Raw genomic sequence first — 57,671 nt, 5'->3', positions numbered from 1 at the left:
CATTAAATGATATACACCTTCACATTTCTCAAGCTCAAACTGGTAAAGACCAAGCCCGTATGGTGACAACGCATTATTTTGAAACACCTGCAATTTCATTTTTAAATCAACTTGACAACAATCCCCATTGTTGGAAATTACGTTTTGACTGGTGCCTTTCTAATGCATCACCGTTTCAATCTGCTTATCATATTTTAGATTTAGTGTTTTGGTTTGGAAAATTAGAGATTTTAAAAGCGCATGGTGTGAACTCATTAGAACATGAACGTCATCTCAGTAAACACATGATAGATGATTTAATCTATTTTGCGACATACCACACTATGCCGTGGCCATCTTATTCTCCTCAAACACCTTATTGTTATATATATAAATAAAAAGAAGCGGAACAATGAATTCAAAATGAATTCTGTTCCACTTCCTACTTAATTTTTTATATAAGACATATTTTTTAAACTTATGACAATAATAAGACCCATAGCTCCAACCATTGCGCTCACAATCGTGACTGCTTGAACAGAGATATTTGAAACAACGAGTCCTCCAATAATGCCCCCAAATCCTATTCCCGCATTCAGACTCGACATATTCCAACTCATCACTTGACTCGTATCACCTTCAACATGTTCAATTATACCACTTTGAATTGCTGGGTTGGTACTCCACTGTACAATATTCCATATAAACAATCCAATTAATAATATGGTAACAGTATGCAAAATAAGATTCATTATCAACATCATAACTATAAAAATAGAAAAGGCAATGATTAGCCAACGTTTACTGCTAAGTTTATCTGCTAATATGCCACCTAACGACGTACCAATCACTCCTGCAATCCCATTCACTAATAACGCCAATGATACAAATCCCATTTGATGACCATGATTCAAAATAAGAGGATTAATATAAACAAATGTCACAGAATTTGCTACTAAAATTAAAAAAGTAATTGCTAAATATTTGACTACCTCCACCGGTCTTAAAATTTTAGATGTATTTGGCTGTTTATTTGAAGTTGAACCCCATTGACGTTGAACTTGATTTAATTCTGATGTTGATGGTAAATATACCATCATCAGTACACCAGCTATCACACTCACAATAATAATAAATAAGAACGTAAATCTCCAACCTATTGCATCCCCAATCATCGTACCGATTGGGACGCCAAATACATTAGCCCCACTAAATCCAGTATAAACGACACCAATCATTTTCCCTCTATTTTTAGGTATCGTTAACATCGCTGTTAAAGCTAAGACTTTAACGATAATGAGTGAAGCGGCTGCTGAAGATAAGATACGTCCAATCACTAAAATAGTAAAGTTAGGCGCCATCGCAATCATTGCATTTCCAATGATAAATGCAACGAGTGTCCATAATAAGACCGGTCGTACTGCAAAGCGATTCGTAAGCTTAACAAGTATGGGTCCACAAATAGCGAATGTTAATGCATATAAAGTCACAAGCTGACCAATAATCGCTTCAGAGACACCGAGGTCTTCACTCATTAAATTCATAATTCCTGCAACCATCATCTCAACCATACCGACGATAAACACACTAATAATGAAGGTTGCCACTCGCATGACAGACATGCATAGGACTCCTTTCTTTCTATATTTTGGCATAAAAAAACAGTTACGCAATGGTAACCTTTATCATTCGTAACTGTTTCATTATATAATAATTTCTTAAACTTTTGTGCGAAAAAATATGTCATTGAGATTTAGTTATTGTCTTTTATATTAGTTGTACGTGCTACGAGTTGATGACGTGCATTAAAGAATTGACCATAACTTAAATACGTTGCAATCAATGCAGACATAATCGTTGCAGTAGTATGAATAAACACAACAAGTAATTGGAATTTGATGGCTTGTAATGGTGCCATACCTCCAATAATTAATCCTGTCATCATACCCGGAATAGACACTAACCCATATGTTTTTACAGAATCAATTGTTGGAACAATCGCTAAACGAATACTTTCACGAATCGCCCCTTTAGACGCAAGCTTTGGCGTTGCTGCTAATGTTAACTTAGATTCAATATCGTCTACATCTCGAACGAACGCACGATCTAAATTTTGATATGCCAAATTAATGGCAATTAAACCATTATTTGCAAGCATACCGCCGATAGGAATGACATCATTTGCTTTAAAATCGATGGCACCAGCAAGCACTGCACATGCTAATGGAATTGCTGTTGATATAAATATAGAAACAAAAGAAATCCAAAACACATGATGCATAACAGGCGATGCACGATTAATGGTATTCCAAGAAGCGTTAATAATAATGACTAATACTGCAATCAATAATATCCATACTTGATCAATTTTAAAAATATATTCTAATATCAATCCTAAAATTAATAATTGAACCACCGCTCTAATCGAAGCGACGACTAAATCTTTGATAATATGTAAGCCTTCTTTATATGAAATAATAATAGGAATTAATAATAATAATGCTGTTAAACAAAGCGCTGTATTACTCATTATGATTTAACACCTCCTCATTTGTAATCTGACCATCTTTAATAGTAATCCTTCTTTGAAAGTTTCTCATACTTTGATCATTACTATGGGTAATCCATAATATAGCGACGCCTTCATCTGCTAATTTAAAGATAATATCTTCAATTTTTTCTTTATTTTGCGTATCAAGTGCACTCGTTGATTCATCTAGGAGTAATATCTCTGGTTGATACATTAACTGGCGTGCAATAGCAATACGTTGACGTTCTCCCCCAGACATATGTTCTATTTTAGAATCTAGACTATAATTTGATAAGCCGACTTTATTAAGTAAATCATTCGCTTTATCTTCATCAAATTGATCATAATGCGTTAATGCTGGGAAAGCCATATTGTCGCCTACTGTCGTTCCAAATAATTCACTTTGTTGCATCATGTAACTAATTTTAGAACGTAATTCTTCAGGACGATACTCATCATATGGTTTTCCTTTAAATAATAATTCTCCTTCAGTCGGACTAATTAAATTGTTGAGTTGCTTTAAGAATGTACTTTTTCCGCTTCCAGAAGGACCAACTACTGCAACGGTTTCACCTTGATCTAATTTAAAATTAATATTATTGAGTATCGTTCGTTGATCTGCTTTATAGGTCAGATGTTTTACTTCTAATAACACAAGCGTTTCCTCCTTATCTTTACTCTTTAATGGGATGACATATTCTTTTTTATCATAACAAAAAAAGAGGCAAAGTAATGAAATTCAATGTTACTATTTTTTGAATTTCAATGACTCTACCTCTTACTCTTAACCCCAAATGATACTCATAATAATCGCTATAAAAGAAACAAAATTATTTATCATATGAAGGGTAATCGTCATCGCTAAATTTCGACCACTTAAGTGATATGCCACAACAAATCCTGTAGCCATAATTAAATAAGGGCCAACTTCAAATGGTGATGATGCACTTGTCATATGTAATCCTGCAAACCCGAGCACTGACACGACATACATCACACCATACGTTAATTTTTTACCTAACTCATGAATTAACAAATGTCTAAATAATAATTCTTCTACAACAGGTGTAATAATCACAATATCTAAAAATAAAACAGGCCAAAGCCAATTGATTTCAAACATTTTAATAATCATTTTGTTATTTTCTGTATCATCAAACTGATATTGTTTCGGTAAAAATTCCATTAAATAACCATATGCGCCTTGCAACACATAAAGGGCCACCATCACAATGATAATGAGTGGAATATGTTTTTTTAAAGCTTTGAATCGTGAGATGGCAATAGGAATAATGGTTTTGCGATGCATTAAATAAAAGACTACTAATACAAGACATTGACCAATTAACGTAAAGACTTGGGCATATCCTAAATAATATTTTGTAAACTTACTTTCCGATATATGACCTCCTGTGATGCCTGAAATTATTCCCATCACAATAAATGTAAGAATCAACGGAAAAACAATATTCATGACTAAATATGTAGGTATGAGCCAAAAATCACGTTTAACAATACGTTTTGAATCAAATTCATTTCTTATCGGTCGCTGCTCTGAGGTTTGGTAGTATGTATCATTATGTTCCGAAGTCATATAACTCTCCTATTCTTTCTATTTAAACAAGCTTATCAATCATTGTAATAATAAATATGATGAGTTGTACAGTACTATGATAAAGATAGGACGCTGCTAAATTTTTCCCACTTTTCATATATACAATCACTGCACCTATTGAAATAATCATGTAAGGCATGGCTTCCAATATTGAAATTAAATCATATACTTGGACAATGGTTTCTATTAACACACTAACAATCATCATTACTAAAAGATTAAATTTTTTGCCTAATTCATGAATCAATAGATGACGAAATAGTAACTCATCAATTAAGGGTCGTAATAATACTACTGAAATAAAAGTGAATATCAGTGCACTTGGATGAATAAACAATCCTTCTAAACGACGTTGTGCTTGTGTGTCTACGTAGCCAAAAGGATGCGGTAACATGTGTGCCAATGCATTAAAACCATAATATAACATCACACTAACGATTACGATGATTATAATCAATTTCAAATACTGATGAATCGCAATACGATATTGTCGTCGTACAACACTCGCAATATAAAACTTATGTAATGTGAAAAATAATCCTAACACAATAAATTGAGCAATCACAAAACTTAAACTTAGCATCACATTATATAAATAAGATGGCGGTGGTTGTTGGGTAACCATAGCCGTCACACCTAATACACCAAAAACAATAATAATAGGCGTTAAAATTTGGAAAAAGATAAACAAAGGAATGAGTAGAAAATCTTTTTTTATTATTTCAGGATTACCCCATCGATTTTTTGATACCACTTGTGTGATCACATCTTTTTCTTTTTTCATATATCACCTCAACTATCTACGCATATAGTACTTTATCATTTAAAAACATTATTGTCATAAGAGATTCTAACTTTTCCACAATTTGATATTTAAAGATAAATATTAAATCTATTTATTTATATTTGTAAATAAAATTTTTTGATGTAAGATTTACAGTATAAAGAGAATTGAGGGGGGATGGGCATGACAACTTTACTTACTGCCATGCAATTTATAGTTAATATTCTTATTATTATGGTGTTACTTTCTATATTAATGGTTGGGTTATATCTTTTATTCAAAGATAAAAGACAAGAACAACATAGTGTGTTACGTAACTTTCCTGTATTAGGCAGAGTACGTTACTTTTCAGAGAAAATAGGACCAGAATTACGTCAATATTTATTTGCAAATGATACCGAAGGAAAACCATTTTCAAGAAATCAATATACTGATATCGTTTTAGCAGGTAAATATCATTCAAGAATGACTAGTTTTGGTACAGAAAAAAACTATGAAGAAGGCTTTTATATTCGAAACGCTATGTTTCCATTACAAAAGTCAGAACTTCAAATTGATAACCATTCAATGATTTCAACATTTATTTATTCAATCGATAATGAACGATTGTTTAAGCGTGAAGAACATCGTGAGAATAAACACATCGATCCTTATTATTTATCAGATGATCATGCAGTTATTATAGGCGAAGAATTAGCACATCCCTTTAAAGTCAAACGTTTAGTAGGCCAATCTGGTATGAGTTATGGCTCATTAGGTGGGCGCGCGATTACTGCATTATCTCAAGGACTTGCACGTGCTGGCACATGGATGAATACAGGGGAAGGTGGATTATCTGAATATCATCTTAAAGGTGGCTGCGATATTATTTATCAAATTGGACCAGGTTTATTCGGCGTGAGAGATAAAGACGGTGGTTTTAGTGAAGAAGCTTTCTTAAATGTGGCAAACCATAAAGAAGTTAAAGCATTTGAAATTAAGCTTGCACAAGGTGCTAAGACACGTGGTGGTCATATGGAGGGCAATAAAGTTACAGAAGAAATTGCTAAAATTCGTAATATCGAACCCTATAAGACAATCAACTCACCTAACCGCTTCGATTTCATTAATAATCCAAAAGAGTTATTAGAATTTGTAGCTAAGTTGCAAAAACTCGGTCAGAAACCTGTGGGCTTTAAAATTGTGGTAAGCAGAGTTGATGAAGTTGAAGCCCTTGTTCAAGAAATGATTAACCTAGATATTTATCCAAACTTTATTACTGTTGATGGTGGTGAAGGTGGAACAGGGGCAACTTTCCAAGAATTACAAGATGGTGTTGGCCTCCCACTTTTTACTGCCCTTCCAATCGTTACTGGTGTTTTAGAACGTTATGATGCACGCAAATATATGAAGATATTCGCATCTGGAAAACTTATTACACCAGATAAAATAGCCATTGCACTTGGACTTGGTGCTGATTTATGTAATATTGCAAGAGGTATGATGATCAGCATTGGTTGCATTATGAGCCAACAATGTCATTTAAATACTTGCCCAGTTGGCGTCGCAACAACGGATCCTAAAAAAGAAAAGGCTTTAATTGTTGAAGAAAAGCAATATCGTGTCACAAACTATGTGACTAGTTTACACGAGGGATTATTTAATGTTGCAGCTGCAGTAGGTGTTAAAAGTCCAAATGAAATTACAGAAGATCATATTGTGATTAAAAGAAAAAATGGACATATTGAAGATATCGCAAGTTATAAATTAAAACTTATTCAATAGTCAACAAAAAAGTGAGACAATCTATATCATCGAAAGGTTGTCTCACTTTTTTATTATTCTTCATTCATATTGCTTTTTTTCTTGAATCCAATTTTTTTAAGTTCTTTGACCGTACCATCCATTGTCACTTTTTTATAGTTTTTAGAATAATGTGCTAATGCAAAGTAACGACTAACGTCTTTTAAGTTTGCTTTGTTATAATCAATATCTATGTTTTCAACTATTTTTTGATGCCTACTACTTAGCGTATATGTTACGCCCTTTTCCCCTTTTAATGGACGATAGTCTTTAAAAGATTTTTCACCTTCTTGTTTAGACATTCCCAGATCATCATATTTTAAAGTACTGACAGTTGATTGTTTAATCACTTTATTTTTTTTATAAGTTAATGTTGTATGAACATGCTTACCATCAATATCACCTTCGTATGTTTTTGAACGTGATTGACTACAAGCCCCTAATATACAAACACTTAACACTGACAACACAAATAATGTTAAGACTTTTTTCATTATGCTCATCTACTTCCCCATATTTAATTTTAAACAAATTATATCACTTACCAACTATGAATGGGATACATTTAATTTGCATAGATATGATAAACTATTGTTCATAAAATTCATTTTATCCATGCTACAATACACTTAACAACGTTTTTAGGAGGACTCAATGTATGAAAGAATCTATCGAATTACTCAAAACATTAACAGATGTTAATGGTATCGCTGGTTATGAGTACCAAGTTAAAGAAAAAATGCGAGACTATTTAACACCTATTAGTGATGAGATTATCGAAGATGGTTTGGGTGGTATCTTCGGTAAAAAGGAAAGTAAAACGGGATCTAAATCATTAATGTTAGCTGGTCATTTAGATGAAATTGGATTCATCGTCACTAAAATTGATAATAATGGATTTATTAAATTCCAACCTATTGGCGGTTGGTGGAGCCAAGTGATGTTATCTCAAAAAGTAACCATCACGACTGACGATGGTAAAGAAATACGAGGTATTATTGGTTCTAAACCTCCACATGTACTTGAACCAGAAGCACGCAAAAAGTCTATCGATATCAAAGACATGTTTATTGATATTGGTGTTAGAAGTAAAGCAGATGCTGAACAATACGGTATTGAAATTGGAAATATGATTACACCTTATAGTGAGTTTGAACAACTTGCAAATGGTAAATATTTAACTGCCAAAGCATTTGATAATCGATACGGTTGTGCACTTGCTATTGACGTACTTAACAATCTTAAAGATGAATCGATCGGTATTAATTTATATGCAGGTGGCACTGTACAAGAAGAAGTTGGTTTACGTGGCGCTAAAGTCGCAGCAAATAAAATCAACCCCGATTTAGCTATTGCAGTCGACGTTGCGGTCGCATATGATACACCTGGAATGGCACAATATGGTAGTGATACAGCCATTGGTGACGGTCCGGTAATTATTTTAATGGATGCTTCAAATGTGGCACATCAAGGCTTACGTCAACATATTAAAGAAGTGGCAAAAAAACATTATATTACGGTTCAATGGGATACTACACCACGCGGTGGTACAGATGCTGGTAGTATCCATGTTGCTAACGATGGTATTCCAACAATTGCTATTGGTGTGGCATTACGCTATATGCACTCAAATGTATCTGTTCTCCATACAGATGATTATGAAAATTCAGTACGATTAATCACTGAAATTGTACGTTCTTTAAATGACCAAACGTATAATCAAATCAAATGGTAATTTGAATATTGAAATGTTACATCTACTTATGTTAATATCACATTAACGAGTATTAACGTCATAACGATGCGAACCCCTAGTCTATTGCCCTAGACTAGGGGTTCTTTGTGTATTGGATTATCTGCCGTCTTTTTTATTCTTATATTGTTCAAACCAATAATCAAACAATATATTGAGCCACCTATTTAATATAGGTGCAATAACGAGTCCAAATATTAACGTCATAACTTCACCTCCTTTAAACGTACTACCGTCTAAAGGAAAGACGACGACAATATTATACCATTTTTATAAAATAGAATTATTTATCTAAATACATAAAAAGCGAGAGACAGCCTCATACTGAAGCCTTCTCTCACACTTAAACGCTAATATATCCACTATGATTTATTCTACAGAATGTTTCCATTTATCTTCACTTAACATTTCACCAGGCCAAGTGTATGCCATCACACCACCATCAATACGAATCGTTTCACCTGTAATAAATGAACTATCATCTGATGCTAGGAAAGCAACCAATTTACCTACTTCTTCAGGTTGTCCTAAACGACCAAGTGGAGTGACCCATTTCTGATTATCGCGGAATGTTTTACCCGCTTCGTCTTCAGATGTACCAGCTAAATTATCTACAAGCGGTGTTTCAATGGTACCTGGTGCAATCGCGTTCGCACGAATATTTTCACGGCCATATTCAATCGCAATCGATTTAGTGAAATTAATGACGCCACCTTTAGCGGCATTATAACCAGAACGATACAAGTCTGCTGCTTGTCCTGAGAATGAAGCTGTATTAATGATTGAACCTCCATTATCCAACATTAATGGTAATAAGAATTTCGTTACTAAGAATGTACCTCTCATATCGACAGACATAATTTTATCAAATACTTCAACTGGATATTCATGAATACGTCCTGCCCCATTATCTACACCTGCATTGTTGAAGATAATGTCAATGTGACCATAGTCTTGTTTAACTTTCTCAGCAAAATCTTTCACTTGTTGATCTTGAGAGATATCAACTTTATAAGCTGTCGCTTTACCGCCCTCTTGATTAATGTCATCTACAGTTTTTTCTAATTCATCTGAAATATCAAGTGCTAAGACATGTGCTCCTTCTTGCGCTAACACTTTTGCCGATGCTTGTCCAATACCTGTACTTGCACCTGTGATGACTGCAATTTTATTTTCTAAACGTCTCATCTTGTCACACTCCTAGTGAACTTGTTTTCTAATACAACCTTATTCTTCCACTAAATAGTTCAGATTAAACGTGATACTAAAAATGAAATCGTTTTACAATTGAATTCTTTTCTATATCCAAAGAAATGTAAATATGATTCGTATCTTTTTCTATTAATAAAATTCATGTAAAATAAAACTATAATAGGAAGTATTGAAAGACTTAGGAGGCCATGATGGAAGAACGTATAGGATTAATAGATATTGGCTCGAATACGATTAGATTAGTTATCTTTAAATTTAGCAAAGAGGCAGGATTAAATGAATTGCTCAACATTAAAACGCCTGCTCGCTTGAGTCAATATTTGACAAAAGAAAATAAAATGAGTCAAGAAGGTATTAAAGTGCTCATTGAAGCATTACGCAGTTTTAAATCTGTATCTGAAAAATTTGAAGTAAAAGAATTGCATCCTATCGCAACAGCAGCGATTCGTCAATCTGAGAACAAGGATGACATTGTTAAAAAAGTGAAAGATGAACTTGATATTGAAATTTCAATTATTCCTGAAAAAGACGAAGCATATTATGGTTACTATGCTATTACTCATACTACGGAAATTGAAAATGGTGTATCTGTAGACATCGGTGGTGGTTCAACTGAAGTTACTTTATTTAAGGATAAAGAATTATTTGAATCACATAGTTTTCCTTTCGGTGTAGTAACGTTAAAACGTAAATTCTTTGATGGCAAAGACCACAATGATAAAGGCGCGATCAAAGATATGGAGAAATTCTTATCTCAACAATTTAGTACATTAGATTGGCTTAAAGATCAAGACGTTGCATTAGTCGGTGTCGGTGGTTCTGCACGTAACGTAGCACGTATCCATCAATCTGAACACACTTATCCTATAAGTGGCGTACACAATTATACAATGTCAGATAAAGATATTGATGAAGTGTACGATATTATACGTAAAAGTTCACGTGATGAGTTAAATAACCTAGATGGATTAAGTCGCGATCGTGCAGATATTATTCTTCCAGCGGTGTCAGTATTTAAGACACTTTATAAAAAAATAGATGCGAAGCAATTCACATTTTCAAGAAATGGTTTACGTGAAGGCTATATTATTAAACAAATTCGCTCACGCTATCCAGATGTATTTGACAAAAATAATGTGCGTAAAGAATCGATTTATTTCTTAGCACATGACTATCACATCGAAGAACGTAGCTCACAAGGTCGTCTAAAATTAGCGCAATCTTTATTAAAACAATTAATGGATTTAGGTGATTTAAAGATTAATAACACAGAGCAACGTCTCTTTGAAGAAGCGACCTATATTTATTATTTAGGTAGATTTATTGATTCAGATTCAAGTTCTCCACATACGTATTATATTATCGCGAACTCAATGATTAATGGTTATACACATAAAGATCGCGTTAAACTCGCCCTTTTAGCAAGTTTTAAAAATAAATCTTTACTTAAATTTTATTGTAAAGAAACAGATTGGTTCAGTAATAAGGAAATTGAAACAATTCAAGCATTAGGTGGCATTATTAAATTTGTGAATGCTTTAAATATTTCACAAACTAGCTTTGTTGAAGACGTGACTTTAAAAGAAACGAAAAAAGGCAATGACGATTATGAACTGACCGTACATTATACTGAAGGCGAACCGATTGCTGAGAAATATCAAGCATTAAGACAGAAAAAGCATATCGAAAAGATTCTTAAAGGATCAGTATCCATTGTCTTTACAAAATCTTAAAATTTGTATGCTATATTATAGGTAGATAGTTCTGTCATAGACTATATATTTTTACAAATAGAAAGATTGATAATCGAAGAAATGACGAGGTGTATTTTGAATATGCAAACTCAATTGGGAGACTATGATATTAGCTTGCCGAAGTACTATAATAATCGCGAACTCAGTTGGTTAGATTTCAACTATCGTGTATTACAAGAAGCTTATGATAACAACAATCCACTATTAGAAAAATTAAATTTCGTATCTATCTTTAGTTCGAACTTAGATGAATTCTTTATGGTGCGTGTGGCTGGTTTAAAAGACCAAGTAAAAATGGGATTCGATAAACCTGAAAACAAAACACAAATGACACCACAAGAACAAGTAGATGCGATTCAAGAAAAAGCTAAAAAATATGTCAATATACAATATGAACGCTATAACGAACTTATCGAAGAATTACGCAATTATGACATTGTTATGTGTAAACCAGAAAACTTATCTGACTCTATTTTAAGCAAGTTAGAAAGAGATTTTAAACTAACTATTTTACCAACGTTAACACCACTTGGTATAGATGCATACCATCCTTTCCCAAAACTAAATAATAAAAGTCTAAATATCTTCGTAGATATCGATACAGATGATGCCATTAACTCAGCGATTGTTCAAATTCCATCTCTTATCCCTAGATTTTTAACTTATAATGAAGGTTCAAAACAATATGTAGTCATGGTAGAAGATGTCATTACACACTTCATTAATCACTTATTTACAGGCTATGAAGTATTAAATACCTTTACATTTAGAATTACTCGAAATGCTGATTTAACGATTCATGAAGATGGTGCTGAAGACTTACTTATCGAAATTGAACGCTTCTTAAAAGAACGTAAAAGTGGTTCTGCTGTACGCTTAGAAGTCGACAATCGTACAGCGTCTATCGAAGATTTAGGATGGTTAACAGACACTTTAGAAGTGGATGAACAAGACGTTTACTTACTTAATGGACCTTTAGATTTAACATTTATCTTTGGCTTAGTTGACCATCTATCCCATAAATTGAAATATTTAACATATGATAAATATACACCACAAATTCCACGTTCATTAGGTAACAATAATGTGTATGATCTTGCATTAAAACGTGATGTCTTTTTCCATCACCCATACGAATCATTTGAGCCTATCGTAGACTTTATTCGTGAAGCAGCTGAAGATCCTAACACGATTGCGATTAAACAAACGCTTTATCGTGTAAGTAAAGATTCACCCATTATTAAAAGCTTAAAAGAAGCGGCTGAAAATGGTAAACAAGTGACTGTACTTGTAGAATTAAAAGCGCGTTTCGACGAAGAAAATAACGTTCATTGGGCACGTATGTTAGAAGATGCAGGTTGTCACGTTATTTATGGTATGACCCATTTAAAAACCCATAGTAAAATTGCTCTTGTCGTTAAACGTATCGGTGGCGAATTAACTTCATTCGTACACTTAGGTACAGGTAACTATAACGATAAAACTGCAAAACTATACACAGATATGGGTGTGATTACGACAGATAAATTAATTGCTGAAGATGCCATTAATTTCTTTAACTATTTAAGTGGTTACTCAGTTAAACCTGAATATAATAAATTAATTGTCGCACCATTCGATATTCGTGACGTCTTTATTGATCGCATTGATAAAGAAATTGCAAGTCATCGTCAACATGGTAACGGTAAAATTATGATGAAAATGAACTCCTTAACTGATAAGGCCATCATTGAAAAATTATTTGAAGCATCTCAAGCGGGTGTTAAAATTCAACTCATTATTCGCGGTATCTGTTGCCTAAAACCAGGCATTCCAGGGGTCAGCGAAAATATTGAAGTTGTCAGTATTGTAGGTCGTCTATTAGAACACTCTCGTATTTACTACTTCTACAATAATGGTGACGAACGTATTTATTTATCATCTGCAGACGTAATGACACGTAACATGATTAAACGTGTTGAAATCTTATTCCCTGTAGAAGATAAAGAAATCGGTAAACGTCTTGTAGACTTTATGAATTTACAATTATCTGATAATCAAAAAGGACGTTATCAAGATCAATATGGTGATTATCATTACGTTCAAAATGATTTATCACCATTAAATTCACAAGCTTACTTGATGAAAGAAGCAGTTAAATATGGTAAAAAGCTAAAAAAGGAGACAACCCAGCCTTCAGGAATGCCCGTCGTTTCCAAAAGAAGAGCTAGCTGGGTCAATCGTCTTCGAAAAACATTAAAAAAATAATATGACTATAAAATAGCCAAGTCGTGTCATTCATAAGCACGACTTGGCTTTTTAATTTATTTCTCAGGATGTTCATACCAGTGTTTTAAGAATGTATATAACACATCACTATAAGTTTGAAGTTCTTGTGCTTCTATCTTTTCATCCACACTATGAGCTTCTTCTAAACTACCTGGACCATATAAAATGGTTGGAATATCAAAATGAGCTGTCCAACCTCCATCTGTCACTGTGGTACTCATACCATGTTTCATTTCGCTATGATGAACGTGATAATGCGCATCTTGTAATTGTTTAAAGCCGGGATGTTCTAATGGAATCGTAAAACTTGGGAAAATTTCTCCTTTATCTTCTATCATTGATTCACCGCCCCATTCGAACTGTAACGGGTTCTCTCTCAACCAAATGTCTGCATCTGCAACACGATTTAAATACGCTTCTATCTCTTTTGTAACGTCGTCATAACTTTCATTCGGTAAATAATGAACCGTAATCCATAAACGACATTCATCAGCAATAAAAGCAGGATGACGTCCCCCTTCAATAACTGCTGGATTAATTGTATTCGCACCTGGTGGCATCCCAGGACTATGTTTCATTACTGCCCAGTGTTGTTCAAGTTCATTCAGTGCTTGAATGATTTTAGTCATTTTTTCAATTGCACTCGCACCAAATAAACCTCCGCCAGCATGAATCGTTTGACTACGTGCGCCATCATGAATGGTATTCTTACTTTTAACAGTAATCCACCCTGTAATGACCCCGCCTTGTCCAAGTGCCATATTTTCACTTGTATCTAATACTAATGCTAAATCTGCTTGAGGACCGATTTCACATGCGCGTTTTGTTCCCGCTTCACCCACTTCTTCTCCTACTACAGATTGCACGACAATATCTCCTTTAGGTCGTCGTCCTTCTTGATGTAGTTTTTCAAGCACATAAAACAGCGAGGCCATACCGCCTTTCATATCACTCACACCACGACCATATAGCCATCCCTCTTTTTCAGTCAATTGAAACGGTGGATATTGCCAATTAGAATCATCGTCCACATTTGCCACATCTACATGACCATTGAGAATTAATTTAGGTGCATCCTCATCTTCCCCTTTTAATGTTGCGACGATCACACTATCATTTTCATATAAATGTTCACGTTGAATATCAAAGTTTAGTGTTTTTAATATGTGCTCAATCTCATCTTGTAAAGGATCCGTATTACGTCCAGGAGGACTCTCCGTATTATATTTGACTAATACATCTAGCAATTCAAATAAACGTTGTTCCATTACTTTATCACCCTTTTAAGTTATATTATCTTTCAATATAAGTGTAACATTTCAACACTCATATTGACGGATAAAAAAGGAGCGTTCCCTACCATAGGCAAGAAACGCTCTTATTCTCATTAGATTTAAACTGGACGAACGATGACTTCATTAACATTCACATGTGCAGGTTGTGTCACTGCATAGATCACCGCATCAGCTATATTCTCAGGATCTAATTTCTTTCTATCACCAAAGTCATATCCTTCTGTCATAGGCGTATCTACCATTCCTGGTAAAATACTTGTTGATTTAATGCCTGTTCGCGCAAGCTCTTTTTCTAAAGCTTCTACGATACGTAATACAGCAGATTTCGTTGCACTGTATAATGCACTTGTCTTATTAACTTCAAAGCCTGAAATAGATGCCATATTGACAATATGACCACTAGATTGTTCTTCAAAATGAGGAAGTACGGCATTCAGACCATATAATAACCCTTTAATATTCGTATCAACCATTTTATCCCAATCGTCTACTTTGTAATCTGTGATTTTAGAAGATAAGTTAATGCCTGCACAATTGACAAAGATATCGACTTTTCCAAATTTAGCAATCGCATTTTCTACGAGCGCATCAACGTCATCACGATACATCACATTGGTTGGTGTAATAAGGTAGTCTCCTTCATTCAAATGTTCTGCAACACGTTGTAACTTCTCATCACTACGACCAGCTAGCACAACTTTAGCGCCTTCTTCAGCAAGTCGTTTGGCTGTTGCTTCACCAATTCCACTACTCGCACCTGTAATAATCGCAACTTTATCTGTTAATTTAGCCATATTCATCATCCTTTATTGTTGTTTATTCATTCAATTTCCATAATTCTCTATAAATAAACGTCTGTATCAATTTAAAGTCTCATTTATAGATTGTAATTTAAAAGTAAACGTAATAAAGTGAAGATATATATTACTATAAATAAAGGGGAATAGAATATGTCTGTGATTGCGAAAGATTTTAGTCCATTAGTTCAAGCATTACGTCAAAAAGTAGGCCGCACAAGTTTTTCATTTCGTTTCGAAGATTTATTTACTAAAGAAGAATGGTTAAACATGAGTGTCAAAGAACGCACACGTCAAGAAAGAGAATTTATTGCACGAATGGATCACATTCTAAATATTCGAATGCCTTTTTCTAGTGAAGATGGCTATAAGTTCAAATTGTATAATCAAGAGTATCAATATAACGAAGTGAAGAACAACTTTAAATCTTTATAATAAAAAACCCACATCAAGGGAAGTGAGATGTGGGTTTTAACACATTATCCAAAAATGATTGGGGGTATATTTAGGGTATGCCCTCGATTGCTCACCAACGAGGGCATGATATTATACGTTCATGAATGTTATAGGAGGTCATTCAATTCTGTATTTTAATTTGTAACTAGTGTTTTACGTTCGAGACCATAGAAGTATAAACGTTCAGCATCTAAATAAGACATTGAATCAATTGTCATATATCCATCTTTTATATCACTAATTAATCCTTGGTTTACGCCTGTTTTTAAATAAATATCGTAGCTACCTTCTTCAGAAAAAATAACGCCTTCTATTACCTTTCTCATTAGTATCACTCCAATTACTTATTCCTTACAATTCTTATCATACACGCTTTTTTTTATTTTAAAAGGGATATGTGATGATTTTCACAAATAGTTCAATAATTTAAAAATTTGTTTGTTCATTTTTTCACATGTAAGTTGAATTTAAATGACAAGTATGTTAAGGAATAGAAAAAATTTCAATTCCTTCAAATTCTTTGCTAATTAATTAAAAAAAGAAGCATAAAATCATTAAATCTTATGCTTCTTTTCTAAAAAATATTTAGTGATAAAATAAGTTTAAATACATATTCACTCAATTTATTTAATTTAATTAAAACTAACGATAAATCGCTATTTAATTTACTAAATATCTATAAATATCATCCCTAATTGGAGTTTTCATTATAAAATTCATAGTTACAATCTTATCTTCTGTGACATTAGTTGTCTCATTTGCGCTACCTTTCATATACTCAGCTTCTCCTAAGTAATAATGCTGCGAGCCTTCAGAGTCATTTTTCTTAACAAAAATATATATTGTCTTACCGTCCTCTTTATGATTAATAATTTGATTTATTTCTTTATTCTTTAAAGATACGTTTTTTCTTGAAACCCAAGCCAACTCTTCTTGATTTAAGAAATGATCTTCATATTTTATACTATCATCTATATCTTCTGATTTATGATAAGTAATAAATAATGGTATATATCCATCAAGCACTCTATATCCATATATATTATTTGCCATGTTTTTTTTATCGTTTCTCCAATTGACTAATTTAAGAAAGTCTAAGCGCGTATATTGATTATATAAAATTAAGTCATTCCCTGAATTTTGAATTTTTTCATTATAATACTTTGCCAAATTTAAAATATCAAAAACAAATGATCGATAATCTTCGTCTTTAAGATATTCAGAAAAAGTTTTACTTAGTCTTTTTGTATTAGGATCTACAATTGGACTTCCATACCTTTCTTTTTCATTTTTACCAAAGTAATTTAACGACAAAATATTTAAAGAAGTTTTCATATCATCCTCAGATTTTAGCGAATAATCATTTCCTTTTATCATATTCTCTAAGACTTCATAATCAGATTTTTTCAAGCCTGGTAGTAATTCTTTTGATAAAAAAGTTAGATTTTTTACAGCATCTTTCCTAAAAATTTCCCCAATATAATTATACTTTTTCAAAAATAAATAATAATTATTAAATTTAGATATAATGACTTTCGGATCAATAGAATTTTGAGTAATGAAATCCATAAGCATAGGTCTTCTACCTATTCTTTCTTTTACGTTTTCAAATGCTTCTTTTATTATTTTAGTACTATTTAAATTAGCATGATCAATTGATTTGAAAATTTTCTTTTTAGCTATTTCCTCAAAGTTAATAGTTGACACACCACTTAATTTATTAGGTTCAGTCAGAAATTTTCGATAGTCATCTTTGTTATGAGATTGATTATCTGATAAAGCAATAGGAATTAAATAATTATTTTCATAATTTCCAATAAAGTCGATAATCGTTACAAACTCTTTTTCTGAACTTTTTCTTAAGCCCCTTCCAAGTTGTTGAGTAAATATAATGCTGGATTGAGTACTTCTTAGCATCACTATTTGATTAACTTCTGGAATGTCTATTCCTTCATTAAATAAATTAACAGTGACAATATAATTGATTTTTCCATTAATCAATTCATTTATTACTTTTGTTCTCTTATTCTGAGTATCTGAACCTATTAAAGCTTTACTCGGAATATTATTAAGAGATAATTTTTCAGCTATTTCGATCGCTTCTTCTTTTCGACTTACAAAAATAAGTCCTTTTAACTGACTACCTGAGTATCCATAATAATTTGTTTTTTCAATAATATGTTTTATTCTTTCATCTGAAGTCAAATCTTTTAATTCAGTATAATCATCACTTGTTACACCATTATGAATGTAATCAGTTACTCCAAAATAATGAAACGGACATAAAATATCACTTTCTAAAGCTTTAGGTAGCCTAATTTCATAAGCAACGTTATTATCAAATAACTCAAAAATATTTCCCTCATCAGTTCTTTCAGGTGTAGCAGTCATACCAAGCATAAAATTAGGTCGGAAATAATTCATTATAATCTGATAGGTCGACGCATCTGTTCTATGAGCTTCATCAAAAACAATATAATCAAATTCTTTTTTATCAAAAATCTCATAATTATTATTGTTAGACAATGTTTGAATTGTTGCAAAAAGATATTTTGATTCGATATCTTTATATTTACCAGTATAAAAACCAAAATCTGTTTCTTGATTAAACGGAAAAACTTTTTTAAATTCTTTCATTGCCTTTTTCAAAATACCTTCATTATGAACAATAAATAAAAATTTTTGAGGATTATAGTTTCTAACATCTAAGGCACATAAAATCGTTTTACCTGTTCCAGTTGCTGAAATTACTAATCCTTTCTTCTCTCCAGAATTTCTAAGTTTTTTTAAAGACATTAATGCTTCTTCTTGCATAATGTTAGGTTGGATTTCATTAGATTTTTTAAAACGATTAACCAGATGATTTTGTTCTCTATTTATTTTCAGAAAATCTTTATATAATTTAGACTCAAATGTTTCTTCATAATCATTAACCCATTGAGAATTTAGATTTATACTATTTTCCCAAAGCACTTCAAATTGATTTTTTAAATTATAAATTAACTCTCCATTTTTATGAGTAGATAATAAAATATTATGTTCATAATTTATTTTCATAGCAGTCGATGTTAAGTTGGAACTTCCTATAATCATTGAAGAGTAATCTTCATGGTCAAATATGTATCCTTTAGCGTGAAAGCCTTCTACATCAGTTAATCGAACTTCTATATTTTCTAGTTTTAATAATTCTCTATACATTTTAGGTGTATTAAAACCTAAATAATTAGAAGTGATTAACTTACCTTTGATCCCTTTATGATTTAAATCATTGAATATAGCTTTTAAACTTGCCAAACCACTTTCTGTTATAAATGCTACAGATATAAAAAAAGAATAACATTTTTCTAATTCATTAATAATAGAAGTAAGCACGTTTTGATTTTTATTATTTACAAGTAACTTAGGAGTTAAATTACTTTCATTTGTCAGGTTTTTATCAATAAATCCTTTTTTTAAGGACTGATTTAGATTTAATATTAGTTTGTCTTCCATTAATTTTTACCTTTAACGATTATTTCTACAGTTGGGATATCAGCAGGCGCCCAATCTAATTTAGCAAGTTCATCGGGTTCTAACCATTTTATTTCTTTATGTTCTGTTAAAGTTGGCATTTCATTATTTAATGTACATTTATAAGTTGTAAGGTTAACAATCCCAAAGTCATATTCATATTCAGCTGCTATTATTTTATTTTCTACAGTTAAATCGCATTTCATTTCTTCGTTTATTTCTCTAATTAAAGCTTCTTCTTCTGTTTCTCCCTTTTCTATTTTTCCACCTGGAAATTCCCATTTTAGAGGTAAACTCATATTTTCATTACGTTGTGCACATAGGATTTTATTTTCTGAATAAATGACTGCACCAACAACGTTAATATTTTTTTTCATAAATAACACCTCTGTTTTAGTTTATTTATTATAATTTTATCAAACTTCGCTTTTTCATCAATAATATACTAGAATTGAGTTTCTTTAAAAATAAAATATCACTTATCCAAGAAAATCTTAATTTTCTCGAAAAGTGATATTATTAGTCGAATTATTGCTATTGCAACATCTATGATATTCAAATTTTATATTATATAATAAAAATGTCTTAGGAGAAGTCCTAAGACGCTGAGGAAAAGTTTCTCAGAAAAAAATTTTCTGGGATGTTGAGGATTTATGATTAGAGAAGTGTTTGTCGACAATTTATACCTTCTCTAATCAGGGCACGCCTTAGCGGAAAATAGGGTGTGTCCTGTTTTTAGGTTTAGTTTTGATGAGATTGAAGTGTCTAAGAAGATTGAAGAATAACCACTTGTTCTTCAATGTCTTAGGCACTTTAATTATTATAATCCTAAATGTTTAATAAATGTTACGAGTTCATCTTTCATTTTAGGATCTTTTAACGCATATTCTATTGTCGTTTTAACGAAGCCTAATTTTTCTCCAACATCATAACGATCACCATCAAAGTCATATGCATACACTGGAACAGCACTATTCATACGTTCAATCGCGTCGGTTAATTGAATCTCATTACCGGCGCCTTCTTTTTGTGTTTTTAAATAATCGAAAATTTCTGGCGTTAAAATATAACGTCCCATAATCGCTAAATTAGAAGGTGCTGTACCTTGTTCAGGTTTTTCAACAAATTGTTTCACTTCATAGCGACGACCTTGTTTCTCTAATGGATCAATTATGCCATAACGGTGAGTCACATTTCCAGGCACTTCTTGCACTCCAATAACAGAATGTCCTGTTTCTTCATATACATTCATTAATTGTTTAATTGCTGGCTCTTCAGACTCTACGATATCATCACCTAATAATACTGCAAACGGTTCGTTACCAATGAATTGACGCGCAGTATAAATGGCATGTCCTAATCCTTTTTGTTCTTTTTGGCGTACATAGAAGATATTCGCTAAATCTGTAGAATAATGTACTTTTTCTAGTAAGTCTGTTTTCCCTTTTTCTTCAAGGACCATTTCTAGTTCTTTTTGATTATCGAAGTGATCTTCAATCGCACGTTTATGTTTACCAGTCACAATAATAATATCTTCAATGCCTGCACGTGCCGCTTCTTCAACAATATATTGAATCGTTGGCTTATCTAAAATAGGAAGCATTTCCTTAGGCATGGCTTTTGTCGCTGGTAAAAAACGTGTCCCTAAACCAGCCGCAGGTATGATGGCTTTCTTTATCTGTTTCAAACTCGAATATCTCCTTTGCGCATTCTGTCTTTTATATTATAAGTAAGTTTATCATTCTTTTATTGTCATTCATAGCGATTGACTGTATTCTTCCATGATATAAAAAATAAGAAGCAAGATTGAAATTCAATGATTTCTCTCTTACTTCTTTAATAAGTTATACAAATAAACTAATGAATAAGATAAAGATGATGCCCGATACTGAAATGATGGTTTCAAGTAATGACCAAGTTAAGAATGTTTCTTTCACAGTCAATCCGAAATATTCTTTGAACATCCAGAATCCAGCATCGTTAACGTGTGATAAGATAACGCTCCCTGCACCAATGGCAAGTACGACAAGTGCCACATTGGCATCTGAATGTTGTAATAATGGTAAGACGATACCTGTTGTTGAAATTGCTGCGACTGTTGCTGAACCTAGTGCAATACGTAATACTGCAGCGACAATCCATGCTAGTAAGATAGGTGACATAGTTGAACCTTCGAATAGCTTAGCAATCGTATCCCCTACACCACCATCAATGAGAACTTGTTTAAATGTACCGCCACCACCAATAATTAAAATCATCATCCCAATTGGGTAAATAGCATTCGTTACAGATTTCATAATGTCATCCATTTTTCTTCCTCTATGTAAGCCCATTGAAAAAATAGCAAAGATGACTGAAATTAACATCGCTGTACCTGCTGTACCGATAAAGTAAATGATTTGTTCAAACAGATTTTTAGCAGTTTCATGTCCAGTCACTAATTGAACAACCGTTGATAATAACATTAAAATAACAGGTAATACAGCAGTGAGTATACTTAAACCAAAACTTGGCATTTCAGATGCTTTAAATTCTTTTTGTGAACCAAGTGCTGAAATATCCCCTTCACGTGTATAAGCAGATGGGATGAGTTTTTGTGCAAATTTATTAAAGATTGGACCTGCAATGAGTGTCACTGGAATGGCAATAATAATCCCATATAGTAACACATGTCCAATATTCGCTTTTAATTCTTTTGCTATAACTACTGGACCAGGATGTGGTGGTAAAAAACCATGTGTCACAGATAATGCTGTTACCATAGGTAATCCTAGTTTCAGTGGTGACACTTTCGCACGTTTAGCAATTGTAAAAACAAGTGGAATGAGTAATACTAATCCTACTTCAAAGAATAATGCAATACCAACGATGAAGGCTGCAATCAACATTGCCCATTGAACATGTTTTGGTCCAAATGTATCAATCAGTGTATCCGCAATACGGTTGGCGCCTCCACCATCTGCCAGCAATTTACCAAGTATCGCGCCTAATCCAAAAATCAGTGCAATATGACCTAGGGTGCCGCCCATACCTGCTTCTATCGTTTCCATTACTTTATTTAAAGGCATGCCTAATAAGATGGCTGTTACAATAGATGTAATAATTAATGAAATAAATGTGTTTAGTTTTAAGAAAATAATCAGTGTCAGTAGTAATACGATTCCAATGACCACACTTGCTAGTGTCCATATTGTTCCCATTTGTCTTCTCCCCTTTAATGTTTCATTTATTTAAATACGTCGATTAATTCATATGTTTACGTTGAAAATCTGCAATTTCTTCATAGCGATCTTCAAGCGTACGACTTAAGTTTATGAATATCGTTACAAGTTGTTGATACATATTTACTGTATCTTGGTTCGGTTGATGTGCATAAGTCGTGCCAACCATATTTTCAATAATTGAATAATCTTCAATATCTCCCAATGCTTTTAAACCAAGGACACACGCACCTAGACAAGAACTTTCATAACTTTCTGGTACGATGACATCCGTATCAAAAATATCTGCCATCATTTGACGCCATACTTCACTTTTCGCAAAGCCACCTGTTGCTTTAATCGTATTTGGTGTTTCATTCATTACTTCGATAAGTGCTAAATAGACGGTATAAAGGTTATACAACACCCCTTCAAGTGCAGCGCGTATCATGTGTTCTTTTTGATGTGACAATGTTAAGCCAAAGAATGAGCCACGCGCATTCGCATTCCATAAGGGTGCACGTTCTCCTGCAAGATACGGATGGAAAATTAAGCCATCTGCACCTGGCTTAACACGACTCGCTATTTTAGTAAGCACATCGTAAGGATCCACTCCCAAGCGTTTTGCTGTTTCAACTTCACTGGCGAGTAATTCATCTCTTAACCATCGAAGAATGACACCCCCGTTGTTGACCGGTCCACCAATCACATAATGGTCTTCATCTAAGACATAACAGAAAATGCGACCTTTATAATCTGTACGCGGCTTATCAATAACTGTACGAATCGCACCTGATGTCCCAATTGTGACTGCAACTTCCCCTTTTTTATAACTATTGACGCCTAAATTTGATAACACGCCATCGCTTGCGCCAACTACAACCGGTGTATTTTCATCAATACCCATCAATGTGGCATAACGTTTTTTCATCCCTTTTAAAATATGTGTCGTTGGTACAAGCTGAGGTAATTGAGAGGCTGAAATACCAAGTAATTCAAGTGCTTCTTGATCCCAATCTAACTGTTGTAAGTTAAACATACCTGTTGCTGAAGCCATAGAGTGATCAATCACGTATTTTCCATAAAGTTGATAGAAAATATATGTTTTAATATCCGCAAACATTGCAGTATTTTGATAAATATCTGGTTGTTCATGTTTCATCCAAAAGATTTTAGAGAGTGGTGACATAGGATGAATGGGTGTACCTGTGCGTTTATAAATGTCATGTCCCCCATATTGCTCATTTATCAAGTCAGCATATCGATTCGCACGATTATCCGCCCAAATCATGCTTTCAGTTAAGCGCTCGTGTTGGCTATCTAATGCAATTAAACTATGCATTTGCGCACTAAAAGAAATGAATTTAATATCTTCTTTATGCACCCCAGATTCGCGAATCACATGTTTGACTGTCATTAATACGGCATCGAATAATTCATCAGGATTTTCTTCTGAAACATCAACATTTGGCGTATGTAAAGGATAGCCAATATGATGCTTTGTAATAAATTGACCTTGTTCATCATAAAGTACTGACTTCGTACTTGTTGTTCCAATATCTACTCCAATCATGTATTTCATATGTATTCCTTCTTCCTTCTATTTATTGTAACCAAAAGCTTTCAATATCTTTACCTACATCGTCAAAGTTTAAATGAAACGCTTCTCTTAACGCATCCGTATCATAACGTTCTACCGCTTCTATAAATATCGAATGGTTACGGTGTATTCTATCAAAATCTTCTTTATTTGTTCTCATTCGCTCTCTCATTGAACATAATACAAGCACTTCTACAATGGGTTTCAAATGATTCCAAAATGTTTGAAGATAATGATGTTGAGAGGCATGAATCAATGCTTCATGAAATTGAAGATCATGTTGCGTAAAGGATTCAGCATCTTCAAATTGAACAGCGACTTTCATCATTTCTAAATGTTTTTTCATTTCTTTAATCACTTTTTTTCTATCAATATGCTTTAATTTTGAAAATGCAAAGGATTCAAGCATTAATCTCAAATCATATAATTCTTTCTTTTCTTGTTCACCAAATTCAAGAACCCTTGCACCCATACGTTCGAGGTGAATGAGTTGATTCGTTTGCAGCAATTTAAATGCATCTCTAACTGGAGAGCGACTGACATCGAATTGTTTAGCCACTTGATTTTCAGTTAGTAATGTATCGGGTTCAAGCGTACTATTAACAATCTGAAACCTAAGTTCCGCAGCGATACTTTCCCCTGTAGTCATTCTGTTTTTCCATTGTTTCGGATAATGTTGTTCCATCTTTTCACCTCAATACGTTAACTTGTATACAAGTATAGTAATACACCATTTCAAATTTTGCAAGCGCTTACTTTTTTGTAATTTAAAACACCTAGCTCATTATAAGCCAGGTGTTTATTACGATTCGTTTTGGTATACTTCGATACAATAATGTGTTTGATGGCAGTTAGGACATGTTAATTGTCTTGTTTTAGGTGTATGTTTCGCTTTTACGAAAGCACCTAATGTAGGTTTAAATGTATGGTGACAATTCGGACACAGATATAACACCTTTTTTAAATATATTGCTGTCAGCACAATGGCATATGTGATTAAGATGGGTAATATAACAATCAATGGCTTAATTGAACGTCTTAATAGACTTAATAGCAAACCACTATATTGTATGATCCCTAAGATGCCAACACTTATCCAAATCTTTTTTCTAAAGTATGTTATTTTATATTCTTGTTTCATAGCATCATCAATATCAGTAAGATGGTTAATAGGCGCACTTGACTGCTCAGAAATGTATGTTTCGACTTTTTCAATTTGATTTAATGTATGACTGTACATCTCTACTTTTGAATGTAACGCATCTTTTCTCAATGAAAGTAATGTTTTAAGCGTGTTCATATTTGTATCTTCATCAAGTAATGTCTTTATTTCATCTAACGTACATCCTAATTGTTTTAATACCAAAATCAGTTCAAGCTGCTTTACATGTTCGTCAGTATAATATCTGCGATTAGAGTCTGTTTGTCGATGAGCTATAAGTAATCCTTTTCGATCGTAATATTGTAGTGTTCGAATCGTGACTTTACTCTGTTTTGCCAATTCTCCAATCGTATAGTGTGACATATCATTCACCTCCTACTGTTAACATAGCTAATGACGCTACGTCATAAGCAAGTATTATTTTAACATTTGCTTATGAAGTCTGCCGGTGGTCTCATTCTTCTTGAATCCACTGTTTAATGTGGTCAATAATACCTATTGTGCCATTAGGCAGATTATCCAAGACAGCAGGAAAGTCGATATGTCCGATACCAGAATATATGACTTCATTTACTTCACCGCCATATTTTTTATACATTTTCATTGTTTCTTGTGAATCCGTGTAAGGAATGATTTCGTCATCTTCACCTGAAATAAATAAAAGTTTAGGAAATTGTTCTATTTCTTCTATATCTGGAAGGTAATCTGCGTTTGTAGAATAAATGATATCTGTAATAATTGTTTTAATGGGTGCAATATATGAAAATAAATTACGAATGCTATTATTTTTGTTATGAAAAGATTTTTTCAAAATATATTGCGGTAAATTTTTAAAAGCAATCATCTCATCTTTAAAATGATCTCTTTTACTATTTGAAGTAAATAAACGTGACAACATGCTTTGATTTGGTGTAATACGTGCGGCGCTATTTAAATAAACTAGATGTGAAATAGGTAAAGTATTAAATTTTAATAAGCGTGTGCCAATCATCCCTCCCATAGAATAACCTATGATAACTAAATTTTTAATACCGTATGTTTCTATAACTTGTGAAAGCACATCATTGATACGCTCAGAATAATCATCTAACGTATGTTGTTCTCTTACAATGTTAGAGCTTTCGCCTCTACTTGGACAATTAACAAAAATCAGGTTGTTGTCTCTAAAATAAGGTTCAAACAACAACATAATGCGATATGTCATCATTGCTCCATGTATAAATACGATGGTTTTATCTGCATCCCTATTTCCGGCAAATGCGACTTCAATGTGTTCACCCTTAAATTGTTTTAGTTCATATCGTTGTGACTTAAAATTCTGCTCAATCATTTTAAAACTCCAAAAAATATATATTACTATTCATTTATTTTATCATAAAAATATATCATTTTATCTTACATAAAAAAGCGAAACAATAGCTATACGTTTCTATCGTTTCGCTATATGACTAAATTATTTATCTTTATCTTGAATGTCTGAGTGAATGGTTTGCATTTTTGCTTCGACATCTGAGATTTCTACTGCACATTCTTTAAGTTTATCTTTATAGTCCTCAGTATTGGTATTATTTTTATAACGAATTTTATGTTCTAAACTTGCCCACATGTCCATACCTATTGTTCGAATTTGAATTTCTACTGGTGTAGCCTCTACTCTATCGGCTAGAAAAACTGGAATCGACACGACTATATGAAGACTGCGATAACCATTTTCTTTTGGATGTTCAATATAATCTTTACGTTTAAGTAATTTAACGTCCTCTTGTTTTAATAATAACTTCTCAATCACATAAATATCTTCAAGATAATTACACACCACACGGATACCAGCGATATCTAAAATATTTGCTTTCGCTGTTTCCGCATCTATAGTTAAACCTTTACGTTGCAATTTTTTAACTAAACTCGTCATTTCTTTGACGCGACGTTCCATATGATGAATTGGATTATGTTTGTAAATATGATTAAAATTGTCATCTAAAATATCTAATTTTGTACTAATCTCTTTTAATGCAGAAGAGTATAAATGATCGAGTTCTACAAAACCCACGAGTTTATCGAATGCTTCATCTCCATTCTTAAACTTATTAATATTTTCTTTGAATTCACTGCGTAACTCTTCAATGTACAATGATGGTTTTCTCTCTACGTACATATTTGTTGCCTCCTTTAATCATCACTGTATATTATATCTAACTCTTAAGTGAACTAAAAATGATAACCTAGACTTTACGCTACTCATTTAGTCTGAGTCATTTAGTCATAAAAAAAGCCGAATAGCAGGTTTAATTGCTACTCGGACTCTATACATTACTCATCTTTTTGATGTTCAATCACTTGCGTACCACGATTATCAGCAATTTCTTTAGCACGTTGTTTTGCTTCTTTTTTAGTACTAAATGTATCAGACGCTTGTTTTGCATCTTCTGTTTTGACTTTCCATTCATGATCTTCATAATATACATGAACATCTTCATCATTCAGTTCAGGTCGTGCTGATGGATCTTTTTGATGTTGAGTAATATGTTTATGTTTTAATTCTTCTAATTCTTCTTTACTGGCATCTTTGTACCACTTTTCTGCTTGTTTTGTTGCAATAGGAATAGCGTCTCCCTCTTTGTAGCCATCTTTTAACATCGCATTTGCAATATCAATTGCTTTTTTACGCTCTAATTCATCTAAATGTTTCCAAGTTTGTGGATAATCATTCATTGTCCAAGGCATGATGTCACGCTCCTCTATAGTGTTTAGTAAGCTTTACCACCCTATGCTATAATGAAACGTCATACATTGATATTAAGCGTCCACCGTTTTCTGATGATTTGTATGATCAACGTCTTTACGTGTTGCTACACAATTATCTTGTAACTTCATTAAGGCAGATTTTAAATAATTATACTGTGGTAAATCCGTCAATTCTTTTTCATTAAGACTACCGCGTAATTCAAAATGTTTTGCTACATTTTCAAATGTGACAAGATATTCTCCCATTTGTTTTTCTGAAATGCGTTGACGTTGTTTGTCTTGCATTGCACGCATTAACATAAAGCTAATTTCTTCTAAGGCAAAAATACTTGGATAATAATAACGAATGGCCTCTTTACTTGAGAATAATTCACCATTGGCTGAATTGTACACTTGTGTCATGTTATTCATTTTTACAGATAATGATAAACTTTCTGTTCTATCACGTGCTGTATCTTGGTATTTATTTTCTGAAAATAAATATTGGAAAATAACCGCTTCTTTACGTACCACTTCTGCAATCACAGTAGGTAACATGGTTGACGCATTTTTTCGATTAATGATTAAAACACCAATGACCGCAATCACAATCCCGATCAATACGTCAACAATTCGTGTATACGCAATATCAATGGATAAATTACCAGAGGCTAAACCATTTAACAGGATGACTTGTGTTGTAATAAAAATAACTGCAAAAGCATAATTTGCTGCGACAAATCCTTCTGTCATCATAGCAGACAGCCCCATTAAAATGACTGCGACAATTAAATGAGGTTGGAAAAAGAGTATGGCTGATAGAAGTAAAGTCCCTACAATTGTTCCAAGACCACGTGCTAATGAACGGTCTAACATCCGAATCGTCGTTAATCCTAATAATACTGTATGGGCGGATAATGGAATCCAATATGAACGTTGGATATTGAAAAATAACGAGACAAAAATAGCTGCGCCCATAATAACAGCATACGTTAATGCATTGCGGAAAATAATGGAATCGAGTGTTAAGTTTTGAACGATACGTTTACTATATAATGGCTTACGAATACTCGCTTCAGATTCTATTTGTTCTGGTTGTAATTGTGCAATTTCGTCTATTTTAAGTATGTGTTGCATCAAACTTTCAAATGGTTCATCCACATCGACTTTTTTCGTCCATTTTTCTCGTTTTGAAGATAATTTATAGGCATTTCTTGTAATCATATCCATCATCTCAATCAGTTCTTGAGGGATGGGACGAATATTTTTTTCATTTAGTTCAAGTAACTCAGCATAAATTCCTTGGGCTGACGTATGCAGAAGCAATAACTTTTCAAAGCGAGAACTTAACTTTTCACTCATCGCAGTAGTCGATGTAATCAATAGTTTCTCTGAATTTTTAAATTTCGTTACTGTGTCTTGTGAAATGTCTTTAAATTTTTCAGCATCATTAAAGTGATGCATTAAATTATTAATCGTCTGAAAGTCAGAGGTAATCGCTCGATCTTCAGCTTTTTGTTTTTGGAATACAATAGTTAAAATGACGACTAATGTCGCTAACATTCCTCCAATAAAAATCGCTAAGCCACGAATCGGTGCTTGTTCTGGAGCGTCAGGTAAGTTACTGGATAAGCAAAATGTAACTAAAAAGAATGTGGATGAAGGACCCGCAATTTTTAACACATTAAATACATAGAATGGAATGACAGTAACGATTAATAATAATACGCCGTACAGAACTGGCTGATTGACAGTTAATGTTCCAAGCATCATACAAATGGTAAAGGATAACGTACAAATAATGACTGTTCTTAACATGGATTGTGCTGAACCTTTAAATACATAGGTATGTGCCAAAGTTCCAGTTGCTACGAGTAGACCAAAACTAAAATGTCCTAGTAAATACCCTATCAATGTTGGGATAATCATTAATAATCCTTGGCGTATACCTTTCCATAGATTAATTTTAGGCTTATCAAACCTTATTAATGAAGCAATCACATGTCCCACTACTATCTTTCCTTTCATTTTTCATACATCTTATCATAACATGAAAAACGCCTTGCCTAAGCACAAATATCACTTAGACAAGGCAAGTTTAGTTATTATTTTGTTTCTGCTACATCAATGACAGGTTCTTCAGCGACATATTTTCCTATATTTTCACTAAATGCTTTGAAATGATCTGAATGGTTATGTGCTTGAACCGCTTCTTGGTCTTTATAATTTTCAACAACAACGAATGTGTTACGTTCGGCTACATCTTCATAATGTGAATAAAATGTATTTCCTGGTTCTTGACGTGAACTTTGAACTAATTTATTCATTAAATCTAAATAGTCACTACGCACATCTTCTTTGATTTTAAGCTTCGCATTAATAATTATCATATAATCACCTTCCAAATATAATTATAACGTTTTACCCGTCTATTATAAAAAGAAAACAATAGTAAGAAGAGAGGTAGCATGTATTTTCAATTCAATGTTATGTAAAACGTGTTTTCTTGATTAAAAAGTATATCGCTATAAATCTAATTTATTTTTGTATTTGAACTCTATTAAAAAAGGTTGTAGAATAAAAATGAAGCAAAAATGCTGATGTTTATTTTAAACACAACTGAATAAACGATCCACTGGAAGTGCCTTTGTTTAAGGCTGAGAGTAAAGAACGAACTTTATAATTCCTGGAACCTGATCCAGTTTGTACTGGCGTAGGAAAGTGGCGACTAGGATATCGTAAAGTTAAGCAAAACGCTATTTCCCTACTGCAGGGAAATAGCGTTTTTTGTTTACTAAGGAGTGGTGTTCATTTTTATAGCGATAACGAAATATAAAGATTTAACCAATGATGATTTACAACATTTTCTTGATATCTCGGATGGAATAGATGGGTTATTGTTTCGTACTCCCATGTCATCAAGTGACTTGTCTTCATTTTTAAAAACACTTATAGAAAAAGGATTTCATAAATCAAAAATCATTATTCATAGTGATGTACATTTACTTGAACAACTTCATCTCTCTCATATTCATTTTCGAGAAATGGATGAAGATGCATTTAGCTATAAATCCATACATCCAGAGATTGAAGTGAGTATGTCTACACATTCAATTGAATCTGTTAAAGCAGCTTATGAACACGATCTTGATTATGTTTTTTTTGGACACATTTTTAAGACACCTTCAAAACCTAATCAATTGCCTCGATCAAAAGCAGAGATTCAACGTGTGCTAGAGATTCCTATTCCAATTTATGCCATTGGAGGTATCACTGAAAAAACGATTCCTCAATTACCTCATGGTTTTAAAGGAATTTGTGCGATTTCTTTTTTTATGAACGCATCTTTACAACAAATTGAACTGTTGCGAAAGGAGTGGTTGAAAGATGCATGATGTTTTAATCATAGGTTCGGGCGTGATTGGCATGTCTATTGCGCGACAATTAAGCCAATCTCACCTTGACATTGCACTTATCGATCGTGACGTGCCAGGTAAACACGCGTCATATAAAGCAGGTGGCATGTTAGGTGCTCAAAATGAATTTACTGAAGATACTGATTTATTTAGACTTGCTCTTGAATCACGAAGTCTCTTTCCACAATTATGTCAAGATTTAGAAGATGAGACAGGTATTGATATTCAGTTTCAAAATTCAGGATTAATTAAAGTGGCTAATCGTCCTGAAGATGTTGAAAGTTTAGAAAAGCAGTATCAATTTTTAAGCGGTTTAGATTCTAGCGTCATTGTTCTTTCAGATGAGGAACTTACTCATTTAACGAATGGTACAGTAACATCAAGTGAAATGGCTATTTACATTCCACAAGATGGACAAATTAATGCCAATCACTACACTAAAGCTTTATTTACAGCTTTAAAGCAACGTCAAATTAAGCGATATTTTAATACAGAGGTACAATCTGTTCATCGCCAAAATGGGTACTACGATGTTGAAACGTCACAAGGCACATTACAAGCTAAGAAAGTCATTGTGGCAGCGGGCGCATGGACATCTAAATTATTAACTCAATACTCATTACCTAGAGATGTCGTCGGTGTAAAAGGTGAAGTCTTACTGATTGAAAATGATCATTTGGATTTAAAAGAAACCGTATTTATGACCAATGGCTGTTACATCGTACCAAAATATCCAAATCGTTTCTTAATTGGTGCCACAAGCGAGTTTGATAACTATTCAGTTGGTAATACAGACGATGGTATCTCTTGGTTACACCACTTTGCAAATGAACGTATACCAGAACTCGCACACGGCAAAGTCATTAAACAATGGTCTGGTGTCCGTCCATATACTGAAGGAGAAATACCGATAATGGACCGTATTGATGAAGATTTATATGTGATTTCTGGTCATTATCGTAACGGTATTTTACTTTCGCCTATTATTGGTCGTGATATCGCCAATTGGATACTCACCGGTGTTAAACCGCGTCGATATGAATCATTTAGTGCTTCAAGGAGGTTAAATCATGAAGTGTATCATTAATGGGGACGCATTCAATTTTGATTCAGAACAATCTATTACATCTGTACTTGAATCTCTTGAATTAGATCCTAAACGTGTCATTGTCGAACAAAATAAAACTTTAATTAAACAAGAAGACTACGATCAACATACAGTACGTGAAGATGATCGATTAGAATTATTAGAATTTGTTGGAGGCGGATAAAATGTTTAACATTGGACCATTAGAAATTAAATCTCGTTTATTATTAGGTACAGGAAAATTTGAAGATGAAGCTACGCAAACAAAAGCGATTGAAGCAGCAGAAGCGAATGTGCTGACTTTTGCTGTAAGACGTATGAATTTATATGATAAAAACTTACCTAATCCATTAGCAAATATTAATCTTAAAGACTTTATTACTTTTCCAAATACAGCCGGCGCTAAAACTGCTGAAGAAGCGATTCGTATCGCTGAAATTGCAAAACATGCTGGCGTATGTGACATGATTAAAGTCGAAGTGATTGGTGACGATGAAACATTGTTACCTGATCCATTTGAAACATATGAAGCATGTAAAGTGTTATTAGAAAAAGGTTATATCGTATGTCCTTACATTTCTAATGATGTCGTATTAGCGAAACGTTTAGAAGAATTAGGTGTTCATGCTGTCATGCCACTTGCTTCTCCAATTGGTACTGGACGTGGTATTAATAACCAACTTAATTTAAGTTACATTATTAAAAATTCAAATGTTCCCGTTATTGTGGATGCTGGTATTGGTTCACCAAAAGATGCGTGTCATGCGATGGAATTAGGCGCTGATGCTATTCTTTTAAACACTGCAGTTTCAGGTGCAAAAGACCCTGTTAAAATGGCTGAAGCAATGAAACTTGGTATTCATGCAGGTCGTCTCTCATATGAATCAGGACGTATTCCAGTAAAATATACAGCCCAAGCATCAAGCCCTACTGAAGGTTTAGGATTCTTATAATGCAACGCTATAACCGTCAATTGCGTTACCATGCATTTGGAGAGGATGGCCAAACTGCCCTCTCCAATGCAACCATTTTAATACTTGGTGCAGGCGCGTTAGGAAGTCACGTTGCGGAGCTTTTAGCACGTATGGGTGCACATCATTTAGCCATTGTCGATATGGATATCGTTGAATTATCTAATTTACATCGCCAAGCACTCTATACTGAAGATGATGCTCATCATATGGTCCCTAAAGTTCACGCAGTTAAACAAAAGATTGAACACATTAATTCAAATGTAAATGTTCAAACTTATTATCAAGAAATTGACTCTACAACTATTGAGGATATTTTAAAAGCCGTCAATCCTGATATTGTCATTGATGGTATGGATCATTTCAAAATTCGTTATCTTATTAATGAAGCCTGTCACAAACATCATATTCCGTGGGTGTATGGTGCTGCTGTAGGCAGTAAAGGTACCGTTTACGGCATTGATTTCAAAGGACCTTGTTTGAAATGTTTATTAAAACAAATTCCAACCAGTGCAGAGAGTTGTGCTATTAACGGCGTATTACCACCTGTGATTACACAAGTAGCAAGCTATGAGGTCACAGAAGCGATTCGTTATTTATCTGGTCATGGATTTTCTCATAAGTTAATTACTCTTGATGCATTTAACATTGATTATAAAGCAATGAATATCGATGTTTTAAAAGATGCTGAATGTGACGTATGTGGTAAAGCTCATTACGAATTATTAGAAACGAAACAACAACAGAAGATTGAAAGCTTATGTGGAAAAACCTATTTATTTAGATATCAACCTACTGCTTTTGACTATGCTGAACATTTCCCAGGTGATATTGTAAAATCAACCTCATTTGCAAAGCTAATTAAAGACGGTAATTATGAAATCACCTTATTCAAAGATGGTAGAATGAATGTTTATGGCGTTGAAGATGATAATGAAGCAGAACAATTGTATCATCAATATTTAAAGTCCTTAAAATGAGTTGTACAATCCTTATAAAGTTATAACAAGCAATTCATAGTAAATTCTTATATAATGAATTTACTATGAATTTTTTATTCGAGTAATGTTTAATAACGGAGGATTTTTAATTTTATAATGGAACAAATTATTACCAATTTTATAGGCCAATGGGGTTATGCAGCCATTTTTATTCTTATTTTATTAGAAAATGTCTTACCTGTTGTTCCTTCTGAAATTATATTAACATTTGCAGGTTTAATGTCAGTTAAATCAGGTCTTTCAATTTTAGTTTTATTTATTATTTCAACAATCGCTTCATTTATTGGTTTACTTATTTTGTATTATTTATGTCGTTTAATTAAAGAAGAAAGTATTTATCGATTTGTTGATAAATATGGTAAATGGTTCAAACTTAAAGGAAATGATGTGAAACGTGCTAACGACTGGTTTAAACGTTATGGTGCGTGGGCAGTGCTATTATGTCGTTTCATTCCTGTTTTACGTGTATTAATCACTATTCCAGCAGGTATCAATAAAATGAACGTTGCAACATTTACGATGTTATCATTACTAGGTACAACGATTTGGAACTTTGCCTTAATTTTACTTGGTCGTCTTCTTAGCGATAGTTTCGACGTATTAATGTCTGGTATTCATACCTATTCTTACTTTATGTATGTGATTCTTATCATTATTATTCTATATGTACTCTATCGTCTATTCTTCAAAAAAAATAACGCTAAATAAGTACATTACTTTTACTTTCAAATTAAATTTACAACAATTTAAGCATCACTGTTGAAAAAGTGATGCTTTTTAACGATAATTTATGTAAGCGGTTTTATTACTCAGCTTACTATTTAATAAATTTCCCATACAGGAGTGAAATCAAATGTCTCAATCTACGGAAAGTGAATTAAAGAAAAAGTATTTAGATTTACTATCTCAGCAATTTGATAGTCCTGAAAAACTTGCAACAGAAATTATTAATCTAGAATCCGTTTTAGAATTACCAAAAGGTACTGAACACTTCGTCAGCGATCTTCATGGTGAATATAAATCGTTCCAACACGTATTAAGAAATGGCTCTGGTAATGTCCGTGCTAAAATTAACGATATCTTTGCAGGTAATATATCCCAAAAAGAAATAGATGATTTAGCTGCGCTAGTGTATTATCCAGAAGAAAAATTAAAGCTCATTAAGAATGACTTTAATTCAAAACGTGAGTTAAATGAATGGTATATCTTAACAATCGAACGTTTGATTGATTTAATCACGTATTGTTCTTCAAAATATACGCGTTCAAAACTACGTAAAGCCTTACCTTCAGAGTATACATATATCGTTGAAGAGTTGCTTTATAAAAATAACGAATTTAATAATAAAAAATCGTATTATGAAACACTCTTAAATCAAGTTATCGAGCTTGAGCAATCAGATGATTTAATTATTGGATTATCTTATACCATCCAACGTCTTGTCGTCGATCACCTTCATGTTGTGGGTGATATCTACGACCGTGGTCCAGAACCTGACAAAATTATGGATACATTAATTGACTACCATTCTGTTGATATTCAATGGGGTAATCATGATGTACTTTGGATTGGAGCTTATGCAGGTTCTAAAGTGTGTTTAGCCAATTTACTACGTATATGTGCACGCTATGATAACTTAGATATTATTGAAGATGCATATGGTATTAATTTAAGACCTCTCCTCACTTTAGCTGAAAAATATTACGATGGCGATAACCCAGCGTTCAAACCGAAAAAACGTCCTGATAAAAAAGTGGGCTTATCTAAACTCGAAGAAGCACAAATCACTAAGATTCACCAAGCCATTGCAATGATTCAATTTAAACTTGAAATGCCAATTATTAAACGTCGCCCAAGTTTTGAAATGGAAGATCGTTTAGTTTTAGAAAAAATAAATTATGATACAAACGAAATTACAATTTATGGTAAAACGTATCCTTTAAAAGATACTTGCTTTAGTACAGTGGACCCTAAAGACCCTGCAACATTATTACCAGAAGAAGAAGATGTTGTTAATAAATTATTACTGTCTTTCCAACAATCTGAAAAATTAAAACGTCATATGGCCTTTCTAATGCAAAAAGGTAAATTATACCTCCCTTATAATGGTAATCTTCTTATTCATGGGTGCATTCCTGTAGATGATCATGGTGAAATGGAAGCTTTTGAAATTGAAGGTGTAAAACATAAAGGCCGTGATTTATTAGATGTCTTTGAACGTCACGTACGCTTAGCATTTAGCGACAAAGAGAAAACAGATGATTTATCTACGGATCTTGTATGGTATTTATGGACAGGTAAATATAGTTCTTTATTTGGTAAACGTGCTATGACTACATTTGAGCGCTACTTCATTGAAGATAAAGCGTCTCATAAAGAACCGAAAAACCCGTATTATTACTTACGTGAAGATGTAGATATGATTCGCAAAATGCTAAAAGATTTCGGACTTAATCCTGATGAAGGTCGTATTATCAATGGACATACACCAGTAAAAGAAATCGATGGCGAAGATCCTATTAAAGCCAATGGTAAGATGTTAGTCATTGATGGTGGATTCTCAAAAGCGTATCAATCTACTACAGGTATCGCAGGTTACACGTTACTTTACAATTCATTTGGTATGCAGCTTGTAGCACACCAATTCTTTGATTCTAAAGAGAATGTCTTATCTGATGGTGCTGATGAACTATCAGTACGACGTGTCGTTGATGAAGAATTACAACGTAAAAAAATTAGAGATACGAATGTCGGTAAAGACATTATGGAACAAATTCGCATGTTAAAATTATTAATGCACGACAGATATTTAAAATAAACCTATAATCATAATGCCCAGCAACAGTTCAAATGAACTGTCGCTGGGCATTTTTATTATTTATATACGTTTCTTAAAATACCATAAGTTCCATTGTCGTACTCATCCATTGATTTTGTACTCCTATGGAATGTCGCTTCTTTATCGTCATTAATGTGATAAATAATCATATCTTTATCTGTAATATCATGATATGAAGAGGCTGGAACTTCGACAATATTTTGATTCGTAATCACATTGTCAAACCATCTTGGACTATGCTTTTCATCGAATAAAATATGATTACGAAGCGGTCCATTTAAATTATTACGTGCTTGATCATCTGTAAAGGATACTGGCATCATATTTACATTATTTAATCCAAATTCTGGAACTAACTCATTAAATGCAAGACTATTAAAAATAAATGATTTGGTCATTAATAAGCATTTGTTATAGCGAATTAAGTCTGCATACATACGATCACTACTTGATAATAAATTTCCTTTAAAAATTTCAAAACCGAGTTCTTCAGCTTTATCAGAAGTGTTACTAAACAAGTTAAACACCATCACTGGAATACCATGCGATTGTAACTGTCTACCTAAGTGATAAGAAAATTCGCTCTCACCTACTAAAATGACACCTGGAGGTTCAGTACTTGCTAAACCAAGCATTTTACTTATTGGTGTAAAGCTAAAACCATATATGACTACGGTAATAAATACTAAACCAAATGTTACCGGTGTAATATAAGATGCCATTTTCATATTATCATTTAAGAATAATCCACCGAAAAATTGTGCTACAGTTAATACGACAATCCCTCTTGGTGCCATCATGGCTACAAGCGCACGCTCTTTTTTAGTGATTTCAGTACCAATGGTAGATAATAAAACAGCAATTGGACGTACTAACACAATCATGACAAGTGAGAAAATCACAAGCTTCCATGATAATACATTCATCAATACAGATGGTGTTAATGATGATGTAATTAAAATAAACACCGTTGAAACTAGAATAGAAGACATATTTTCAATAAAATGATCTGACTCTTTATAAATTAAATCATGTCGTTTATAACGTGCCATCATTAATCCAAAAATGGTTACTGCTAATAAACCAGATTCATCGAGAATTTGGTCACAGATGCTAAACACGAGCAATATAAACACCAATTGAATGGAAGGCATTAAATTTTGTGGTATGACATCGCGTTGGATGAGCCAATTGAAGAAGAATGAAGCACCAAAGCCAATTAATGCTACAACCAACATTTTAAAAATAAATATAAAGAGTAATTGGAAACCAAAACCTTGTCCAATTATTTGATACACATAAAATGCAGCTAATGCTAGTATTGGACCAAGTGGATCAAGTATAATACTTTCCCAACGTAAGACAGTATCTACACTGTTTCTAACTTTGGCTTGTTTTAACAGTGGCTGAATCACTGTTGGTCCAGTAATAAGAAGTAATCCTCCCATAACAATAGCGATAGAAATAGGAAAACCTAAAATTTTATGTAAGGCAATGGCGCCAAGCACCCATGCAATTGTGGCGCCTAGCGTAATAATACGTATAACCGCCTTAGAAATGCCTTTTAATTCTCTAAAATCTAAATTACTACTTCCTTCAAATAATATGATTGCTACCGCAAGAGATACAATTGGACTAAATACCTCTGAACCTAGCGTATGCTCAGGATTTGCTAGTCCTAATATGGGTCCCACTAATAAACCAACAATCGACATTACTACAATCGAAGGCCATTTAATTCGATTTGCTAACCATTGACTGAAGATACCTAATGCAAGAAATAATACAATAACTAGCATTACAGGTAAATCAAATAACATATCTACACCTTCCTTATTTAAATTGAATATATTGCAATATCCTATCAAACTTTACTGAATACTGTATAGTATATTTATTACATTTTTTAATAACATTTATATGAGAACTATAAACTATTATATACCCCATATAACTTAAAATTTATACAAATTCTTTCGAATGTATTTTTGAGAAATACAATGTTCATTACAAGTAAACTTTAATATTTATTTTTAACAAAATGTCCTTTAAAATAGATTAATATATTCTCATGTGTTTGATTTAGAAAGGATTTTTAAAAATGAAAGTTTTAAAAGAATCGATGATCGTAGCATTTGCCTTTGTAGGTGTTGTCGTTGGTGCTGGTTTTGCTACGGGTCAAGAAATATTCCAATTTTTCACAAGTAACGGTCAATTCAGTGTATTAGGGATTATTATTACAGGATTAATCATCACACTTGGCGGTATGTTCGTCTTAAATACTGGTTACAACATAAAATCACATAATCATTCAGAATCCATTCATTACTACTTGCATCCTATGATTGCTCGATTATTTGATATTGTTCTAACATTATTTTTGTTTTCACTCGCTATTATTATGAGCGCGGGCGGTGCATCTACAATTCAAGAAAGTTTTCATTTACCTTATTGGCTTAGTTCACTTATTCTCGTAAGTCTTATTTTGGTTACATTATTTTTAAAATTTGATCGTTTAATTGCAGTACTAGGTATCGTTACACCTTTCTTAGTTATCGTCGTCACAATTATTGCGATATATTATCTTGCAACTGGCCATCTTGACTTTGAAAGTGCAAATCAATATGCACAGCATAAATCATCTATTTCACTTGGATGGTGGTTTGATGGTATCAATTATGCCAGTTTACAAATTGCTGCTGCCTTCAGTTTTCTAAGTGTAATGGGGGGACGTTTACATGACCAACGTGCTTCTATTTGGGGTGGATTAATTGGTGGCGTCATTATTACATTTTTACTTTTAATGATTAATTTAGGCTTAATTACAAAATTTAATGATATTAAATCCGTAGCGCTTCCAACCTTATTATTGGCACGACATATCTCACCTATTTTGGGAACTATCATGTCTATTATTATGATTCTAGTTATTTATAATACTATTGTAGGCTTAATGTACGCATTCGCCTCTCGTTTCACAACACCGTTTTCAAAACAATATTTTGTACTTATTATCGTCATGACAATCGTGACGTTCATTTGTACATTTATCGGCTTTATTTCACTCATTGGCAAAGTATTTCCAATTATGGGGTTATTTGGCTTTATTCTACTCATTCCTATTTTATATAAAGGGGTTAGACATTTTAAATATTCAAAAAAAGAAGGTTCAAAGGGAGCACATTAATCTCCTTTTGAATCTTTTATTTTTATAGATTAAATTTAATACTTTACGGGAATAATAGGTATGGAGGTGTCGTTAATGACCAATCAACTATTTATTAATAATGAATTTGTAGAAAGTAAGTCAAACGAAACAATGGACGTGATTAATCCTGCTACGGGAGAAACAATCGATACGATTACATTCGCTACTGAAGAAGAGGTAAACGACGCAATTGAAAAATCTAAACACGCTCAACTTGAATGGGAAAAAGTACCAGCTTCTACACGTGCTGAGCATGTAAAATTATTAATTCCTTTACTTGAACAACATAAAGATGACATTGCTCATTTATACGTTAAAGAACAAGGTAAAACAATAGTACAAGCTAAAGGTGAAATTGATAAATCAATAGAATTCATTGATTATATGGCAAGTTTAAGTATGAGTAACAAAGGTGAAGTATTACAAAATAGTATAGTAAATGAAACTATTCAACTGACAAAAAAACCAATCGGTGTGACGGCTGGTATTGTACCTTGGAATGCTCCAATTTTAGTGCTTATGCGTAAAGTGATTCCAGCTATTGTAACGGGTTGTTCTGTCGTTATCAAACCAAGTGAAGAAACAACATTATTAACATTAAAAATCGCTGAACTTTTCCGTGATTCAACTATTCCAGCTGGTCTTATTCAAATCGTTCCAGGTACTGGCGAAACAGTTGGAACACAATTGGCAACTCATAAAGATATTCAACTTGTTTCATTAACAGGTAGTATGGGAGCAGGTAAAGCTGTATTCAAAAACGCAGCTGACAGCATTAAAAAACTTAACTTAGAACTAGGTGGAAATGCGCCTGTTCTTGTCACACAACACGCTGACTTAGATAAAGCTGTTGATTATATCGTTACTGCACGTATTAATAACGCTGGTCAAGTATGTACATGTCCAGAACGTATCTTTGTTCATGAAGATGTACATGATGACTTTATTAACAAAGTGAAAGATAAAATGGATGCGCTTCAAGTTGGAGATCCATATGATGAAAACACTGACTATGGTGCAATCATTAATCAAAAACAATTAGATAGTATTGATGATAAAGTTCAAGAAGCAGTAAAAAATGGAGCAGATTTAGTGTTAGGTGGTTATAAATTAGACCGTGAAGGATTCTTCTACGCTCCTACTATTTTAGATCATGTAAAAACGACTGATAGTGCTTTTAAAGAAGAAATTTTTGGTCCTGTTCTTGCTATAACTACGTATACAAACTTTGATGACGTTATTGATATGGCAAATGATACTAACGCTGGTCTATCATCTTATATTTTCTCTGAAAACTTAAAAGAAATTATGACAGCTACTGAACGTTTAAAATTTGGAGAAGTGTATGCGAATTGTGAGGCAGAAGAAGCAGTCAATGGTTATCACGCAGGTTGGAGAGAATCTGGCCTTGGTGGTGCAGATGGTATTCATGGTTTTGAAGAATATTACAATACAACTGTAAGTTATATTAGATGGTAAATTAAAAATAAAAAAAGAGAGCAAGAAAGAATGGCGTTACATTCTTTTTTGCTCTCTTTTTATTTATTTAATGCTTTATCAAGGGCTTGAATATTTTTTTTCATAATAGATTGAAACGTGAGTGTTTGGTCTTCTGATTGAGATTGAGACAATACTGCTAAATTATTAAAATTTATAGGTTGTGTTTGTGTCTCTTGACGAATCACATCGGTTATTTTTGAAGAAATATTTTGTTCATATAAAATATACGGTTCATGTGTGTCTTTTATTTGATTAATGAGCGCTAAGATGTCTTTCTGACTTGGCTCTTTATTATTCATACCACTAACCCCTTTTTGTTCGAAGTGATAACGTCGCGCTAAATATCCTAATGAATCATGAGAAATAATTACTTTATCTCGTTTAGGACGCGTCGTTATATTAGATAATGTATGGTCAATTTGTTTTAAATCTTCAACTAATTGTTTATAGTTATGCTCATAATATATACGATGTGTAGGATCTTTGTGAACTAAATCATCTTTAATTTTCTTTGCGAATTGTTGATCTAGTATTGGATCAAGCCAAACATGAGGATCATATGATGTTGCTTCATGATGATGTCCATGTTCATCGTGATCATCGTCTTCATTCAAAAGGATTTGTTTATTTAAACTATTTGCAACCGCCAATTTCATATCATTATTATTCATTGATTTTGTGATTTTAGCCGCTACTGGATCAAGATGATCACTTGAATAAACAAATAAATCACTCTTTGCAATATTAATCATATCGCGTTGACTAGGTTCATATGTATGCATATCAGCACCCGGTGGATAAATCGTATCTACATCCACATATTTACCACCAATTTGTTTTGTAAAGCTTTCAAACGCAAAAACCGTAGTATAAATTTTCAATTTATTCTCAGTTGTTACCTTTTTATGTTTGTGAGTGATATCGCGATTTGTACTACAAGCAGATAATATGAGGCACAAACACATTAAACTGATGATTGCGATCATCTTCTTCACACAAACCCCTCCAAAACGTAATAATTTCGTTCTCAACTATATCTGTTCTTTTATAAAAAAGCAATGACTTTGTATTTAAATTTTTTATAATTTTTATATTCTAAATTTTATTTATGTAATGTTTTAATTTAGCGGAAATGTGATAAATAATACTAAGACATTATATAAGGAGTGAAGTAATATGGCTGAAGAAATTAAACAAGGTAACAATAAATTTTATGTAGGTGAAGACGAAAATAATCCTAAAGCAGAAATCACTTACAAACAAGTTGATAACAATGAAATTGAAATCGATCACACTGGTGTATCTGATGAATTAGGTGGTCAAGGTTTAGGAACTAAATTAGTTGATGCAGTTGTAGAACATGCTCGTCAAAATAACTTAAAAATTATCGCTTCTTGTCCATTTGCAAAAGATGTATTAGAAAAAAATGATAGTTACCAAGATGTTTATTTAGGATAAAAGTAAAATATCATCCTCTAGAGAATGATTCTCTAGAGGATTTTTTAATCAAGTTATTTATCTTGTCTCTTAGTAACTATTCTAGTATATTTAATATACTTAGTATAAAAAAGAGAGGCTATGATACATGACTACATTTCATTCAAAAGAAGCAATGCAAGTGACGAACGTCACTTTAAATGTTAAAGATTTAAACAAAATGAATCACTTTTATTCTGAAGTACTCGGTTTTTCTATTAAAAAGAAAACTGACACACAAACTATTTTTAATGTTGGAGAACATGGTCACACGTTAACGCTTCATCTTTTAGATCATGGACGTCATCCTGAATTTAGAGAAGCTGGCCTTTTTCATATCGCTTATTTATTACCTTCACGACAAGATTTAGCTAACTTCCTATATCATATGAGTAGTTTAAATCAGCCTGTTGGTGGCGGTGACCATTTAGTAAGTGAAGCACTATATTTCAATGACCCAGAAGGTAATGGTATTGAAGTCTATCAAGATCGCCCTTCTAGTGGTTGGGAATGGGAGAATGGCTTTATTAAAATGGATACTCTTGAAGTTGATGCACAAGATTTAATTTCACATCGTACTGAAAATGGTTGGCAAGGTTTTCCATCAGATGGAAAACTAGGACATCTCCATTTAAAAACACATAATTTGGTAGAGGCTCGTCAATTCTATATTGATCAACTTGGTTTTGAACATATTTCAAATCTCCCTCAAAGTTTATTTATTTCTACACAACACTATCATCATCACATTGCTGTGAATACATGGCAATCTAATCAAGTGAATCCAGACAATAAGAACACTTATGGATTAACACATATTGATATCTATCAACCTCACGCTAAAGAAACGAATTTAACATCACCTGAAGGGTTTAGTATGACTATTCATGGAGATGTGAGTGTAGTTCCTGATTAAAAAAAGGTTGGATGACAATCATCCAACCTTTTTTAATCTACGAAATCTCGATATTTTCTTACAGTATCAAAGTCACTATCTTTTGCTTTTTCATAACCTTGATGACCATAAATATCACTAATAATCTGTTTACCTTTTTTTGTATGACTTATATTAATGAATGCTTGACTAATTTTATTTTTCCATTTGTTACTCATGTCATTACGTACTGAAATGGTATCATTAGGAATTTTCTTTGTACGATAAATCACTTTAGTTTCTTGATAAATATCGGGATCATCTTTTTTTAAATCTGCCCGAGCATCTTGATATGTAGCAACAGCTTCTACATCATGATTTAATAATGCAATTAATCCCTGATCATGACCTTTCACTTGTTGAATTTGAATATCAGACTTTTTTATTCCTTTTTCCATTAATGTTGCTAAAGGATAAATATATCCTGACGTTGATTCCACATCTTGCAATGCTATCTTCTTATCTTTCAAATCTTTTAAATGATTAATATTACTATCTTTACGAACCACAATTTGAGATCGATAGTAATCTACAAGGTGATGTGTTTGATTCCCTTTATTATCTACTAGGTAACCTTTTGACTTTAACAATACATCTGCTGCATGAGCATCATGAGCTAATGTGTAAGAAACAGGAGAAATAAAAGCAATATCGATTTTTTTCGATTTCAATCCTTCTATCATTGTATTATAATTTGTTGCTATATGTACTTTTACAGGAACCTCCAGCTCATCAGATAATAATTGTTGCAAAGGTTTTACTTTAGCGTTAAGAATTTGAGCATTTTGAGATGGGATAAACCCAACAGTTAATGACTTAGGTGTATATGCTTCTTTAGGATGCTTTACATTGTCAATGTTTGAACAACCACTTACTATAATTGTAATAACTAAATAAATAACTAAAAATTTTAAACGTTTCATCATTTTTCCTTTTCAAAATATATAATGTATTTAAACTTTATCAAACTTAAAATATAAAGACGTATTTATAATATATTAACCACCAATATTTAAATTGAAAATACAATTTATATTAAATTTTGATTTCAGTTTGAAGATCTTAATATTTAGATTTTCATCAGAAAGCCTTCATATAAGTTGAATTGGGGTTACCAAGAGGACTATACAACTTCAAAATAAAATCCGTCATACTTTTCTATTTCTTAATCATACTTCATAAAAAAATGCCGACAAAGTATACACCTTTGTCGACATTTCAAAACATTTATTAAACTATTTAATTATATTTTAATTAGTATAAGCCTTTTGTTTCATTACTTGTATCAATAAAGATGTTTTTAACTTGTTGATAGTTTTTAATTGCATCTTTATAAACTTCACGGCCGATACCAGATTTTTTATAACCACCAAATGGCGCACCAGCTGGAATTTGATTATACGTATTAACCCAAATACGTCCAGTACGAATTGCTTTTGCAACATTTAATGCACGAAGTAAGTTTGTAGTGAAGACACCACCAGCTAAACCATATTCTGAATCATTAGCAATGTTAATTGCTTCTTCTTCATCTTCGAATTTTTCAACAACAACAACAGGTCCAAAAATCTCTTCTTGTGCTAATTTATGACTATTATCTGAAAGTTCAATGATTGTTGGTTCGAAGAAATAGCCTTTATCTAAACCATTATCAGTAATACGATGTCCACCCGTTAAGATATTTGCTTTGTCATCTTCTTCTGCTAATTTAATATAACTTTCAATTTTTTCAATTTGTTCTGGGCCAGTTTGTGCACCCATTTTTGTATCTTCAGCGAATGGGTCACCTACTTTAATATTTTCGAACGCTTCTTTTAATTTTGGTAATAATTTATCATATAAAGATGATTGTACTAATAAGCGTGAACCGGCACTACATACCTCACCTTGGTTGAATAGAATACCTAATTGAACGCCTTCAATGACTTGATCTAAATTTGCATCATCAAAGATAATATTAGCACTTTTACCGCCAAGTTCTAATGTAGTCGGCACAATACGTTCAGCACCTGCTTTAGCAACACCATAGCCTACATCAGTTGAACCAGTGAATGATAATTTATTTACACCTTCATGTTTGAAAATCGCATCACCTGATTCTGAACCTTTACCAGTAATGACGTTGACTACACCTTTAGGTAACACATCTTGAAGAATTTTAGCTAATTCAATTAAGCTTAATGGTGTAGAAGATGATGGTTGAATCACCACTGTATTACCTGCTGCTAATGCTGGACCTAATTTCCAAGATGCAAGTAAGATTGGGAAGTTCCATGCTACTACTGCACCTACTACTCCCACAGGTTCATTTACAACTAAACTCATAGTGTTATTATCTATTTGATTAACCGAACCTTCATCAGTCGTTAATACTCCTGCAAAATATTTAAATTGTTCAGCTACTTGAGGAATATCGATCGTTGAAGTTTCACGATAAGGTTTACCATTTTGAAGTGATTCAACTGTTGCTAGATGTTCCTTATTTTCTTCAATACGACGACTAATTTCTAATAAATAATCTGCACGTTCTGCTTTAGAAATTTTACTCCAGCTATCAAATGCATCATGTGCTGATTGCACTGCTTTATCAACATCTTTTTCATTTGCTTTAGCAACTTTAGCTAATTCTTCACCATTTGCTGGGTTAGTTACCGTAAGTGTTTCTCCGCTTTCACTTGGTTGGAATTCGCCATTTATAAATAAATCATATTGTTCATCTAAAAAATCTCTAACATTTACTTTTGCCATACGTTTTCATCCCTCTTTCTTTGTTTATAAATAAATCATAACGTAACTCTCTATAAAGTAATGTTAAATTCACTTCATCATTGATACGTTTTGTATATTTATTATTTACCCTTTTTTTACAAAACTATGCTTAATTTAACCATTCAATTACATCTTCTTGTGGTTGACGTGTTTTAGGTTTTGTAGGATTCTCTTTTCTGTAACCAAAAGCTACCATAACTGAAGGTGCAAACTGATTACTATCAATGATTCCTTCATGTTCTAATAACTCAGTTACGCCATCTAAATCGAAACCTTCCATTGGACAGGAATCAATATTCATTAATGCAGCTGCTGTCATCATATTACCTAATGCAATGTAGGTTTGTTTAGACGCCCAATCCAAAATGGTTCTAGCGTTGTCATTAATATGAAAACGTGTTTGGAATCCCTGTACTTTATCTTCAAACATTGGAATGGTGCTCTCTTCATACTGCTTAATCCCTCTAATAAATGACTGTACATAATCAGACGTCTGTGTTACATTCTTACGAGCTAAAATTAGTACAAAATGACTGGCAGATTTAAGTTGCTTTTGTGCACCAGAACTATAAGGTATTAATTTCTCACGCAGCGTTTCGTTTTGAATCACAAGAAATCTCCAAGGCTCAAGGCCTAACGAACTAGGAGATAATCGTCCTGCTTCAAGAATTGTATTAAATTCAGAATCACTTATCTTTTTTGTTGTATCGAATTCCTTAGTAGCAAATCTAAATTTAAACGCATCTATAATGGTATTTTGAATCTGATTGATAGTCATCCACTCCTCTATTAAAAATCTTACTCAAATTATAAAATACAAACTATTTTAGCCAAAATAATTAGCTCAAAATGATTTGTCTAATTCTAAGTTGTAATATTTCATTTTAAATGATATTTTATGTATATAATTTCACATTATACAAAATAAAAAATCCTTTTTAATTGATTTGTGAACTAATTCACAATATAATAGGGTTGTAAGTTTTGTTAGAGATAATATTTAATGATTTTGTACCAAATCTCTTACTTTAACTTTAGTCTTACGTATTTATTAAATTTTAACTTTTTTATACAAAATGAAATGGGGTTATTTTAATGACAAAAATTATGTTTTTCGGAACTCGTGATTACGAAAAAAAAGACGCTTTAAATTGGGGTAAAGAACACAATGTAGAAGTTGTTACTTCTGAAGAAATTTTAAGCGAAGACACAGTAGATCAATTAGAAGGTTTCGATGGCGTAACTACAATGCAATTCGGTAAATTATCAGATTCTGTTTATCCTAAACTTGAAAAATACGGTATTAAACAAATCGCTCAACGTACTGCTGGTTTTGATATGTATGATTTAGATCTTGCAAAAAAACACAATATTGTAATTTCTAACGTACCAAGTTATTCACCTGAAACAATTGCTGAATACTCAGTATCAATCGCTTTACAATTAGTACGTAAATTCCCTGCAATTGAAAAACGCGTTCAAGAACATAATTTCAAATGGGCTGCACCTATCATGTCTACACCTGTTAAAAACATGACTGTTGCAATTATCGGTACAGGCCGTATTGGTGCTGCAACTGGTAAAATTTATGCTGGTTTTGGCGCAAAAGTAGTAGGCTATGATGCATATCCAAACAACTCATTAGATTTCTTAGAATATAAAGATTCAGTTGAAGAAGCCATTGCCGATGCTGATATCATTTCTTTACATGTACCTGCTAACAAAGAAAGCTTCCACTTATTCAATGCTGACATGTTTAGCAAAGTGAAAAAAGGCGCTGTATTAGTAAATGCCGCTCGTGGTGCTGTTATTGATACACCAGCTTTAATTAATGCTGTAAATAATGGTACTTTATACGGTGCTGCCATTGACACATATGAAAATGAAGCTGATTACTTCACATATGACTGGACAGGTAAAGAAATTGAAGATAAAACGTTACTTGAATTAATTGAAAATGAAAACATCTTAGTGACACCTCATATTGCTTTCTTCTCAGATGAAGCAGTTAGAAACTTAGTTGAAGGTGGATTAAATGCTGCATTATCTGTAATTAACACAGGTAAATGTGACACTCAATTAAACTAAGATTTAATATATAAAAAGGCCTGGGACAACTTATGATGTCCTAGGCCTTTTTTATGTGTTAGTAGTCGACTACTGAATGAGACGACGAATTATTCTGTCTCACTCTTTAATACTTTTTCTTCTATAATTTGAAGTACCCCTTGTTCATCATTACTTGGCGCTATAAATTTTGCAATATCAAATAATGATTGATCATGGCTATTTGCCATAACATAACTATGCTCTGCAAATTCTAGCATATCTTTATCATTGTTAGCATCACCGAATGCCATTAATTCAGATGGTGACATTTCCCATTTTTTTAACAAACGTTTTAACGCTTGGCCTTTTGTCATATTAGGCATAATAATATCAATACTATCATGGCCACTTGAAACCAGTTTAATTTCTTCTTTAAACTTTGTTTCTAAATCTGTATCCAAAGTGGGATGTGTCTCACGATTAATATTTAATGCAATCTTCACATATTCATCATTAGGTAAAGGTTGAAATGTATCTATTTCTTCTAATTGACGATAATAAAAATGGGCATCTTTTTTAAAGGCTTCTGACGTATCTTTTAAAATATATGCACTTTTAAGTCCACATACAATGAATTCGTCGATATGTTGATCAAGATGAATATAATTCACTACTTTTTCATATATGGTTTGATCAAAACTACGGTAATTATACAATTGATTACCATGATAAATCACTGCACCATTCTCAGAAATGAAGTACATGTCTCGCTCTCCAAAAATAGACTTTAACTTAGCATATTGATTACCACTGGCTGCAATAAATTCAATATGTCTTCGTTTTAATTCTTGATAAATTATCTCAAAGCGCGCTTTGTCATATTCTTTATTTGTATCTAAAAATGTCCCATCCATATCTACTGCAATGGCTCTAATCATGAGTGGTTTCCCCCTTACAATACTTTTCATCGTCCATTATATCCACCTTATGATTGGGATTGAAGTCAGTACTTGAAGAGTGAAACTATATTCACATTTAGAAATTACATACAAAGAATAAAATTTTATGCATAAAAACCGCTCATCAATGAGAAGATGAACGGTCAACTAAAATATTTATTTAATTTGTTTAGCTACGAAAATTTTTCTTTTTTCCCAAACGCCTGTTTGTTGATTATAATTATCACACGTTATTAATGTCAGTTGATTAGTTTCCCCTTTATGTTCGTCCAATACTTGAACATCTTCAGGATCTACATCTCGAATGCTTGTCATTTTATATTCTCGAGTTTCATCTCCAACTTTAAAATAAACTTTGCTGCCTTTTTTTGCTGCTTTTAAATTTGTAAATTGGTAATGTGGACGATCAGTAAATGTATGTCCTGCAATAGAAATATTTTGATCATCAAGTGATTCGTCATCTTCTGCAAAACTTACACCTCTATTAAGTTGTTCAGGTGTCGCAGGACCAGGATAAACAGGTTCTTTGATTTCCGCATCGGGTACACTGATATACCCTGCCATTTTCGATTTATCTTTTGGAATCGTAGGTTTTTCTTTTGATGTATTGCTTTTATCATTTTTATCATATTGTTCTATTTTATCGTCATTATCTTTTTCATGTAAGTAATTATCAATATATGGTTTCGCAAATAAATATACTGCTACTAATATCAAAATCACACCAATAATGGTCATGAGTCGATTTGTCCAATTTTTCACTAAGTAGTACTCCTTTAATTTTAAAATTCTTAATTCATAGTATATCATTTATTTTTCTAAATAAAATGTTAGATTATATGACATATATTTGATTTAACTTCATGCAAGTGCTTAAATTAACAATAAATACTATAAGTAGGTGCTTATCATGATTAGAAAAGCAGAACGTAAAGATTTACCTGATATATTAAATATTTATAATGATGCCATACTGAATACAACTGCTGTATATACTTATAATCCACAAAGTCTTGATGAACGAGAAGCATGGTTCGAAACAAAAGTGCTTGCACACGAACCTATATTTATATTTGAAATAGATAATAAAGTTGCTGGGTTTGCCACGTATGGTCAATTTAGAAATTGGCCAGCCTATTTATATTCTATTGAGCATTCTATATATGTAAATAAAGATTATCGTGGAAGAGGCGTGGCATCACATTTACTCGAGCATTTAATTGATGATGCTAAACACCGCCAGTATCGCACTATAGTTGCAGGCATAGATGCATCAAATGAAGCAAGTATTAAACTTCATGAAAAATTCAATTTTAAACATGCTGGTACGATTGAAAACGTAGGCTATAAATTTGAACGTTGGCTTGATTTAGCTTTCTATCAATATGATTTAAATACGGATAAATAACTCATAAAAAAATCGAGATCTTGTTATTCACATAACTGTCTCGACTTTTTTGTTTATTCTTCATCTCTAAGGCTATCTATTTTTTCATGTTTTCTATTTTCAAGCATAAAACACACATAGTAAAAAAGAAATACAAACATTATACTCATGGACATTGATTGAAGTAAAAGATTCTCCCAAGTTCCTTCGATCGTCCATACACGTGTTAACGTTGTATTAATGATGAAGGCTAAAAATAAGAGATATAATCTAAGCATATCATCATCCCCTTTTGAGTTATTTTATATCCAAAAGTGAAATATTGCAATTACTTTTTTGAAATTTTCTGATAATTTAAGGCGTAAAAAAAACCACTCTTGAATATGTTGTCATTCAAGAATGGTTTAGGATTTTAAATGTTATGAAAAACTATTGACTGGGTCTTCTGCATTACCAAAGATTTTTTGTTTAATGGCTTCTCCTGTTGGTGTACCTGCTAAACCACCTAGTCCAGTTTCTCTAAGTTGTGCAGGTAAGTTTCGCCCTACTTTGTCCATCGCTTCGATGACTTCATCGACTGGAATTCTACTTTTCACACCAGCTAATGCTAAGTCAGCTGAAATTAATGCATTTCCTGAACCAATGGCATTACGCATGACGCATGGAATTTCAACAAGTCCAGCCACTGGGTCACACACAAGGCCTAATAAATTACTAATAGCTAATGCCATCGCATGACCCGAAGCTTCTGGTTCACCACCAAAGACAGATACTGCAGCTGCTGCTGCCATAGCTGATGCTGAACCTACCTCTGCTTGACAACCTCCCGTTGCACCAGCAACACTCGCATTATTTGCAACCACACGTCCAAATAATGATGCAACAAATAGAAAATCAATCATTTGATCTTCTGTTAAACCATGTGTTTTTTCTAATTTAAATAATACGCCCGGAATCGTACCGGAGGAACCAGCTGTCGGTGTTGCACAAATAATCCCCATTGCTGCATTGACTTCATTTGTTGCTACAGCGCCTTTAACTGCTTCCATCATTTCATGGCCTGATAAAGCATGATAATTCTCGTTGTAATCACGGATTTTAGCTGCATCATGTCCCGTATAACCTGTGACACTTTCTACCCCATTTCCTGTAGTCCCTTTAACTACAGCATCACGCATGACTTGTAAATTTTCTTTCATTAAATCTCTAACTTCATCACGTGATTGACCTGATAATTCCATTTCTTCTTGAATCATAATATCCGCGAATGACATATTGTTTTCAACAGCATAATCTATAGTTTCTCTAATTGAATCGAACATTTTTAATCCTCCTTTATTTTATATAGGATATATTTAAGTGATTATATTTTTCTTTGATTTGATTTAATGTTGATTCTTTGATTGCTTTTGTTAACGGTAAAACAACTAAACTATTATCATCATCTGTTTCAACCAATTCTTCGTCTATACTTACGCCAAGTTCGTTTACTTCATTTAAGAAATGATTCACTTCCGACTTATTTTTAGATCCATCCATGACTAAAATGGGTAAGCCATGATTAAAGTTAACATCTATACCTTCAACACTAATTCTTCTCAATTTAATGGTACCGCCACCTATAGAATTACCAATCACTTCAATATGACGTCCATTTGCTTCAGCAATTAAATAAGCACAATTTGGATGTTCTCCAATACTTTCTCCATCTTCTTCAATAATGTCAACATGAATACCTAAATCGTTAGCAATAGTTAATGAATCTTTAATTCGATTATCGAACGTACTATAACCCATTGCACCACCTACAATTGCTAAATCTGTACCATGCCCTTGGTGTGTTTTTGCGAATGATTCATAATAATGAATTGCTAATGTTTCTGGTTTAATGCCTCCGAGTACATTAAAAGCAGCATTCCCTATTTTTACTGCTCCAGCTGTATGAGAACTTGAAGGTCCCATCATGACTGGTCCAATAATATCAAACGCACTTTGATAGTCATAACTTTTTTTAGTAGCCATTCTTAAACACTCTCCTTAGGTTGTTTTTGTTTAGATGGTAATTTGATAGATAAATCCATGAGATTGAATTTTTTAATCAATGTACTGATCGCGAACGCCAAAATGATACTTGAAATTGCTACAGCAATGATTGTAATTACTGCTTTCATAGGTGTATTAAAGCCAAACAATACAATTGCACCAGCAATTGGTGTAGCCATACCTTTTACATTTATTACTAGTCCACTAAATGTTACAATACATGCATTTACTACACCAATCAAGGCATTTGTTCCATATAATTGTAATGGATATTTAGCAATTAAATCAATTTGAGTGAGCGGTTCAACAAAAACTGCAAATGCTTTAGATGGACCACCAATGTTTAATCTACTAAACATCACGTAGTTAACAAATGAAGCGCCTGTACAAGTTAATGCACCGATTGCCATTGGTACACCTGTTAAACCCAATAAGCTTGTCAGTACCATTGAACTTAATGGTGTCATACCTGTAACTGGAATGACTAATCCAAGTATCACTGCTAAAGCGTATGGATGACTGTCTCCTACAGCAGTAATTGCACCACCAATTTGTTTCAATACAGCCATTACTCCTGGGCTAATGACTGTTGCTAAGCCAAATGCAACGGCTGGAGCAATTAAAATAACTGCAATTAAGTCTAAACCTTCTGGTACTTTTTTCTCAATAAATTTAATACCAAATGAAATAATATACGCTGCAATAAATGCTGGTAATAATTTAAAATCATGTAATACTAAACCAACGATAACTGCAAATACTGGTGAAATACCTAAATTAACACATGTCAAAATTCCTACTGCAACGCCAGCTAAACTCCCTGCTAAATCTCCAATCACTTGGAAGAAGTGAATATGGAAAACGCCACCTATCGCATAACTTAAGAATGCCTGTGGCAAGAAAGTTGCACACGCTGCTCCCGACAGTGCTTGTAATCCTTGTTTTCCATATGGTGCAAAGTTTAAGAAAAGTGTCATTACAATTAATACTAATACAAGAGTCCCAACGCCTAAAATAATATTCATTTCCCGATAACCTCTTTCTCTCTAATTTCCTAGCCAATGTCATAGTACACCCCTTGGAAAACGTTTTCAACACCTAATACAGTAAATCTAAAATTTATTTGTGAAATAATTCACATTTTAAGTATTTTAACGAATTTAATTTTCATGTAAAAAAAATTAGACGCAAAATATTAATTTTGTTCATAAAAAAACAGTAGAAACGAGAAATATACTCACTTCTACTGAAAAAGATGTTTATAAATACACTCAGTTATAATACATCTTTTAGTAATATGAATGTTCACCACTTGATTGAATTTTATCAATTATTTATTGTTTTCTTACTCACTCTATTTCTTAATGGGGTGGATCTCTTATACACACAAACATACTTAACTATATCGTTTTACTATTCTAAAACGTTAGAATAAGTTGTTATATTTTGCGTATCGATGAGTGTATACATGATATAAAATAACTCATGAAAATTATTGAAAAAAAGTTGAAAGGATAGAAATGGCGTTTCTAAACATGCATACTTATTATAAATTGTACGAATGTATACATAGTATTCTAGTAATAATCGTTTAAATAATAAATTTAGGAAAAGATTCATAGAGGGTTTTAAATCATTGGAATTTAAATAAAGCGTCTCAATCATATTTACGTGTGATAGTTGATCAATGAAATGAGTATTGTTCATAACTATCACTCCTTTCCATACTTAACAGATAATGTTATTTGGAATGAGGAATTTATATATATTATTTAATATCTATATTAGGTTTTTGTCAATATATTTATTAAAAAATATATTATTTTAATTATAATAAGGAATGTTAATGGGAATTTACTATTAAAAAGTAGGGACATAAAAACGATATCTGTCCCTACTTTATCATCTGATTCTTCGAGTTTCTTTCTAAATAATCATGTGCTAAACACTTTAAACCTTTAATAATGCTTCTGTAAGTTGATGTGTATGTTGATAGATTTGTTTATAAATATTGTAATAAGATTCATATTGTTGACGTCGTTGCAAATTTGGTTCATATATATGTTCAACGTCTATAAATTGCGCTACACAGTCATCAAAAGAATCAAACCATTGTAACCCATACGCCGCAATCATTGCTGCCCCCATACTTGGTCCTTCTTCATGCTTCAATTTACGTATAGATGCATTAAAAATATCAGCTTGCATTTGAAGCCAAAATTCACTTTTTGCTCCTCCACCAATTGAAGTAATATGTGTAATTTCTTTTCCCGCTTCTCGCATCAATTGAATTGAATCATATAAAGAAAAGGTAATACCTTCTAGTACCGCTCGTGCAAAGTCTGATTTAGAATGGTTACCGCTAATGCCAATGAAACTCCCTCGAATAAATGCATCGCCATGTGGTGTACGCTCACCAGCTAGGTAAGGCGCAAATAATAAACGATTTGCACCTATTGAAGAGGTACTCGCTTGTTTAACAATTTCATCAAACGTATCGTTCTCAAAAAATGTTCTCTTTAACCAATTAAGACTATATCCTGCAGCCAGCGTTACTCCCATTGCATAATATGTATTTGGAACACTATGATCAAAAAAATGTATATTATTTTTATAATGCGTTTGATTACTTTTTTCTACGTTTACGATTACACCAGAAGTACCAATACTACATAATGTATCATTATCATTGATTATACCTGCACCAATGGCACCACAGGCATTATCTCCACCTCCAGCAAATACTTTTACTGGAGATGTAAAACCCAGTTCACTCGCTAAGGGTTCTTGAATAGTTCCAACTTCGTCTGTGGATTTCACAAGTGAGGGATAAACATCTCCTATATCAAATGTATCTCCAACTTCTTTTGACCAATCATGCGTTTCTGGGCTAAGAAGGAGCGTACTTGCAGCGTCAGAATATTCCATGTGAATCTTACCTGTTAAACGATAACGTACATAATCTTTAGGAAGAACGAACACATCTACTTTCTTCCATAGTTCAGGTTCATGTGTACTTACCCACATCATCTTAGGAAGTGTAAAACCCTCAAGAATCGGATTTCCATTTAATCGCTCTCCATAAACCGATCTAATTTGCTTACATTGTTCTGAATTACGTGTATCATTCCAAAGGATAGCATGTCGTACAGGGTGACCTTCTTTATCTAAGGCTACTAGCCCATGCATTTGCCCTGAGAATGAGAGTCCCTTCACTTTATACGATTTCATTTCATCAGAATGATTTAACCGATATATGCCTGTTTTAACTGCATTAAACCATTCCTCTGGATCTTGTTCACTATATCCAGGTTGGGATTGTATTAAATTTAAAGGCACACTTGTTGAAGTAATCACATGGCCTGATTGATTTACCGCAATAATTTTAACTGCGCTAGTTCCAAGATCAATACCTAATACTGCTTCTTTCATACGACTCACCCTTTATATCACTATTCATATAATTATATTAATGACAATTTATTATTTTTATATTTTCTATTGTATATAAATTAAATTTAGCTATCTATGTATTTATGATAGCGTTTTAAATAATTATTTCAATACTTATTTTAAGTAAATAAAAAAAGAGGCTGGGACATAATTTCTAA

General features: G+C 32.8%; 53 protein-coding genes and 1 riboswitch (1 of these 54 running past the window's edge). Of the genes, 19 read left to right on the top strand and 34 right to left on the bottom strand.

Annotated elements, in window-relative coordinates; all coding sequences use genetic code 11:
- Nucleotides 1–377: the 3' end of a carboxylesterase family protein gene (locus tag HMPREF2647_RS07350; protein ID WP_048762192.1), read on the top strand. The gene continues 973 nt to the left of window position 1, outside the view; 377 of the gene's 1,350 nt are visible here — the last part of the coding sequence; its start codon lies beyond the left edge, outside the window; it ends in the stop codon at nt 375–377.
- A 48-nt stretch (nt 378–425) separates the two neighbouring features.
- On the opposite strand, the gene HMPREF2647_RS07345 is transcribed toward HMPREF2647_RS07350, so the two are convergent.
- The 5 genes from HMPREF2647_RS07345 to lnsB all read right to left on the bottom strand — a co-directional run bounded on the left by HMPREF2647_RS07345 (nt 426) and on the right by lnsB (nt 4,908).
- On the bottom strand, nt 426–1,601 hold the full coding sequence (locus tag HMPREF2647_RS07345; protein ID WP_049382410.1) for an MFS transporter: 1,176 nt from the start codon (nt 1,599–1,601) through the stop codon (nt 426–428).
- 131 nt (nt 1,602–1,732) lie between these two features.
- Nucleotides 1,733–2,509 carry an ABC transporter permease gene (fetB, locus tag HMPREF2647_RS07340; protein WP_019835004.1) on the bottom strand — a complete coding sequence of 259 codons (777 nt, stop codon included), beginning with the start codon at nt 2,507–2,509 and terminating at the stop codon, nt 1,733–1,735.
- Entirely contained in the window at nt 2,502–3,164 is a 663-nt protein-coding gene (locus tag HMPREF2647_RS07335) for an ABC transporter ATP-binding protein (protein WP_019835003.1), read from the bottom strand. Before HMPREF2647_RS07335 ends, fetB begins: the two co-directional genes overlap by 8 nt.
- A 129-nt stretch (nt 3,165–3,293) precedes the next feature.
- Complete coding sequence (locus HMPREF2647_RS07330; RefSeq protein ID WP_049434362.1) at nt 3,294–4,103, bottom strand: CPBP family intramembrane glutamic endopeptidase; 810 nt, start codon at nt 4,101–4,103, stop codon at nt 3,294–3,296.
- A gap of 22 nt (nt 4,104–4,125) precedes the next feature.
- Nucleotides 4,126–4,908, bottom strand: a complete 783-nt coding sequence (gene lnsB, locus HMPREF2647_RS07325) for a CPBP family lipoprotein N-acylation protein LnsB (RefSeq protein ID WP_070859808.1) — start codon at nt 4,906–4,908, stop codon at nt 4,126–4,128.
- A 183-nt stretch (nt 4,909–5,091) separates the two neighbouring features.
- On the opposite strand from lnsB, the gene HMPREF2647_RS07320 reads away from it, so the two are divergent.
- The gene (locus HMPREF2647_RS07320) at nt 5,092–6,672 is read left to right on the top strand and encodes an FMN-binding glutamate synthase family protein (RefSeq protein ID WP_070859806.1); all 1,581 of its coding nucleotides are present in this window, start codon (nt 5,092–5,094) and stop codon (nt 6,670–6,672) included.
- A 53-nt stretch (nt 6,673–6,725) separates the two neighbouring features.
- On the opposite strand, the gene HMPREF2647_RS07315 is transcribed toward HMPREF2647_RS07320, so the two are convergent.
- Nucleotides 6,726–7,184 (bottom strand): DUF1307 domain-containing protein, encoded by a 459-nt coding sequence (locus HMPREF2647_RS07315; protein ID WP_070859804.1) that lies wholly within the window; start codon nt 7,182–7,184, stop codon nt 6,726–6,728.
- Nucleotides 7,185–7,348: 164 nt separating this feature from the next.
- On the opposite strand from HMPREF2647_RS07315, the gene HMPREF2647_RS07310 reads away from it, so the two are divergent.
- Entirely contained in the window at nt 7,349–8,425 is a 1,077-nt protein-coding gene (locus HMPREF2647_RS07310; RefSeq protein WP_017175008.1) for a M42 family metallopeptidase, read from the top strand.
- Nucleotides 8,426–8,812: 387 nt separating this feature from the next.
- On the opposite strand, the gene HMPREF2647_RS07305 is transcribed toward HMPREF2647_RS07310, so the two are convergent.
- Nucleotides 8,813–9,631: an SDR family oxidoreductase gene (locus HMPREF2647_RS07305; protein WP_070859801.1), complete on the bottom strand. Its 819-nt coding sequence runs from the start codon at nt 9,629–9,631 to the stop codon at nt 8,813–8,815.
- Nucleotides 9,632–9,846: 215 nt separating this feature from the next.
- Between HMPREF2647_RS07305 and ppx the strand changes: the two genes are divergently transcribed.
- Complete coding sequence (gene ppx, locus HMPREF2647_RS07300; RefSeq protein ID WP_070859798.1) at nt 9,847–11,388, top strand: exopolyphosphatase; 1,542 nt, start codon at nt 9,847–9,849, stop codon at nt 11,386–11,388.
- A 102-nt stretch (nt 11,389–11,490) separates the two neighbouring features.
- Nucleotides 11,491–13,656 (top strand): RNA degradosome polyphosphate kinase, encoded by a 2,166-nt coding sequence (locus HMPREF2647_RS07295; protein ID WP_048762207.1) that lies wholly within the window; start codon nt 11,491–11,493, stop codon nt 13,654–13,656.
- A 56-nt stretch (nt 13,657–13,712) separates the two neighbouring features.
- Here HMPREF2647_RS07295 and HMPREF2647_RS07290 read toward each other — a convergent pair whose 3' ends face one another.
- The gene (locus HMPREF2647_RS07290) at nt 13,713–14,945 is read right to left on the bottom strand and encodes an acetylornithine deacetylase (protein WP_048762209.1); all 1,233 of its coding nucleotides are present in this window, start codon (nt 14,943–14,945) and stop codon (nt 13,713–13,715) included.
- Nucleotides 14,946–15,070: 125 nt separating this feature from the next.
- A complete protein-coding gene (locus tag HMPREF2647_RS07285) occupies nt 15,071–15,766 on the bottom strand; it encodes an SDR family oxidoreductase (protein WP_019834994.1) in 696 nt (231 codons plus the stop codon).
- A 156-nt stretch (nt 15,767–15,922) separates the two neighbouring features.
- Between HMPREF2647_RS07285 and HMPREF2647_RS07280 the strand changes: the two genes are divergently transcribed.
- Nucleotides 15,923–16,204 carry a DUF1413 domain-containing protein gene (locus HMPREF2647_RS07280; protein ID WP_019834993.1) on the top strand — a complete coding sequence of 94 codons (282 nt, stop codon included), beginning with the start codon at nt 15,923–15,925 and terminating at the stop codon, nt 16,202–16,204.
- A 155-nt stretch (nt 16,205–16,359) separates the two neighbouring features.
- On the opposite strand, the gene HMPREF2647_RS07275 is transcribed toward HMPREF2647_RS07280, so the two are convergent.
- From HMPREF2647_RS07275 to HMPREF2647_RS07215, 13 genes are all read right to left on the bottom strand, one after another.
- A complete protein-coding gene (locus HMPREF2647_RS07275) occupies nt 16,360–16,551 on the bottom strand; it encodes a hypothetical protein (protein ID WP_002448449.1) in 192 nt (63 codons plus the stop codon).
- Between the two features lie 334 nt (nt 16,552–16,885).
- A complete protein-coding gene (locus HMPREF2647_RS07270; RefSeq protein ID WP_048762211.1) occupies nt 16,886–19,717 on the bottom strand; it encodes a DEAD/DEAH box helicase in 2,832 nt (943 codons plus the stop codon).
- Nucleotides 19,717–20,112 carry a (deoxy)nucleoside triphosphate pyrophosphohydrolase gene (locus HMPREF2647_RS07265; RefSeq protein WP_048762213.1) on the bottom strand — a complete coding sequence of 132 codons (396 nt, stop codon included), beginning with the start codon at nt 20,110–20,112 and terminating at the stop codon, nt 19,717–19,719. The genes HMPREF2647_RS07270 and HMPREF2647_RS07265 overlap by 1 nt, the downstream gene beginning before the upstream one ends.
- Before the next feature lie 443 nt (nt 20,113–20,555).
- Nucleotides 20,556–21,422, bottom strand: coding sequence for a UTP--glucose-1-phosphate uridylyltransferase GalU (gene galU / locus HMPREF2647_RS07260; protein WP_049413706.1), 867 nt, complete (start codon nt 21,420–21,422; stop codon nt 20,556–20,558).
- A gap of 157 nt (nt 21,423–21,579) precedes the next feature.
- Nucleotides 21,580–22,935, bottom strand: a complete 1,356-nt coding sequence (locus HMPREF2647_RS07255; protein WP_049413704.1) for a gluconate:H+ symporter — start codon at nt 22,933–22,935, stop codon at nt 21,580–21,582.
- Between the two features lie 43 nt (nt 22,936–22,978).
- Nucleotides 22,979–24,517, bottom strand: a complete 1,539-nt coding sequence (gene gntK / locus HMPREF2647_RS07250) for a gluconokinase (RefSeq protein WP_049413701.1) — start codon at nt 24,515–24,517, stop codon at nt 22,979–22,981.
- A 22-nt stretch (nt 24,518–24,539) separates the two neighbouring features.
- On the bottom strand, nt 24,540–25,220 hold the full coding sequence (locus HMPREF2647_RS07245; protein WP_049413698.1) for a GntR family transcriptional regulator: 681 nt from the start codon (nt 25,218–25,220) through the stop codon (nt 24,540–24,542).
- Between the two features lie 117 nt (nt 25,221–25,337).
- Entirely contained in the window at nt 25,338–26,060 is a 723-nt protein-coding gene (locus tag HMPREF2647_RS07240; RefSeq protein ID WP_049379288.1) for a MerR family transcriptional regulator, read from the bottom strand.
- 91 nt (nt 26,061–26,151) lie between these two features.
- Nucleotides 26,152–27,027: an alpha/beta fold hydrolase gene (locus tag HMPREF2647_RS07235; protein WP_049413694.1), complete on the bottom strand. Its 876-nt coding sequence runs from the start codon at nt 27,025–27,027 to the stop codon at nt 26,152–26,154.
- Between the two features lie 123 nt (nt 27,028–27,150).
- Nucleotides 27,151–27,852, bottom strand: coding sequence for a GTP pyrophosphokinase (locus tag HMPREF2647_RS07230; protein ID WP_048762219.1), 702 nt, complete (start codon nt 27,850–27,852; stop codon nt 27,151–27,153).
- Between the two features lie 155 nt (nt 27,853–28,007).
- A complete protein-coding gene (locus HMPREF2647_RS07225) occupies nt 28,008–28,421 on the bottom strand; it encodes a DUF2188 domain-containing protein (protein ID WP_049434393.1) in 414 nt (137 codons plus the stop codon).
- Nucleotides 28,422–28,493: 72 nt separating this feature from the next.
- On the bottom strand, nt 28,494–30,431 hold the full coding sequence (locus HMPREF2647_RS07220; protein WP_170999980.1) for an FUSC family protein: 1,938 nt from the start codon (nt 30,429–30,431) through the stop codon (nt 28,494–28,496).
- A 95-nt stretch (nt 30,432–30,526) separates the two neighbouring features.
- Complete coding sequence (locus HMPREF2647_RS07215) at nt 30,527–30,811, bottom strand: putative quinol monooxygenase (protein ID WP_048679552.1); 285 nt, start codon at nt 30,809–30,811, stop codon at nt 30,527–30,529.
- A 237-nt stretch (nt 30,812–31,048) separates the two neighbouring features.
- Nucleotides 31,049–31,158, top strand: a riboswitch (TPP riboswitch).
- A gap of 67 nt (nt 31,159–31,225) precedes the next feature.
- Here HMPREF2647_RS07215 and HMPREF2647_RS07210 point away from each other — a divergent pair.
- From HMPREF2647_RS07210 to HMPREF2647_RS07180, 7 genes are all read left to right on the top strand, one after another.
- Complete coding sequence (locus tag HMPREF2647_RS07210) at nt 31,226–31,816, top strand: thiamine phosphate synthase (protein WP_054105874.1); 591 nt, start codon at nt 31,226–31,228, stop codon at nt 31,814–31,816.
- Complete coding sequence (thiO, locus tag HMPREF2647_RS07205) at nt 31,809–32,924, top strand: glycine oxidase ThiO (RefSeq protein ID WP_019834973.1); 1,116 nt, start codon at nt 31,809–31,811, stop codon at nt 32,922–32,924. The genes HMPREF2647_RS07210 and thiO overlap by 8 nt, the downstream gene beginning before the upstream one ends.
- A complete protein-coding gene (gene thiS, locus HMPREF2647_RS07200) occupies nt 32,908–33,108 on the top strand; it encodes a sulfur carrier protein ThiS (RefSeq protein WP_070859795.1) in 201 nt (66 codons plus the stop codon). The genes thiO and thiS overlap by 17 nt, the downstream gene beginning before the upstream one ends.
- Nucleotide 33,109: 1 nt before the next feature.
- Nucleotides 33,110–33,877 (top strand): thiazole synthase, encoded by a 768-nt coding sequence (locus tag HMPREF2647_RS07195; protein WP_019834971.1) that lies wholly within the window; start codon nt 33,110–33,112, stop codon nt 33,875–33,877.
- Nucleotides 33,877–34,875, top strand: a complete 999-nt coding sequence (locus tag HMPREF2647_RS07190; protein WP_019834970.1) for a HesA/MoeB/ThiF family protein — start codon at nt 33,877–33,879, stop codon at nt 34,873–34,875. Before HMPREF2647_RS07195 ends, HMPREF2647_RS07190 begins: the two co-directional genes overlap by 1 nt.
- Before the next feature lie 117 nt (nt 34,876–34,992).
- On the top strand, nt 34,993–35,604 hold the full coding sequence (locus tag HMPREF2647_RS07185) for an undecaprenyl phosphate transporter UptA (protein WP_002448460.1): 612 nt from the start codon (nt 34,993–34,995) through the stop codon (nt 35,602–35,604).
- Between the two features lie 145 nt (nt 35,605–35,749).
- Nucleotides 35,750–37,714: a fructose-bisphosphatase class III gene (locus HMPREF2647_RS07180; protein ID WP_070508421.1), complete on the top strand. Its 1,965-nt coding sequence runs from the start codon at nt 35,750–35,752 to the stop codon at nt 37,712–37,714.
- 56 nt (nt 37,715–37,770) lie between these two features.
- Here the strand turns inward: HMPREF2647_RS07180 and HMPREF2647_RS07175 are convergent, their stop codons facing one another.
- Nucleotides 37,771–39,555: a cation:proton antiporter gene (locus tag HMPREF2647_RS07175; RefSeq protein WP_070508422.1), complete on the bottom strand. Its 1,785-nt coding sequence runs from the start codon at nt 39,553–39,555 to the stop codon at nt 37,771–37,773.
- A 281-nt stretch (nt 39,556–39,836) separates the two neighbouring features.
- Here HMPREF2647_RS07175 and HMPREF2647_RS07170 point away from each other — a divergent pair, with 281 nt between their 5' ends.
- Together HMPREF2647_RS07170 and aldA are read left to right on the top strand one after the other, a co-directional pair.
- Nucleotides 39,837–40,922: a YkvI family membrane protein gene (locus HMPREF2647_RS07170; RefSeq protein ID WP_017175041.1), complete on the top strand. Its 1,086-nt coding sequence runs from the start codon at nt 39,837–39,839 to the stop codon at nt 40,920–40,922.
- Nucleotides 40,923–40,997: 75 nt separating this feature from the next.
- Nucleotides 40,998–42,422 (top strand): aldehyde dehydrogenase, encoded by a 1,425-nt coding sequence (aldA, locus tag HMPREF2647_RS07165; RefSeq protein ID WP_070859793.1) that lies wholly within the window; start codon nt 40,998–41,000, stop codon nt 42,420–42,422.
- 59 nt (nt 42,423–42,481) lie between these two features.
- On the opposite strand, the gene HMPREF2647_RS07160 is transcribed toward aldA, so the two are convergent.
- The gene (locus HMPREF2647_RS07160; RefSeq protein ID WP_070859791.1) at nt 42,482–43,438 is read right to left on the bottom strand and encodes a metal ABC transporter solute-binding protein, Zn/Mn family; all 957 of its coding nucleotides are present in this window, start codon (nt 43,436–43,438) and stop codon (nt 42,482–42,484) included.
- A gap of 181 nt (nt 43,439–43,619) precedes the next feature.
- On the opposite strand from HMPREF2647_RS07160, the gene HMPREF2647_RS07155 reads away from it, so the two are divergent.
- Nucleotides 43,620–43,901 carry a GNAT family N-acetyltransferase gene (locus HMPREF2647_RS07155; protein WP_002448625.1) on the top strand — a complete coding sequence of 94 codons (282 nt, stop codon included), beginning with the start codon at nt 43,620–43,622 and terminating at the stop codon, nt 43,899–43,901.
- 127 nt (nt 43,902–44,028) lie between these two features.
- A complete protein-coding gene (locus HMPREF2647_RS07150; RefSeq protein ID WP_048762233.1) occupies nt 44,029–44,835 on the top strand; it encodes a VOC family protein in 807 nt (268 codons plus the stop codon).
- A 32-nt stretch (nt 44,836–44,867) separates the two neighbouring features.
- Here the strand turns inward: HMPREF2647_RS07150 and HMPREF2647_RS07145 are convergent, their stop codons facing one another.
- The 3 genes from HMPREF2647_RS07145 to HMPREF2647_RS07135 form a co-directional block, all read right to left on the bottom strand.
- The gene (locus tag HMPREF2647_RS07145) at nt 44,868–45,776 is read right to left on the bottom strand and encodes a phosphate/phosphite/phosphonate ABC transporter substrate-binding protein (RefSeq protein WP_049416339.1); all 909 of its coding nucleotides are present in this window, start codon (nt 45,774–45,776) and stop codon (nt 44,868–44,870) included.
- 331 nt (nt 45,777–46,107) lie between these two features.
- On the bottom strand, nt 46,108–47,601 hold the full coding sequence (locus tag HMPREF2647_RS07140) for an aldehyde dehydrogenase family protein (protein ID WP_019834960.1): 1,494 nt from the start codon (nt 47,599–47,601) through the stop codon (nt 46,108–46,110).
- A gap of 130 nt (nt 47,602–47,731) precedes the next feature.
- Nucleotides 47,732–48,400 (bottom strand): NAD(P)H-dependent oxidoreductase, encoded by a 669-nt coding sequence (locus HMPREF2647_RS07135; RefSeq protein ID WP_079335305.1) that lies wholly within the window; start codon nt 48,398–48,400, stop codon nt 47,732–47,734.
- Between the two features lie 317 nt (nt 48,401–48,717).
- Here HMPREF2647_RS07135 and HMPREF2647_RS07130 point away from each other — a divergent pair, with 317 nt between their 5' ends.
- A complete protein-coding gene (locus HMPREF2647_RS07130) occupies nt 48,718–49,710 on the top strand; it encodes a D-lactate dehydrogenase (RefSeq protein WP_048679920.1) in 993 nt (330 codons plus the stop codon).
- 89 nt (nt 49,711–49,799) lie between these two features.
- Here HMPREF2647_RS07130 and HMPREF2647_RS07125 read toward each other — a convergent pair whose 3' ends face one another.
- Complete coding sequence (locus HMPREF2647_RS07125) at nt 49,800–50,609, bottom strand: Cof-type HAD-IIB family hydrolase (protein ID WP_048762239.1); 810 nt, start codon at nt 50,607–50,609, stop codon at nt 49,800–49,802.
- Between the two features lie 177 nt (nt 50,610–50,786).
- Entirely contained in the window at nt 50,787–51,392 is a 606-nt protein-coding gene (gene srtA / locus HMPREF2647_RS07120; protein WP_017175051.1) for a class A sortase SrtA, read from the bottom strand.
- 148 nt (nt 51,393–51,540) lie between these two features.
- On the opposite strand from srtA, the gene HMPREF2647_RS07115 reads away from it, so the two are divergent.
- The gene (locus tag HMPREF2647_RS07115; protein ID WP_049414301.1) at nt 51,541–52,038 is read left to right on the top strand and encodes a GNAT family N-acetyltransferase; all 498 of its coding nucleotides are present in this window, start codon (nt 51,541–51,543) and stop codon (nt 52,036–52,038) included.
- Between the two features lie 53 nt (nt 52,039–52,091).
- Here the strand turns inward: HMPREF2647_RS07115 and HMPREF2647_RS11365 are convergent, their stop codons facing one another.
- The 5 genes from HMPREF2647_RS11365 to xylB form a co-directional block, all read right to left on the bottom strand.
- Complete coding sequence (locus tag HMPREF2647_RS11365; RefSeq protein ID WP_017175053.1) at nt 52,092–52,295, bottom strand: hypothetical protein; 204 nt, start codon at nt 52,293–52,295, stop codon at nt 52,092–52,094.
- Nucleotides 52,296–52,436: 141 nt separating this feature from the next.
- Nucleotides 52,437–53,339 (bottom strand): L-serine ammonia-lyase, iron-sulfur-dependent, subunit alpha, encoded by a 903-nt coding sequence (gene sdaAA / locus HMPREF2647_RS07105; protein WP_061544575.1) that lies wholly within the window; start codon nt 53,337–53,339, stop codon nt 52,437–52,439.
- A 13-nt stretch (nt 53,340–53,352) separates the two neighbouring features.
- Nucleotides 53,353–54,039 carry a serine dehydratase beta chain gene (locus HMPREF2647_RS07100; protein ID WP_017175055.1) on the bottom strand — a complete coding sequence of 229 codons (687 nt, stop codon included), beginning with the start codon at nt 54,037–54,039 and terminating at the stop codon, nt 53,353–53,355.
- 2 nt (nt 54,040–54,041) lie between these two features.
- Nucleotides 54,042–55,085 (bottom strand): PTS sugar transporter subunit IIC, encoded by a 1,044-nt coding sequence (locus HMPREF2647_RS07095; RefSeq protein WP_061544574.1) that lies wholly within the window; start codon nt 55,083–55,085, stop codon nt 54,042–54,044.
- 925 nt (nt 55,086–56,010) lie between these two features.
- On the bottom strand, nt 56,011–57,492 hold the full coding sequence (xylB, locus tag HMPREF2647_RS07085) for a xylulokinase (protein WP_070859790.1): 1,482 nt from the start codon (nt 57,490–57,492) through the stop codon (nt 56,011–56,013).
- Between the last annotated feature and the right edge of the window lie 179 nt (nt 57,493–57,671).

This window comes from Staphylococcus sp. HMSC035D11 (genome assembly GCF_001836075.1).
In the GTDB taxonomy this organism is placed as follows: domain Bacteria; phylum Bacillota; class Bacilli; order Staphylococcales; family Staphylococcaceae; genus Staphylococcus; species Staphylococcus hominis.
This window is presented reverse-complemented; position numbering and strand designations above follow the sequence as displayed.

Excerpts from the sequence above, each read along its gene's own strand:
- sdaAA (WP_061544575.1), bottom strand. The coding sequence starts at position 53,339 with ATGTTCGATTCAATTAGAGAAACTATAGATTATGCTGTTGAAAACAAT.
- HMPREF2647_RS07145 (WP_049416339.1), bottom strand. The coding sequence starts at position 45,776 with ATGAAACGTTTAAAATTTTTAGTTATTTATTTAGTTATTACAATTATA.
- thiS (WP_070859795.1), top strand. The coding sequence starts at position 32,908 with ATGAAGTGTATCATTAATGGGGACGCATTCAATTTTGATTCAGAACAA.
- HMPREF2647_RS07290 (WP_048762209.1), bottom strand. The coding sequence starts at position 14,945 with ATGGAACAACGTTTATTTGAATTGCTAGATGTATTAGTCAAATATAAT.
- HMPREF2647_RS07275 (WP_002448449.1), bottom strand. The coding sequence starts at position 16,551 with ATGAGAAAGGTAATAGAAGGCGTTATTTTTTCTGAAGAAGGTAGCTAC.
- HMPREF2647_RS07180 (WP_070508421.1), top strand. The coding sequence starts at position 35,750 with ATGTCTCAATCTACGGAAAGTGAATTAAAGAAAAAGTATTTAGATTTA.
- HMPREF2647_RS07115 (WP_049414301.1), top strand. The coding sequence starts at position 51,541 with ATGATTAGAAAAGCAGAACGTAAAGATTTACCTGATATATTAAATATT.
- HMPREF2647_RS07125 (WP_048762239.1), bottom strand. The coding sequence starts at position 50,609 with ATGATTAGAGCCATTGCAGTAGATATGGATGGGACATTTTTAGATACA.
- HMPREF2647_RS07100 (WP_017175055.1), bottom strand. The coding sequence starts at position 54,039 with ATGGCTACTAAAAAAAGTTATGACTATCAAAGTGCGTTTGATATTATT.
- HMPREF2647_RS07225 (WP_049434393.1), bottom strand. The coding sequence starts at position 28,421 with ATGCCTTGGACAATGAATGATTATCCACAAACTTGGAAACATTTAGAT.
- HMPREF2647_RS07140 (WP_019834960.1), bottom strand. The coding sequence starts at position 47,601 with ATGGCAAAAGTAAATGTTAGAGATTTTTTAGATGAACAATATGATTTA.
- HMPREF2647_RS07310 (WP_017175008.1), top strand. The coding sequence starts at position 7,349 with ATGAAAGAATCTATCGAATTACTCAAAACATTAACAGATGTTAATGGT.
- HMPREF2647_RS07195 (WP_019834971.1), top strand. The coding sequence starts at position 33,110 with ATGTTTAACATTGGACCATTAGAAATTAAATCTCGTTTATTATTAGGT.
- HMPREF2647_RS07190 (WP_019834970.1), top strand. The coding sequence starts at position 33,877 with ATGCAACGCTATAACCGTCAATTGCGTTACCATGCATTTGGAGAGGAT.
- aldA (WP_070859793.1), top strand. The coding sequence starts at position 40,998 with ATGACCAATCAACTATTTATTAATAATGAATTTGTAGAAAGTAAGTCA.
- HMPREF2647_RS07095 (WP_061544574.1), bottom strand. The coding sequence starts at position 55,085 with ATGAATATTATTTTAGGCGTTGGGACTCTTGTATTAGTATTAATTGTA.
- HMPREF2647_RS07240 (WP_049379288.1), bottom strand. The coding sequence starts at position 26,060 with ATGTCACACTATACGATTGGAGAATTGGCAAAACAGAGTAAAGTCACG.
- HMPREF2647_RS07315 (WP_070859804.1), bottom strand. The coding sequence starts at position 7,184 with ATGAAAAAAGTCTTAACATTATTTGTGTTGTCAGTGTTAAGTGTTTGT.
- HMPREF2647_RS07170 (WP_017175041.1), top strand. The coding sequence starts at position 39,837 with ATGAAAGTTTTAAAAGAATCGATGATCGTAGCATTTGCCTTTGTAGGT.
- HMPREF2647_RS07215 (WP_048679552.1), bottom strand. The coding sequence starts at position 30,811 with ATGATAATTATTAATGCGAAGCTTAAAATCAAAGAAGATGTGCGTAGT.
- HMPREF2647_RS07295 (WP_048762207.1), top strand. The coding sequence starts at position 11,491 with ATGCAAACTCAATTGGGAGACTATGATATTAGCTTGCCGAAGTACTAT.
- HMPREF2647_RS07280 (WP_019834993.1), top strand. The coding sequence starts at position 15,923 with ATGTCTGTGATTGCGAAAGATTTTAGTCCATTAGTTCAAGCATTACGT.
- fetB (WP_019835004.1), bottom strand. The coding sequence starts at position 2,509 with ATGAGTAATACAGCGCTTTGTTTAACAGCATTATTATTATTAATTCCT.
- HMPREF2647_RS07185 (WP_002448460.1), top strand. The coding sequence starts at position 34,993 with ATGGAACAAATTATTACCAATTTTATAGGCCAATGGGGTTATGCAGCC.
- HMPREF2647_RS07235 (WP_049413694.1), bottom strand. The coding sequence starts at position 27,027 with ATGATTGAGCAGAATTTTAAGTCACAACGATATGAACTAAAACAATTT.
- HMPREF2647_RS07150 (WP_048762233.1), top strand. The coding sequence starts at position 44,029 with ATGACTACATTTCATTCAAAAGAAGCAATGCAAGTGACGAACGTCACT.
- HMPREF2647_RS11365 (WP_017175053.1), bottom strand. The coding sequence starts at position 52,295 with ATGCTTAGATTATATCTCTTATTTTTAGCCTTCATCATTAATACAACG.
- gntK (WP_049413701.1), bottom strand. The coding sequence starts at position 24,517 with ATGAAATACATGATTGGAGTAGATATTGGAACAACAAGTACGAAGTCA.
- HMPREF2647_RS07175 (WP_070508422.1), bottom strand. The coding sequence starts at position 39,555 with ATGTTATTTGATTTACCTGTAATGCTAGTTATTGTATTATTTCTTGCA.
- HMPREF2647_RS07130 (WP_048679920.1), top strand. The coding sequence starts at position 48,718 with ATGACAAAAATTATGTTTTTCGGAACTCGTGATTACGAAAAAAAAGAC.
- HMPREF2647_RS07320 (WP_070859806.1), top strand. The coding sequence starts at position 5,092 with ATGACAACTTTACTTACTGCCATGCAATTTATAGTTAATATTCTTATT.
- HMPREF2647_RS07135 (WP_079335305.1), bottom strand. The coding sequence starts at position 48,400 with ATGACTATCAATCAGATTCAAAATACCATTATAGATGCGTTTAAATTT.
- thiO (WP_019834973.1), top strand. The coding sequence starts at position 31,809 with ATGCATGATGTTTTAATCATAGGTTCGGGCGTGATTGGCATGTCTATT.
- HMPREF2647_RS07265 (WP_048762213.1), bottom strand. The coding sequence starts at position 20,112 with ATGAAAAAAAATATTAACGTTGTTGGTGCAGTCATTTATTCAGAAAAT.
- ppx (WP_070859798.1), top strand. The coding sequence starts at position 9,847 with ATGGAAGAACGTATAGGATTAATAGATATTGGCTCGAATACGATTAGA.
- HMPREF2647_RS07345 (WP_049382410.1), bottom strand. The coding sequence starts at position 1,601 with ATGTCTGTCATGCGAGTGGCAACCTTCATTATTAGTGTGTTTATCGTC.
- HMPREF2647_RS07245 (WP_049413698.1), bottom strand. The coding sequence starts at position 25,220 with ATGGAACAACATTATCCGAAACAATGGAAAAACAGAATGACTACAGGG.
- HMPREF2647_RS07330 (WP_049434362.1), bottom strand. The coding sequence starts at position 4,103 with ATGACTTCGGAACATAATGATACATACTACCAAACCTCAGAGCAGCGA.
- HMPREF2647_RS07305 (WP_070859801.1), bottom strand. The coding sequence starts at position 9,631 with ATGAGACGTTTAGAAAATAAAATTGCAGTCATCACAGGTGCAAGTACA.
- xylB (WP_070859790.1), bottom strand. The coding sequence starts at position 57,492 with ATGAAAGAAGCAGTATTAGGTATTGATCTTGGAACTAGCGCAGTTAAA.
- HMPREF2647_RS07230 (WP_048762219.1), bottom strand. The coding sequence starts at position 27,852 with ATGTACGTAGAGAGAAAACCATCATTGTACATTGAAGAGTTACGCAGT.
- HMPREF2647_RS07255 (WP_049413704.1), bottom strand. The coding sequence starts at position 22,935 with ATGGGAACAATATGGACACTAGCAAGTGTGGTCATTGGAATCGTATTA.
- HMPREF2647_RS07285 (WP_019834994.1), bottom strand. The coding sequence starts at position 15,766 with ATGGCTAAATTAACAGATAAAGTTGCGATTATTACAGGTGCGAGTAGT.
- HMPREF2647_RS07270 (WP_048762211.1), bottom strand. The coding sequence starts at position 19,717 with ATGGAAGACAAACTAATATTAAATCTAAATCAGTCCTTAAAAAAAGGA.
- HMPREF2647_RS07155 (WP_002448625.1), top strand. The coding sequence starts at position 43,620 with ATGGCTGAAGAAATTAAACAAGGTAACAATAAATTTTATGTAGGTGAA.
- lnsB (WP_070859808.1), bottom strand. The coding sequence starts at position 4,908 with ATGAAAAAAGAAAAAGATGTGATCACACAAGTGGTATCAAAAAATCGA.